A 56,581-nucleotide genomic window follows, 5' to 3' on the forward strand; every position below is an offset into this window, starting at 1 on the left:
AACAAGCGTCTGCCGCCGCGTTCGACGGCGAGATTCTCGGCCTCGACGACCGGATTTTCGGCTGCGCGCGGCAGCGCCGGCGTCCATCCGGCCGGATCGGCTGCGAGCAGCCGTTTGGTGTAGGCATGGCGCGGTGCTGCGAGAAGTTCCGAAGTCGTGCCCTGTTCGACGATCTCCGCATCGAGCATGACCGCCATGTCGCCGCCGAGTCGCCGTGCAAAGGCAATATCGTGCGTGATGACGATCAACGCAGCGCCGGTCCGGGTCTGCGACATCAGCAAATCCGCAACGTCGTCGCGGCATTCGGCGTCGAGCCCTTTGGTTGGCTCGTCGGCGACCAGGAGCCGGGCGCCGCCGGCCAGTGCAACGGCGACGGCCGCGCGCTGCGCCATGCCACCGGAAAGCTGGAACGGATAGCGCTTACCGGCGGATCCAAGCCCAAGCGTTGCGAGCGCGCGATCGGCAAGCACGCCTGCCTCCCGCCAGGTCCGCCGGCCGACCAACGCATGGACCTCGGCGATCTGGTCTTCCACCCGCATCAGCGGATCGAGCGACGCCCAAGGTTCCTGCGGTAGCAGCGCGATCATGCGGCCCCAATGGGCTCGGCGACGCTTCGGCTCGAGCGCACCGAAATTCGTACCGCCGATCGCGATGCGGCCGCGCCATTCAAGCTCGGGCGGCAGCGTGCCCATGATCGCGTGCGCAAGCAGCGACTTTCCCGAGCCGCTCTCGCCGAGAATCACAAGGATTCCGCCGGCACGCAGCGACAGGCATGCGTTGCGGACGAGATGCCGACCATCGGCCGAAACGAATAGACCATCGACCTCGAGGGCTGGTGCGGCACTCATTTCGGATCGCGCCCAGCGAGCAGCTGCAATCCCAGCACCGTCACGAACAGCAGCCCTGCCGGTGCCAGTAATTGCACCGGCGCCTCGTCGTAGTACGGCAGAAGTTCGGTCATCATGTTTCCCCATTCCGGGGTTGGCGGCCGCAGGCCGACGCCGATGAAGCTCAGCGTCGATACCGCGACCACGGACGCGCCGAAGCCAAACGCGAACAGAGCGCCCAAGGCCGGCAGCAAGTCGGGCAAAAGATGGCGCTTCACAACGTGAAAATCGCCGAAGCCGAGCAGGCGCGCTGCTTCGACGTCCGGTGCGGTCAGCCGCGAGCGGGCAAGCGTTCGCACAACGCGGAAAAACTCGACCCAGAGGGCTAGCGAAATTCCGAGATAGAGCGGCCAAAAAGCGCCGGGCGCAAAGGCAGCCAAGATGAGAACGAGCAGCAGACCCGGCAGCGCCATCGTCGCGTCGCACAATGCACCGGCTGCACGGTCGACGAGGCCGCCGCGCAAGGCCGCGATCAGGCCGAGCGCTGTGCCGAAGATCGCAGCACTCGCCGCACTGGCAGCGCCGAAGGAAATGGACAGGCGTGCGGCATGCGCGAGACGCGCCAGCACGCTGCGCCCGAGATGGTCAGTGCCGAGCAGGTCGGTACCCGACGGCGGGCGCAACGATGCGCGCAGATTTTGTCGCAAAGGATCGGCGTCGATGAGCCACGGCCCAAGCAGGGCCAGAAGCACGACGGCGCCGACACAGGCAACGCCAATAGCCCGACGCGCGTTGCTGCGGCTCATGCGTGCCGCACCCGCGGATCGATCGCGCGACAGGCGAAATCGACGCCGGCATTGAGAAGTACAAAGAGCAAACCCATGGCAAGTGCCGTACCCTGCAGCATCGGAATGTCGCGCGAAATCACCGCATGCACGAGCGCGTGGCCGATGCCAGGCCAGGCAAACAGCGATTCGACCACGACGACGCCTTCCACAAGATAGACGAGCTGGACGCCGAGATACGCGACGACCGGCGCCGCTGCATTGCGGACCGCATGGCGACGCACGACGTCGAACTCGTCGAGCCCCTTCGTGCGCGCAAAAGCGATCTGGCTCGACCGCAGTGCCGCAAGCGTCGCATGGCGGGACACGATGCTCGACGTTGCGGCAAGGCCTAGCGCGAGCGTTGCGGTGGGCAGCAGCCAAGATTGCGGCTGGTCGTATCCGGCCGCCGGCACGATCGCCAGCCACGACGCAAACACCACCATCAAGGCAATGCCGACGGCGAACGAAGGCAGTGCGCGCAGCGCTGCGGCAGCCGCCGTGCCGACCGCGTCGGAAGGCTTGCCTGCGCGCACCGCAAAGACCACGCCCAATGGCGGGCCGACCAGTGCGGTCAGCGCCAGAGCCGCCAAGGACAGGCCGATCGTCGCACCGAGCTGGTGGACCAGCTCCTCGAATACGGATTCGCCGCTGACAAGCGAGACGCCAAGATCGAGCCGCGCGATGTCGAACAGCCAAGCACCCAGACGCGCCCATGCCGGGCGATCGAGGCCAAGCTCGGCGCGCACCGCATCGGCCGCGATGCCGTTGACCATGTCTTCGCCGTAACGCGCAGCTGCGATCCGGAATGCCTGGTCGCCGGGCAGGGCTTCGGCGAGCAGAAAACACAGAATTCCGACGAGCAGGGCGACGCCGACCGCTTGCAGAAGGCGGCCGGCCAGTGCGCGGCCTACTCCGCCCATCGCATCGCGTCCAATCGATAGGAAAGCTCGAACGGATCGACGGACACGTTCTGGAGCCGCCGATTGGCCGCGACGCCGTAGTCGAACCACGCGACCGGAACGACGGGCATCTCGGCATGCAGAATGCGCGCGGCCGCAGCGCGCAGGCGCGCGCGTTCCGCCGGATCGTTGGTCGAGCCCAGCGTGTCGAGTGTGCGCGCAAGATCGGCACTCGACCAGTTCATCGCCCCCCAATCGCCGCCCTGCGGGCCGTAGTCCTGGAGCATCGTTCCGATCGGATCAGGGACGAGCGAAAAATTCCGCGCGAATAGGGCCATCTCAAGCGTTCCGTCGCGATGGCCGGCAGGTATCTCGCCGCTGTTGACGATCGCAACGCGCAGGTCGATCCCGATCTCGCGCAGCTGCGCCTGGATGGCCGCTGCCATCGGCGGCTGCTCCGGCCGATCGGAGAAGGTCCGCAAGGTCACCCGGAACGGGCGCCCGTCTTTTTCGACGATGCCGTTTTGGCCCGGCTTCCAGCCTGCTTCGGCAAGCAATACCCGCGCGCGCGCCGCGTCATGGGTCAAGGCGGGCAGGTTCGGCACGTGCCATTCGGAGAGGCTTGGCGGGAAAAGCTGGGTCGCCTGCGACTCCGGGCTACGCAGCAGAGAGACTGCGATTCCCTCGCGATCGAGCGCGAAGCCGATGGCCTGCCGCACGCGCCGGTCTTCGAAGAACGGCGACCCCGCGTTGAGCTTCAGCAGCCGCGTCCGCGGGATCGGCATAACCGTCACCGCCAAGCGCTGGTTTCGGCGCAGGCGATCCACCGCTTCGGGCGGCAGCACATAAACAAGATCGGCCTGCCCGCTTTCCGCCATCGCCGTTCGCGTTTCGCCGCGCGTGACCGCAAGATAGGAGGCGCGCGCGATCGCTGGCGGCCGACCGGCCCACCCCTCAAATCTCGCAATCTCGACCTTCAGCGGCGGCTCAACGAGCGTGGCGCGGTAGGGACCGGTGCCGACGATGCGGATCACCGCACCCGCCTCGCTGTAAGCGCTTGGCGCAAGCACAATGGTGCTAGAATGCGCGAGGAAGGCAGGCAATGCACCGAACGGTCGGGTCGTGCGAATCGAAACGAGGCCATCGGCCGCTGCGATCGCGGCAATCGGCGCATTGGCCAGCATCCCGCCGGTCAAGGACTGGGCCCGCTGCAGCGCGCGCGCGACCGCCTCGGCATTGGCTGGGGTTCCGTCGTGGAACAATGCGTTGGGGCGAAGGCGAAAGCGCCAATCGAGCCCGTCCGGCGATACGGTCCAACTTTCGGCAAGGCTCGGCACGGGATTGCCGCCATTATCGGCGCCGACCAGGGTCTCGGCGATCTGCAAACGCGTGAATATGTAGCCCGAGCGAGCGGGGTCTAGTCCCGTGATCTCCCACGGCGACACGATCCGCAGCATTCGGGCGTCGTCGGCCGCAGCAGGCGTCGCTGCAGACAACGACCATGCGCCGACTGCCGCCGCCAAGAGGGCGCAGAACAACTTCCGAAATTGCATTGGATTTTCCCCGCCGATGCTGTCGATTTGACAAGTCTGAAATAGTATAACATTTCAGCTCTTGTCAAATCGAAATGCAAGTGCGGGCGCGCGCCGTCATCGGCAGCGCCCGCATCGGCAGCGGCGGCGGCGGCTTAGAGCGACCAGCCGCCGTCGACTTTGTATTCCGCACCGGTGATGAAGCTCGATTCGTCGCTGGCCAGAAACAGCACGAGCAGAGCAATCTCCTCGGCCGTCGCAAGCCGCCCCATCGGCTGGCGCGCGATGAAATCCTTGCGCGCTTGCACGGGGTCGGCGAAGGCGCCAATGCGGCCCTGCAGCGAAGGCGTGTCGACCGTACCCGGGCAGATCGCATTCACCCGTATCCCTTGGCGCACAAAGTCGGCCGCGAGCGACTTCGTAAGGCCAATAACGGCGGCCTTCGTGGTGCCGTAGACGAAGCGGTTCGGCGCCCCCTTGATCGACGAGGCGCCCGACGACATGTTGACGATCGAACCCTTGCCCTTGGCGATCATCGCGGGCAGCAGCGCCTGCGTGACCCAGAACATCGAGCGCACGTTGAGATTCATCGAAAAGTCCCAGGCTTTGTCGTCGCAGTCGAGAATCGTGCCGTGATGCACGAAGCCCGCACAGTTGAACAGCACGTCCACCGCACCGACCGCCTCGGCGGCCGCAAACACGGCCGCACGATCCATCACGTCGAGCTTGCGAACTTCGATGCCAGGCGTTTTGCCGAGTTCGGCAAGTTTGCCGGCATCGATGTCGGTCGCGATCACGCGCGCACCTTCGGCCGCAAACAGCTTGGCGCTGGCAGCGCCGATCCCCTGGGCGGCGGCGGTGATGAAGGCGGTCTTTCCCGCAAGTCTCGAACCCATCGTTTTTCTCCCCGTTCGTGTTTCTGTGCTTCAGGCGCGCGCGGCTGGTGCGTCGTCGCGGCGGTAGTTTTCGATCATTTCGTCGATCGAGGCGTCGGCCGCAAAGCCCATCGCCACGGCGCGCTTGGCCGCCATGCGCGCAGGCCAACCGGCGACGATCTTGGCGATCGCCGGATCGTGTTTCCAGTCGATCAGCGCGTAGGCCGCTTCGCCCGCTGCACGGCGCAGGCCTTCGGCCATCTCGCGCACCGTGATGTCGAGCGAGGGCAGCAGCAGCGTGCGGTTCCAGCCCCAATCGGCGTCGGCAAGATCGTGCGCGCGGATAAATGCGTCGATGCAGCGGCGCGGGCTCAAAAGCGGCATCCAGGTTTCGGGATCGACCGGGCACACGGCGCGTTCGCCCGCAAGCGGCTCGCGCAGGATCGACGACGCAAAGGTCGAGGCCGCAAGATTGGGCTTGCCCGGCCGCACGACGATGGTCGGCAGGCGCAGGCTGCGCCCATCCACATAGCCTTTGCGCGCATAGTCGGCGACCAGCAATTCGCCGATCGCCTTCTGCGTGCCGTAGGAGGTCTGCGGCGTGATGCGGAAATCGTCCGGGATAACCGGCGGCAGCCCGCCGCCGTAGCAGGCGAGCGACGAGGCGAAGACGAGTTTGATCGGCTGCTTCAGGCGGCGCGCCGCTTCCAGCACTTCGCGCGTGCCGTCGAGATTGACGCGGTAGCCCAAATCGAAATCGCGCTCGGCGCCCGAACTCACCACGCCAGCCAGGTGGAAGATCGCACCCGTATCGGGGGCGATCAGCCTGTCGATGGTGGCCGGATCGTCGACGTCGCCCAACTGCACGTCGATGCGCGGATCGGCCGGGATGCCGGGGGCTTCGGCGATGTCGAACAGCACGATCTTGGAGATTTCGCGCGGCTTGCCGCTGCGGTCGACGAGCGTGCCGCGTTTCAGCAATTCGCCCGCAAGCTTTTTGCCGAGCATGCCCGTGCCGCCCGTGATGACTACGCGCATCGTCGATCCCCCCCCCTCGTTTTTATCAATGGCCGTTTTTGGCGTTTTCGTCCGGCGGCAAAGCGCCTTGCGCAAACAAATGCCGATTCACGCAATTGCGCAATCGATTTTCCTTGAGATAGTCGCGGATCGTCGCCGCCGCCTTGTAGCGCAGATCGCGCCAGCTCTCGGGGCTGTAGAAGGCGGCATGCGGGCTCAAGATCAATCGCCCCGCGAGCCACGACGGCGGCAGCCGATAGGCTGCGACCAGCGGATCGTCGGGATCGGGCGGTTCTTGCGGCAATACGTCGAGCCCTGCCCCGCCGACCTGGCCCTTCTCGATCGCGGCCAGCAAGGCGGTCGTATCGACGATGGGCCCGCGCGCGGTGTTGACGACGATCGTCCCCGGCTTCAGGCGCTCGAACGCGCCGTGGCCGAATAGGCCGTGCGTGTCGCTGGTCAAAGGGCAATGGATCGACACGATGTCGGTTTCGGCCAGCATCTCGAACAAAGTTTCGAAGCGGCGATAGGGCAACGCGGCGGCGCTTGCGTCGCGCAGCAGCGGATCGTGGTAGACCACATCAAAGCCGAAGGCGGCAGCACGCGATGCAGCCGCACGCCCGATGCGCCCCATGCCGACGATGCCGAAGACCTGGCCGCTCAAGCGGCGCATCAAGGGGGGTGCATCCCAGCGCCAGCCCGCCTGCGGATCTAGGCTCAGCATCTCGGCGTAGGTGCCAAGCCCGCGCCGCAGCGACAGCACCATGGCAAGCGCATGGTTCGCGACTTCTTCGGTGCCGTAGTCGGGCGTATTGCACACGACGATGCCGCGCTCGGCGCAGGCTTCGAGATCGACGCGGTCGAAGCCCACGCCGTGGCGCACGACGATGCGCGAGCGCACGAGCTTGTCGGCGACGGCGCGGTCGATCGGCATGTCCTGCCACAGCAGCACGCCGTCGGCGCGCGCCCACGAACTGTCGGGGATCTGCAAGGGATCGCGCGCGCGATGCACGAAGAATTCGGCGTCGGGCAGCGCTTGCGCCTCGATGTCGGGCAAGCCCGGATATTGCGCATCGGGGATGAGGATGCGCATCGCGTGCGTCAGCCGAACAAACCGGCTTCACGCGCGACGCGGGCGAGGCCCGCTGCCGCCGCATCGTCGCCTACCACGGTTGCTGCCGTGATGCCGGCCACATTGAGCGCGATCGCGTAATGCTGCGCCAGCGGCATGCTGCCGATCACGGTCACGCTTGCGGGTGCAAACTGCGCTTTGGCGGCGGCGATTTCTTCGCCGATCAAAACGCCCGACAGGAAGCTTGGTGCTGCGTCGCGCCCCAGCCCTTCGAGCAGGCCTGCCGTGCGCACGGTGAAGAGATGGTGCAGCAGCCCGCCCGGCGCTTGCGCACGCACAAGACCGCGCGCGAAGGCGGCCGCGTCGTGCGGCGCTTCGTTCATCAAACGGCCGAGGATCGAATGGCGGCGCATGACGGCGAATACTTCGCCGGTCATGAAAGTGGCGAAGCGCACGACCTTGCCGCCCGCAATGACGGCCCATTTGGAATGGGTGCCAGGCAGGCAAACGACGCCGTCTGCGATCCCACTGCCGAAAATCTGCGTCTCTTCGCCGCGCATCACGTCGGGGCCGGCCGGCCCCACGCCGTGCAGGCCCGGCACGATGAAAATGCGCCGATGCGGATCGGGCACGGGTGCGAGCTTGCCCGCGAAGTCGGCGGGGGATGCCGGGATCGGCAGATAGGGTGCCTCGACCCAGCCTTGCGCCGAGCCGATCATGCCGGACATCAGCGCGGGCGGAGCACCCGGTGCGTCGATCCAGTCGCCCGCCAACTTGGTGAGCGCTGCCGAAAAATCGCCGTTGCGCACCGCAAGGATTCCGGGGCCGTCGGTTCGGCGTTCGAGCACAGCGCCGCTGTCGTCGATGCGGTAAGCGCGGCAGTTGCTGGTACCCCAGTCGATTCCGACAAACGCAGCCATCGCCGTTTCCCTTACCGCAGCAGCGGTTCGATGCGGTCGAGCGCTTCGCTGAGGCGCGCGGGATCGGTCGCAAAACACAGCCGCACGAAGCCCTCGCCCTCGGGCCCGAACGCACGGCCCGGTGCGAGCCCCACATTGGCCTCGCGGACGAATTTTTTGCACATCGCGACCGAGTCCGACATGCCGTCCACCGCGAAAAAGGCATAGAACGCCGCTTGCGGGCGCGTGAGCCGCACCCGGCCCATCGCCGAAAGGCGCTGGAAAGCGATGTCACGCGCTTGGGCGTATTCGGCGCGGATCGTGCGCACGAAATCTTCCTGCTGCAATGCGACCACGCCCGCGCGCTGCACGAAGGTGGTGGCCCCCGACGTATTGAATTCGACGATCTTGCCGAGCGTGTCGACGACGGCCTTCGGCGCCACGAGCCAGCCCAGGCGCCAGCCGGTCATGCACCAGCCCTTCGAGAAGGAATTGACGATCATCACCGGATCGTCGGGGCCGGCGAAATCGAGCAACGACGGCGATCTTTCAGCGTCGTAGACGATACGTTCGTAGACGTCGTCGCCGATCGCCCAGATGCCGCGCTTGCGGCAGAATTCAACGACGGCTTTAAGTTCCTCCGGCGTGGCCAGCCAGCCCGTCGGGTTGCCCGGCGAATTCAGGAAGATCGCCTTGGTGCGCGCGTCGCACGCGGCGAAAAGCCGCTCAAGATCGAGCGACCAGCCGCGCGGTCCCAAAGCAAGCGGCACACGGCGCACTTCGCCGTTCAGATGCTGCACCATGTCGGCCGCGTTGGGCCACAGAGGTACAGCAAACACGACATTGTCGCCCGGATCGACGATGAGCTGCATCGCCATCTGGATCGCCGAATTGCCCGAGGCGGTCACGCAGATGCGGTCGGCATCCACGTCGACGCCGCGCAGGCGGCGCACATAGTCGGCGATCGCCGTGCGCAGTTCGGGCCGGCCGAGGCTCGAGGCGTAGAATTGGTAGCCGTCGTCGATCGCCTTGTGCGCTTCGGCCACGACCGCAGCCGGTGCCGTGCGGCTGCCCTCGCCGAACCAAAGCGGGATGAGGCCGGGCTTTTCCATCGCGTCTTTGGAGACTTCGCGGATCAGGGAACCGAGCAGATTCTTGGATTTTTCGCGCAAGGCGAGCGGGGCGATCATGGTGTCTCCGAAATGCGACGGCGGCGGCGGTAGCGTTTATAGGGGCAAAATTCGGGTCCGGCTAGATGGCGGCACTAGACGGGCGTGTCGCGCGCCGCGCCCTCGGAGGTTTCGCTGCCGGGGCGGTATTTGTACACACCCGTCCCCGTCGAGACCAAGCGACCGCCCGCATCGCGAATCTCGATCGTGGCGAAGAAAATCGACTTGCCGCCTTGGTTGGCGATCCCCCGCGCTACCAGCCGGTCGCCCATCTTGGCGACCGACACGAACTGCGTGTTCAACGACAGCGTGGACGCGCGCCGGATGCGGTTCGGATGCGGGCACCAGCAGCCTGCAAATCCGCCCGCCGCATCGGCCAAAGTCGCGATCACGCCGCCATGCGCCACGCCCGAGCGGTTGCGGTGGCGCGTGTCGATTTCAAGCGCCAATTCGACGTAGAATTCGCGCCATACGATCGGCGCATAGCCGACGAGATCGCGAAATGCGCTGTGGTCGTCGTTCCACATCCAGTCTGGGACATCGCTCATGGCTCCACCCTAGCCGCACAGGCCCAGCTTCGTCCATTGACGCAAGTGCCGCCGGGCCTTTAACTGCGTTTGGGCAGGAAACGATATTCGACTCCGAGGGTGCAAAAAAGATGGCATTGCGCGCGCGTACCGGCGGCCGGATTCTGGTCGACCAATTGCTGCTGCACGGCACCGACATGGCCTTCTGCGTCCCCGGCGAAAGCTATCTCGACGTGCTCGACGCACTGCACGACAGCCGCCAGGTCAAGCTCGTGAATGCGCGCCACGAGGCGGGGGCCGCCAACATGGCCGACGCCTACGGCAAGCTCACCGGGCGGCCGGGCATAGCGCTTGTCACGCGCGGGCCGGGGGCGTGCCATGCGGCTGTGGGTGTGCACACAGCCTATCAGGACTCCACCCCGCTCATTCTGCTCGTAGGCCAGGTCGGGCGCGATGCGACCGACCGCGAGGCGTTCCAGGAGATCGACTATCGCCAGATGTTCGGGCCGGTCGCCAAATGGGCGGCCCAGATCGACCGCACCGACCGCATTCCGGAATACATGGCGCGCGCCTTCCACGTTGCGACCTCGGGCCGCCCCGGCCCCGTGGTGCTGGCGTTGCCCGAAGACATGCTGACCGAAACCGCGACGGTCGCAGACGCAGCACCCTATCGCGCGGTGCAGGCCGCCCCCGATGCCGCCGCCATCGACCGCGTGCGCGCGTTGCTGGCTGAAGCCAAGCGCCCGCTGATGATCGTCGGCGGCTCGTGCTGGAGCGATGCGGGCAGTCTCGCCTTGCAGAAATTCGCCGAGGCCAATGCGCTGCCCGTCGCGGTCAGTTTCCGGCGCATGGATGCGTTCGCCAATGACTCGGCATGTTACGCGGGCGAATTCGGCACGGTCACGTCGCCGGCACTCCTCGCGCGCGCCAAAGAGGCCGATCTGCTGCTCGTGGTCGGGGCACGCCTGGGCGAGATGACGACGCAGGGCTATTCGATGATCGAGCCGCCCCGCACGCGCGCGAAGCTCATCCATATCCACCCGTCGGCCGAAGAGACGGGCCGCGTCTTCAATGCCGACCTCGCCGTGCAGGCGAGCGGCAGTGCGTTTGCGCTGGCAGCACAAGCAATGAAGCCGATCGCCGACCCGGGATGGCGCGACTGGACGCGCCAAGCCAATGCGGACTGGCGCGCTACGCTGGAGCCGACACCCTACAACGGCGCGCTCGACATGGGCCGTGCGATGCGCGCCCTCGCCGCCGAATTGCCGGCAGCATTCACCGTCACGGTCGATGCCGGCAACCATACGGGCTGGCCGCAGCGCTATCTGCCGTTCAAGCGCCCGGCGCGCCTCGTGGGGCCGACATCGGGGGCGATGGGCTATTCCGTGCCGGCGGCAGTCGCGGCCTCGCTCGTCGATCCGGACCGCATCGTTATTGCGTGCGTGGGCGATGGCGGCTTCATGATGGCGGGCCAGGAGATCGCGACCGCGCGCCAGCACGGCGGCACCCCCATCGTGCTCGTGTTCAACAACCGCACCTACGGCACCATCCGCATGCACCAGGAGCGCGAGCATCCGGGCCGCGTCGTCGGTACCGACCTCGTGAATCCGGATTTCGCGGCGTTTGCAAAAGCGCTGGGCTGCTTCGGCGCAACGGTCGAGACGACCGATGCGTTCCTGCCGGCCTTTCGCGCGGCCGTCGCGTCCAAACTGCCCGCCGTGATCGAACTCAAGACCGATCCCGAAATGATCACGACGCGCACCACCATCACCGCCATCCGCGAAGCCGCCTTGAAGCGCCAAGCCGCCGGAAAGACCTGACATGTCCGACATTGAAATCGCCCGCAAGGCAACGCTTGCACCTTTGGCTTCGGTTGCCGGGAAACTTGGCATCCCGGAAGCAGCACTCGAATTCTACGGCAAGAGCAAAGCCAAGATCGATCCGGCCGCCCTGCCGAAGCCGCGCAAAGCCGGCAAGCTCATCCTCGTGACGGCCATCAACCCGACCAAAGCGGGCGAAGGCAAGACGACGACGACGATCGGCCTTGGCGACGCGCTGAACCGCATCGGCAAGCGCACGGCAATCTGCCTGCGCGAACCGTCGCTGGGACCGTGCTTCGGCCAAAAGGGCGGGGCCACCGGCGGCGGCCACGCGCAGATCGTGCCGATGGCCGACATCAACCTGCATTTCACCGGCGACATCCACGCGATCGGCACCGCGCACAATCTGCTGGCCGCCCTCGTCGACAACCATGTCTATTGGGCGAAGACGCCTGCGGTCGATCCCAAGCGCATCACGTGGCCGCGCGTGATGGACATGAACGACCGCGCTTTGCGCGATCTCGTTGCGGGCTTGGGTGCCGGCAACGGGGCGGCGCGCCAGACGCGTTTCGACATCACCACGGCGTCCGAAGTGATGGCGATCCTGTGCCTGGCGTCGGACGCGCACGATCTCGAGAAGCGGCTGGCGCGCATCGTGGTTGCCGACAACAAAGACGGCAGCTTCGTGACGGCGGCCGATCTCAAAGCCTCGGGGGCGATGGCGGCCCTCCTCAAAGAAGCGATCAAGCCCAATCTCGTGCAAACGCTCGAGAACAATCCCGTGTTCGTGCATGGCGGGCCGTTCGCGAACATTGCGCACGGCTGCAACTCTGCCATCGCGACCAAGATGGCGCTGGGCCTTGCCGACTACACGGTCACCGAAGCGGGCTTCGGCGCCGATCTCGGGGCCGAGAAATTCCTCGACATCAAATGCCGCCAGGCGGGCCTTGCGCCCGATCTTGCGATCGTCGTCGCGACCGTGCGCGCGCTCAAACTGCAAGGCGGGGCGGATGCCAAGGCGCTCGGCACCGAAGACGTGGCGGCGGTCGAGCGCGGCCTTGCCAATCTCGTGCGCCATGTCGAGAATCTGCGGAAATTCGGCTTGCCGGTGCTGGTCGCGATCAACGCGTTCACGACCGACACCGACGCCGAATGGCGCGCCATCGAAGCGGCGTGCTCGGCCGCGGGCACGCAAGCCATCCGCGCGCAGCATTGGGCCAAAGGCGGAGCCGGTGCCGAAGAACTCGCGCGTGCCGCCGTCGCCACGATCGAGCAGGGGATGGCCCAATACAAACCGCTCTATCCCGACGACATGAAACTCAAGGAAAAGATCGAAACCATCGCGCGCGAAATCTACCGCGCGGGCTCGGTGAGTTTTTCGAGTTCCGCCGCCAAGCGGCTCGCAGCCCTCGAAAAAGCGGGCTTCGGCCATCTGCCCGTCTGCATGGCCAAGACGCAATACTCGTTTGCGGCCGATCCCGATCTCAAGGGGGCGCCCAACGGCCACGACGTGCCGGTGCGCGAAGTGCGCCTGTCGGCGGGAGCAGGTTTCGTTGTGGCGCTGGCAGGCGACGTGATGACGATGCCGGGCCTGCCGCGCATCCCTGCCGCCGAAGCGATCGGCCTCACCGCAAACGGCGAAATCGACGGAATTTTCTGACGTGGAAAAAGCGGGGCTTCGGCCCATCCTGATGGCCGTGGCGGCGATGGCGCTGTTCGCGTCGATGGATGCCGTGAACAAGCACCTCACGCAGATCTATCCCGTGGCGCAGATAATGGCCGTGCGCTTTGCGATCTTCGTTGCCATGGGTTGCTGGCTGGCGCGCAGCGGCCCGTGGATCGTGTTTCGCACGCGCGCACCCTGGCTGCAGGCGGTGCGCACGGCCTTTCTGCTGCTCGAAATGCTGCTTTTCATCCTGGCCTTCCGCACGCTGCCACTCGCCGACGTACATGCGGTGGCGGCAACCGCCCCGCTGCTGGTGACGGCGCTCGCCTATTTTTTCTTGCGCGAAAAAGTCGATGCGACGGGCTGGCTGCTTGTGGCGGGCGGCATGGCGGGGGCCGTCTTAATCGTCGGCCCGTCCTTCGACGAATTCGGCCCCAGCCTGTGGCTCGCGGTTGCGGCGGCCCTCGCCTGGGCAATCTACCAAGTGCTCACGCGCGTGGTCTCGAGCCGCGACGACACGCATATCACCACATTGCACACGCCCCTCGTCGGCGTCGCGATTCTGGGGGCCATCGCCGCGTTCGACTGGCAAGCACCCGACGCCAGCGGCTGGTTCCTGCTGATTCTGGGCGGCAGCTTCGGCGCCGTCGCCCATATCCTGATGGTGCGCGCCTTCACGCTCGCACCCGCAAGTGCCTTGCAGCCCTACAATTACACGCTGCTGCTGTTCGCGACCCTCTTGGGCCTCGCGTTCTTCGGCGACGTGCCGGGCCTGTGGACCTGGATCGGTGCCGGCATCGTGGTCGCCTGCGGCATCGTCGCGATGCGGCGCAAAGCCTGAAGCAAGAGCACTACCGCCGGTGTTTTTCGATGGCCTCGAGCACCCATTTGGGCTTCTTGACGTCGCCCCAGAAATGCTCGGGCACGTCTTCGGGGGGCATATGCGAAAAGGCGGACCCCGATCTTTTTGGAAATTCGATATGTATTGTCGCGCCTGGATTTTGCCGATACCAGTAGATTGCGCCCTCGGATGCAAAAAACGATTTGCTGTTGCCGAAGAAGCCAGGGACACGGTCGATACCCGCATGAAAATCCGCCAGCGACTGCCAATAGATCGAAACCATGCGGCGCCCGATCTTGCGGGTGAGATTCATTACCTTCGCCTCGATTTTCTTTTCATTTTCGAATTGTCGCCGAAACGAGCTTTGGATCATGTTTGCTCGCCAATATCGCGCAGGAATCTCGCCGTCTGTATGCCATCGTGAATCTTCTTTCGGTTCATTCCTTGGCGACCCCATCCAAATGCGCGGCGACCAATACTGGTCGAATGTCCAATGGAACTTGCCCCACTTGTCGGGAAGACGAACCAATTTCGGCACCCATTCAGGATCCGGAAAGAGCATCCGTATCGTTCGCCCGGAACGCGATTCGTCCAGGCGCTCGATGCGCGTGAGTGGCGGTTCGGCCTCGCCCGATTCCTCCGAATTCTTGAGCTCCTCATAGAAGAACACGTTCGGATACGCCGCCCGCACCGAAAGCTCGAACTTGCGCCAGTCCTCTAGGCACTAGGCAAAGGAGACGCTGCGCCCCATATTCGGAGGGGTGACTGGATTCGGCCCCTCCCACAGAAGTGGTTTCACATCCATGGCGCTTTCCTAATTTCTTGCGCGATTGGCGTCGAGAATATGCTTCTCCAATGCGCCGACAACACGGTCGCAAGCGGCACGTGCAATCTTTGCATATTCCTTGGGGTCGTCGCCTTCCCGGAATTTCGGAATTGTCTGGATCAACTCCTCGTCTTCGAGCTTCTGGGCGATAGCGTCGCGTGCACGTTGTTCTCGGCCGGACAGCGAGCCGTCGGCACGAGTAGATGCAGTGTTGATATGACCCGATGGAAGCATTGATTTTTCTTTGTCCTTGACGCCCATCGAATAGTCGGGGAATCGGCCGCGTTGGTCTTTTTCACCCCCAACCATCGTTTCTTTCATATACTTTTGGTCCTCTCCATCCCTGGACGCACCGCCGATATGCTCGACCACGTCGGCAAGGCGCGAGGCGTCGATGGCGGCTTTGCATTCGCGCGCCAGGATGTTGTTGCCCTCCAATGTCGCCTCCGAGCCACGCCTGTCTTCGCGATCGGCGTAGCTTCGCTCGACGATCATGGCGGCGATGGCACCGCCGATCTCCTTTCGTGCGTCGTCGGGGATGACCGGAATGTTTTCGAGGATCATGCGGTCTTCGTCGTTGAGCTCGGGGAGCCCGCGCGGCTTTTCCGCAGGCGGTGCCGGGCTGCGGCCGGGGAGCGGATCGGACGTGCCGCTCGGCGGTACCGACGGCGGCGGGCTTGTCGGCGCTTGGCCGGGCTTCGTCGCCTGATCGACGATGGCCTTGGTCCCAAGGCCGCCAAGAATCGCACCGAGCCCCGCCGCCAGACCCTGCGCTATCGGCGGTAGCGCCAGCGCAGGAGCCATGGCCAACTGAATGTTCGGGTCGCGCCCACTTTCGCCCGTCTGTGCTGCGTCGCCTGCGCGCGCGAGGGCCTGCAACACCTCGGGGCGCAGCGTGCCGATGGGCGGGCTTTGCGGCAGATCGCCGCCGACAAACGCGCGCCGATCGACCGAATCGTCGAGATGGCGAAGGACGGCCGCCACCACGTCCGGCCCTTCGCCGGGTTTGGCCGCGTCCCACTGCTCGACGAAGTCGCGCGCCTGCAACACGCCGCGCGCGCCGAAATTCTTGATGTAGGTCGCGAGCATTTCGGGCGCGCCATCGAAGTTCGTCCGGTTACGCGTCAGGTACTCGACCCACGATGTGTTCGAGCCATGCGTCTCGGGGTCCACAGGCGGATAGTTTTTCGGCTTTTTGAGTTCGATGCGCGGCGGACGCGCCACGAGCAAACCGTCCTGGCCCTCTGCCGCCAACGCATGATGCTGCTCGATCTGCTCTTGCGTGGGGGCTGGAAAGCCCGCAAAGCGGTCGCCGAATTGTTCGCGCATCTTGGTGACGGTGGGGCCGTCGGGTCGCAGCCAACCATCGACCTTGAGGCCGTTGCGCTTCTGGTATTTGCGCACGCCATCGTCGAGCGTGTATTGCCCATAGCCGCTCGGGCCGTTGGTGCCGGCGAAATCGAGATCGCCCGCGTCCGCCAGAATGCTTTCGACTTTGAACACGTCTCTTCGGCCGTTCATGCGGCCGAGGCCGATCGTGTCGGCGAGGTCGAACCAGCCGTCGAGTGAATCTTCGTCTTCGCGGCGTTGTTTGATATCAGGGGCGAACATGGCAAGGCTCCGGCGTTTCGGCGCCGGGCTTTCCTGCCGGGCCGATTGAGGGGTGCTTTCCAATGTGGAAGGCGGTTAAGGTGAGAACATAATATATACGGAAAATTAAACAAGCAAGGATAATTTATTCACAACACGCATCGGCCAAAAAAAACGGGGCCAGAAGGCCCCGCATTCCTGCGTGTGCTGTGTTTGCGTCGCTAAATCGTAAAGCCCGGATCGTGCAGGGTGCGGCTGTCGGCGGGGGCTTCTGTGCGCGCGAACATGCCGTAGTCGCGGATCACGCCCGCCACGCGCAGGCGATAATCGGCGAACACGTCGCCGCGCCCAGCCGTTTGCGCAGCGCGATGGCACGGGCGGTTGCGCCAATTCAAGATCGACGCCTCGTCGCGCCAGAAGGACAGCGACAGCATCTTGCCGTCATCGGCGAGGCTCTGGAAGCGTTCGACCGACACGAAGCCGTCGACGGTTTCGAGCTCGGCGCGCAACGCCGCCGCATGGTCGAGATAGTCTTGCTTGCGGCCCGCCGCCGGGCGCACTTCGAAAATCACGGCGATCATCGTCTAGCTCCCCAACAGGCGTTCGGTTTCGGCCGCCCGGATGTCCCAGCGGCAGGTCGCAGTCACGTGGGCGACCTGCAGCTGCAGCCGCGCTTCGAGGGCCGGGTTCTTGGCGGCAAACGCCTCGGCGATCGCGGCGGCGGACGACACGTAGGCTTGCGGATCGATATTGCCGGCGACGACCGGTGCGAGAATGCCGAAATCGCCGACCGTTTCGGGCAAGGCGCCCAATGCCGTCGTGACCACCACACAGCCTGCCGCCATCGCCTCCATGACGGCGATCGACGAAGTCTCGGCCGCGACGTTCGGATAGAACAGGAGTACGGCGCGCTTGAGGGCGTCGGCCAGTGCGGGCTGCGGCACGTTGCCGTGATAGGCGACCCCGGCCGCCGATTTGGCTTCGGCCGCCAGCAGGAGCCAGCTCGGCTGGCGGCGAAACAGATTGTTGGCCGGATAGAAATCGAAACTCGAAAACACGTCGAGCGTGAGCTCGGGCCGCAGCGCATGCAGGTCCTTGAAAAAGGCCAGCGCCTGTTTGAGGCCCTTGTAGGGGACGGACGTAAACGCCGCGCGCGGCGCTTTGGCGGCGAGGATAGATTCGCCGGGCGCAAAAAGCGCTTCAAACCGCGGGCCGATCGCGTTGCGCAAAATGTCGATACGATCGGCGGCAACGCCGTTGGCGGCGTAGTTGGCCTTGTGCCAGTCGCTCACGCACAAAATGCGGTCGCGCGCATGGTCGAGGCCCGCCAGCAGCGCGGCCTCCTCGGTGCCCGGCACGATCACATTGTGCTGCCAGGCATAGATCGGCCCTGCATGCCCGCCTGCGCGCAGCGGCGCCAACAGATCGACAGCTGAAGTTACGAACACCGCGTCGAAATCGCCGTCGAGCGCACCGGACCAGCGAAACTGGTCCACGCCGCGCATGCGGTCGCCCGCGCGCGTGGTGCCGGTGAAGACGGCAACCTCGTGCCCGCGTCGCGCCAGTGCGAGTGCGAGATACACTTGCGCCGATTCCGATCCCGGCAAGGGAGCCGCGAACGGCGTTTCCACGTCGTAGTCGTGCGCCAAGTTCGGATTAACGAAGGCGAGCTTCATGGGTTGACGCGAAGAGTGAACATGGCAATTGGAATAGCTTGATTGATAGCTTTTGTCCAAACGGGGAGAGAAGCAATGGGCGACAAAAAGATGCGCTGGACACGGGCTTGCCGACGAACGCCGCGACCGCGGGCCGAACGGGGCCGTGCTTAAGCCTTCGGCGACGGCGGTGTCGAATCACCGCCCTTCGAATTTGGGGCGGCGTTTTTCGAGGAAGGCGCGGTAGCCTTCGAGATAGTCGCGCGTGTCGCAATTGGCGAAGCCTTCGAGATATTCGGCCCGCGTAAGCGGCTTCGGCGAGCGCAGGCGGCGTGCGAACTTCTTGTGCCAGCGGTTCGACAAGGGGGCACCGGCCGCAATGCGCGTGGCCGACGCGTAAGCCTCCTCCTCGACCTTTGCGTCCGCCACCACGCGCGTGACGAGGCCTTTGTCTTTGGCTTCGGCAGCACCGAACACGCGCGCTTCGAGCAGGATCTCCTTGGCGACCGCTTCGCCCACAAGTCCGATCAGTGCGGACAATTCGGGATAGGCCATGATGACGCCGATCCGGTTGATCGGCACGCCGAAGCGCGCCCCCTCGCCCGCAATGCGCAGATCGCACATGCTGGCGATCTCGAGCGATCCGCCGACGCACAGGCCCTTGATGAGAGCCACGACCGGATGGCGGCATTCCCCGACCGCCGCCAAGGTCGCGTGCATCGTGCGGCCGTAGGCCATGGCGAGCTTCGTCGTCTTGCGCGTCTTCTCGAATTCGGAAATGTCGGCCCCCGGCCCGAAGGCGTGGTCGCCGGCCCCCCGCAGCACGATACAGCCGATATCCGGCTCGGCATGGAGGGCGCGCATGGCCTCGCCCAGCTTGGCCCACATGGCCGAGGAGATCGCGTTGAGCTTGGCCGGGCGGTTCAGGATCACGGTCACGATGCGCGGATCGCCCGCGACCGAGCGATCGACCAGAACCGGATCGTCCGGGGCCGTCTCGTAAAGTTTCGGCGGCGTGCGGCGTTTGGCGGCCATGGCGATTCCCCCTCGATTTGACCCGAGCTTAGGCGAAGTGAAAGCACTTGCGCAAAGCCGCAAAATCCTTGCTTGCGGCTGCCGCGGCGGCAGGCCTAAAAATGAGGACTTTCCCGCATCCAGCCTTCGCCCAGGACCCGCCATGTCGCCCGAAGAAATCGCCCAGACGACCGCCCGCATCCTGATCGAAACGAAGGCGATCCATTTCAATCCCGCCAACCCCTACATCTTCACGTCCGGCTGGGCGAGCCCGACCTATTGCGACTGCCGCAAGCTGATCGGCTTTCCGCGCGCACGCAACAAGCTGATGGACATGGCCGTGACCGTGATCGAGCGCAAGATCGGCTTTGCCGGCATCGATGCGGTGGCAGGTGGGGAAACCGCCGGCATCCCCTACGCCGCCTGGATCGCCGAACGCCTCGAATTGCCGATGCTCTATGTGCGCAAAAAGCCCAAGGGCTTCGGGCGCAACGCCCTGATCGAGGGCGATCTGCGCGAGGGCCAGCGCGTGCTGCTGGTCGAGGATCTGGCGACCGACGGCAAATCGAAAATGCATTTCGTGAACGGGCTGCGCGATGCGGGTGCGCAAGTCGCGCACAGCTTCGTCGTATTCCATTACGGGATCTTCCCCGAGAGTGTCGCAGGCCTCAAAGCCGAGGGTGTGGATCTGCATGCGCTCGCCACCTGGTGGGACGTGCTGAAAGAAGCGCAAGCCCAGAAGGCCTACAGCGACGCCGAGCTTGCCGAGGTGCGCAAATTCCTCGAAGCCCCCGCCGTATGGTCCTATGCGCATGGCGGCGTCGGCCCCGACGGCACCAAAAAAGCCGGATGAAACACGTGCGCGCCCTCCTGCTCGCATTGGCTGCCATTTTGGGGCTGGGGCTGGGGAGTGCTCGCGCGCAGACGCACGACACGCTGACGATCGGCATTTCGCAGTTTCCGTCCACGCTGCATCCGATGTTCGATGCGATGGCGGCTAAATCCTATGTGCTCGCGATGGCGCGCCGGCCGCTCACGACCTACGACAAAGACTGGAAACTCGTCTGCCTGATGTGCGAGACGCTGCCGACATTCGAGAACGGCGGCGCCAAGCGCGTTGCGTTGCCCGACGGCAAAGAAGGTGTGGAAGTCACCTTCCGTTTGAAGGACGGCTTCAAATGGGGCGACGGCATGCCCGTCTCCCCGCGCGACGCGATCCTCGCCTGGGACATCGGCCGGCATCGGCGCTCGGGCGTGTCGGGCGGGGAAAGCTACCGGCGCATTTTGAGCGTGGTCGCCAAGGACGAACGCACGATCGCCTTCACGAGCGACCGCGTGACCTTCACCTACAACGATTTCAGCCAGTTCGAATTCATCCCCGACCATATCGAGCGGCGAATTTTCGAGAGCGATCCCGAAAGCTACCGCCGCCGCACGACCTTCGACACCGAACCCATGAATCCGGCCTTGTTCAACGGCCCCTACCGCATCGCCGAGGTTCAGCAGGGGGCAGCGATCATGCTGGTCCCCAACGGCCAGTGGAGCGGCAAAGCGCCCGCCTTCAAACGCGTGGTCGTGCGTGCGATCGAAAACACTGCGGCGCTTGAGGCCAATCTCCTGTCGGGCAGCATCGATTATGTGGCGGGCGAGCTCGGCTTCACGCTTGATCAGGCTTTGGCGCTCGAAAAGCGCCATCCAACGCGCTTCGATTTCCAGTATCTGCCGGGCCTCATCTACGAACATATCGACCTCAATCTCGATCTGCCCGCCTTCCAGGACAAGCGCGTGCGCCAAGCGCTGATCCTGGCGACCGACCGGGCAGCGTTGGTCCGCCAGCTCTTCGAAGACCGCCAACCGGTCGCCGCCTCGTTCATCAACCCGAAGGACGCAGGCTACGCCGCCGACATCGCCCCCTACCCGTTCGACCTGGCGCGCGCGCAAGCCTTGCTCGACCAAGCGGGCTACACGCGCAATATCGGCGGCGTGCGCCAGAATGCGGCAGGCCAGCGCCTGTCGTTTGAATTCGGCACCACGGCCGGCAACCGCATCCGCGAGACCGTGCAGCAGGTGCTGCAGGCGCAATGGCGGCGGGCCGGCATCGAAGTGCGCATCCGTAACGAGCCCGCGCGCGTGTTTTTCGGCGAGACGATCCGCCAGCGCAAATTCCAGCTCGCTATGTATGCCTGGATTTCGGCCCCCCAATCGGTGCCGCGCACCACGCTGCACTCGGAAAGCATCCCGACCGCGGAAAACAACTGGGCGGGCCAGAACCAACCCGGCATTCGCAATGCCGAGATGGACCAGCTCATCGACACGATCGAACGCGAACTGGACGCCGAAAAACGCAAGGTCCTGTGGGCACGAATGCAACGGCTCTATGTCGACGAAGCCTGGGTAATGCCGCTGTTCTTCCGCGCCGATCCTTTCGTATTGCCTAAATGGCTTGCGGGGCTCGAACCCACCGGCCACCAATATCCGTCGCCCCTCGGCATCGAGCATTGGCACGTGCGATGATGCGCTACGCGCTGCAACGCGCATTGCAGGGCGTGCTGGTGCTGGTGGCGGCGAGTTTTGCGATCTACGTGCTGCTCGGGCTGATGCCGGGCGATCCGATCGATCTGATGATCGCGGGCAATCCGCAGATCACGCCCGACGACGTGCGCCGCTTGCGCGAACTCTACGGCATCGACCGGCCGATCCTTTCGCGCTACGGCGAATGGGCAAGCGCCGTCTTGCAGGGCGATCTTGGCTATAGCCGCCTCTACGCCAAACCCGTGCTCGCGGCCATCGGCCCGGCACTCGCCAACACAAGCGTGCTGATGCTCGCAGCCTTCGCGGCCGCCTTGGCGATCGGCATCCCGCTCGGGCTGCTCGCGGCGGCAAAGCGCGGCAGTGCGGTCGATGCCGCGATTAACGGCTTTGCGTTCGTGTCGGCGGCCACACCGTCATTCTGGCTCGGGCTGATGCTGATCGTGCTGTTCGCCGTTATCCTCGGCTGGCTGCCCGCGAGCGCCTTGCCCTTGCCGGGCCAAGACGGGCTGGGTGCAAGGCTCATCGGGCTCATCCTGCCGGTCGCAACGCTGGCACTCGTCGAAGCGGGCGAATATGCGCGCTACATGCGCAGTGCAGCCAGCGAAGCGCTGGCGCAGGATTGGGTGCGCACCGCGCGCGCCAAGGGGGCCTCGCGCACCCGCGTGCTGTTCGGCCATGTGCTGCGCAATGCCGCGATCCCGGTCGCGACGGTTGCGGCCCTCGGGTTCGGCGGGCTGTTCTCGGGCGCGCTCGTGACCGAGACGATCTTCGCCTATCCCGGCATGGGCAAGCTCATCTACGACGCGATCCTGGGCAGCGACTACAATCTGGCTTTGGCCTGTCTCTTGATGGCGGCAGGGCTCGTGATCGTCGCCAATTTCGCGGCCGATCTTGCCTATGCCGCCCTCGATCCGCGCGTGAGCGTGGCGTGAATCCGCGTTTTATCCTGCCGCTTTGCGTACTTGCTTTGTTGGGCCTTGCGGCGGCCGCGATCCCGCTGACGGGTGCCGATCCCGACGCGATCGATCTTGCCAAGCGCTATGAGGGCCCGAGCCTTGCGCATCCGCTGGGGACCGACGAGCTTGGCCGCGACGTCGCCTTGCGCCTGCTCTACGGGGCGCGCGTGTCGCTCGCCGTGGCGATCGCCGCTGCCCTTGCGGCTGTTGCCATCGGTACGGCGATCGGCCTTGCGGCGGGCACACTTGGCGGCCGCATCGACGGGGCCTTGATGCGCGCGACCGACGCCGTGCTCGCCTTGCCCGTGCTGCCGGTGCTGATCGTGCTGGCCGCGATCGACATGCAAAAGCTCGGCCTGCCGCAGAGCGACGACGGGGGTCTGTGGCGCATCGTGGCGATCGTCGCATTGTTCGGCTGGCCCAAAGTCGCACGGCTCGTGCGCGCAACCGCCCTTGCCCTCGTGAACCGCGATTTCGTGCGCGCGGCAACGGCCCTTGGGGCCGGGCGCTTGCGCATCATGGCCGTGCACATCCTGCCCAATTGTGCGGGCCCCTTGCTGGTTGCAACCGCACTCGCGGCGGGCGGCACGATCCTCTACGAAAGCGTGTTGTCGTTCCTGGGGCTCGGCATCCAGCCGCCGACGGCGAGCTGGGGCAACATGTTGACCAACGCACAGGAAACGATCTGGCAAGCGCCGTGGCTCGCTTTGTGGCCCGGACTGGCGATCCTGCTGACGGTCACGGCAATAAACCTGCTGGCCGACGCGTTGCAGGACAAGATCGCCGGAAGGCGCTGACCGCCCCTCGGTTTGCCGGGGCTGGCACGCAACCCCGGAATGCGCTAGCAAGACGCTGTTTTTTCGAGGAGTCTGCCGGATGCTTCAGCCCATCGTGCCAGTCATTCTCTCGGGCGGTGCCGGGACCCGCCTGTGGCCGCTGTCGCGCGAGCATTATCCCAAGCAATTGCTGCCGCTGGCGGGCGACCTGTCGATGATCGCCGAAACGGCTCTGCGCGTGGGCGGTGCGCCGTTCGGCGCACCCATCATCGTGTGCAACGAAGAGCATCGCTTTATCATCGCTGAGCAGCTGCGCGCGGCCGGGGTCGCCCCGCGCGCCATCGTGCTCGAGCCCGTGGGCCGCAACACGGCCGCCGCCGCCGCCGCCGCCGCCGCCTTGCTCGAGCCCGGCGAGACCATGATGCTGCTGCCCTCCGACCATGTCGTGCGCGACAAGGATGCGTTTGCCGCCGCCGTCGCGACCGCGCGCAGCGTGGTGGCGCAAGGCCATCTCGTGACGTTCGGCATAGATCCCGAACAGCCCGAAACCGGCTACGGCTATATCAAGCGCGGTGCGGCTCTGCCGCAGATCGCCGGCGCCTATGCGGTCCAGCGCTTCGTCGAGAAGCCGGATCTCGCGACCGCAAAAGCTTATCTCGCCGAAGGCGGCTGGGCGTGGAACTCGGGCATGTTCCTGTTCGATGCCGCTACCTTCCTGACCGAACTTAAGCGCTTCGAACCCTTAATCGCCGAACACGCGGCGGCGGCGGCCAAGGCCGCGTCGCGCGATCTCGATTTCGTGCGGCTCGACAAGGCGGCCTTCGCGCAAAGCCCAGCGAAGTCGATCGACTATGCCGTGATGGAACGCACCGACCACTCGGCGGTGGTGCCCGCCCGGCTCGGCTGGTCGGATGTGGGGGCGTGGAACGCTTTGTGGGAACTCGGCCCCCGCGACGACCACGGCAACGTGCTGATGGGCGACGTTGCGGTCGCCGACACGCAGAACTCGTATTTGCGCAGCGAGCATCGCCTGCTCACGGCCGTGGGCGTACACGATCTTGTCGTCGTCGCCACACGCGACGTGGTCATGGTCGCCGACCGCGACCGCGCGCAGGACGTCAAAAAAATCGTCGACCGTCTTAAAGCCGAGGGACGCAGCGAAGTGTCCTCGCATGTGGTCGTGCACCGCCCTTGGGGTAGCTACCAGACGATCGATGCGGGGCCGCGCTTCCAGGTGAAGCGCCTCACCGTAAAGCCGGGTGCGAAAATCTCGCTGCAGAAACATGCGCACCGCGCCGAGCATTGGGTCGTGGTGAGCGGCGTGGCGCGCGTCACGCGCGACGCCGAGACGCTCGATCTGCAGGAGAACATGTCGACCTACATCCCGGTCGGCTGCGTGCACCGGCTCGAAAATCCGGGCACCGAACTTTTGCATATCATCGAAGTGCAGTCGGGCGGCTATCTCGGCGAAGACGACATCGTGCGCTTCGAAGACAGCTACGGGCGCAAATAGCCATGGCCGTCGTCCATGCCGACATTGCGGCGGCGGCCGCGCGCATCGAGGGCCAGGTCAAGCGCACGCCGACCTTGCGGAGCGGCACGCTCTCGAAGATCGCGGGCTGCGAGCTTTGGATCAAGTTCGAGAATCTGCAGTTCATCGCTTCGTTCAAGGAGCGCGGTGCCCTCAACAAGCTGCTGCAGCTCTCAAGCGACGAGCGCGCACGGGGCGTGATCGCAATGTCGGCCGGCAACCACGCCCAGGCCGTCGCTTACCACGCCGGCCGCCTCGACATTGCCGCCACCATCGTGATGCCGAAATTCACGCCCAACGCCAAAGTTGCAGCCACGCGCCATCATGGCGCACGCGTGATCCTCGAAGGCGAAACCCTGGCGGAAGCCGCAAGCTTCGCGCGCGACATGGCCGCAAAAGAAAAGCTCGTCTTTGTGCACCCGTACGACGACGCGGCGATCGTCGCGGGCCAAGGGACCCTTGCGCTCGAAATGCTAGCCGACCAGCCCGATCTCGACGCACTTGTGGTGCCCATCGGCGGCGGCGGCATGATCGCGGGCTGCGCGATCGCGGCCAAGGCGATCAATCCCAAGATCGACATTTACGGCGTCGAGGTCTCGGCCTTCGCGTCGGCCGCCCAGCGCAAAGCGGGCAAGCAAGTGCAGACGGGCGGCACCACCATCGCCGAAGGCATTGCGGTTGCCGATATCGGTGCCGAATGCTGGCCCGCCATCGAACGCGACGTGCGCGAAGTGCTGGTCGTAGACGAGCTCGAGGTCGAGCGCGCCATCGTGCTGCTGATCGAAATCGAAAAGACCGTGGCCGAGGGTGCGGGTGCCGCCGGGCTTGCCGCGATCCTAGCGCATCGCGACCGCTTCGCGGGGCGCCGGGTCGGCATGGTGCTTTGCGGCGGCAATATCGACACGCGCGTGCTTTCGAGCGTGCTGCTGCGCGGCCTTGCGCGCGACGGGCGCCTGCTGCGGCTCGAAGTGGACATCGCCGACCGACCGGGCGCTTTGGCGGAAGTCGCACGCCGCATCGGCGAGAGCGGCGGCAATATCGTCGAGATCGAGCACCAGCGGATCTTCACCGAAAAATCCGCCAAAAACGTGGTCATCGAAACCACGGTCGAAGTCATCGAGCGCAAACACGGCGAAAATCTCATCGCAGCGCTCAACGGGGCGGGCTTCCCGACCCGCCCCGTCTAAGCGGCAAAGCTGCCGGCGCGGCTTCTTGCTACAGCAATGGATTGGGCGGCGGGGCGGCTGTGCGTTCGAGGTCCGGCAGGCGGCCCTCTTCGGCTGCGTGGCAAGCCACCATGGCCCCCGTCTTGGCCCGTATCGCGCGCGGCGCTTCCGCTTTGCAACGATCGTTGGCGAATGGGCAGCGCGGATGGAACGTGCAGCCCGACGGCGGATCGATCGGGTTGGGCACTTCACCCGCGACCGGCGTGCGCGGCCGGCCCGACATTTCGAGATCCGGGATCGCGTCGAGCAGCATGCGCGTATAGGGATGTACGGGCCGCGAAAACAGCGTCTTCACGTCCGCGATCTCGACGAGCTTGCCCAGATACATGACCCCGACGCGATCGGAGATGTAGTAGACGACTGCAAGATTGTGGCTGATGAAAAGATAGGTGAGGCCCAGCTCGCGCTGCAGATCCTTCATGAGATTGAGGATCTGCGCTTGCACCGACACGTCGAGCGCCGAAGTCGGCTCGTCACACACAAGGAACTCGGGGTTCGAAGACAGCGCGCGCGCGATCGAGATGCGCTGGCGCTGGCCGCCCGAAAATTCGTGCGGGAACTTCTCCTGGTCGGCCGGCGACAGGCCGACTTGGCGCAGCAATTCGTCCACGCGCTTTTTGATCTGCACAGGGTCCGACATGAGCCCGTGCACAACGATGGGCTCGGCGATGATCTTGCCCACGCGCCAGCGCGGATTAAGGCTCGCGTACGGGTCCTGGAAGATCATCTGGAAGCGCTTGCGCACGCGGGCCGCATCGGCCGACGAGCCGAGCTTCGACATGTCGGTGCCGTCGAACATCATGCGCCCGCGCGACGGCGGATAGAGCCCGACCACGAGACGGGCGAGCGTCGACTTGCCGCAGCCGGACTCGCCCACGAAGGACAACGTCTCGCCCTTGGCGATCGTGAAATCGACGCCGTCGACCGCGCGCAGCGTCTGGCGCGGCAGTTTCTCGAGCAAACGGTTCAGCAGCGGCTTCGACACGTCGAAATAGCGCGCAAGGTCGGTGGCGACGACGAGGGGCGCGCTCATTCTGCCGCTGCCTTCTTGGTTTGGTCGTAGAGCCAGCACGCCACGTCCGTGTCCCCGACCGGGATCGGATCGGGGCGAAGTTGCGTGCAGGGCGCAAAACGCTTGGTGCAGCGCGGGTTGAAGGCGCAGCCCTTCGGGATCGCCGTCAGGCGCGGCATCGCACCGTCGATCTGCGCGAGGCGTGCGGGCGCATTGCCGAGCTTCGGGATCGAGCCCATCAGCCCTTCGGTGTAGGGGTGCTTGGCGCGCTGGATCACGTCGCGTACGGGGCCGATCTCGGCAATGCGGCCCGCATACATGACCGCAACTCGGTCGGCGGTTTCGGCGATCACGCCCATGTCGTGCGTAACGAGCATCACGGCCGTCCCATGCTCGCGGCACAGGCGCTTGATCAGCGTGATGATCTGCGCCTGGATCGACACGTCGAGCGCCGTCGTGGGTTCATCGGCCACGATCAGGCGCGGATTGGCGCACAAGGCGAGCGCGATGACCACACGCTGGCGCATGCCGCCCGAAAACTGATGTGGATAATGGTCAATGCGACGCTCTGCGGCCGGAATGCCCACGTCCTGCAGCAAGCCGATCGCGCGCGCGCGCGCGTCGCTCTCCGACATGTCGAGATGCGTGAGAATCGTCTCGGTCAGCTGGCGGCCGACCGTGTAGAGCGGATTGAGCGAGGTCAGCGGGTCTTGGAAGACGGCGCCGATTTCCTTGCCGCGGATGCGGCGCATCTTCTCGTAAGGCAGATTGTCGATGCGTTGGCCATCGAGCAGAATCTCGCCGCCCGCAACCCGGCCCGGCGGCTCGAGCAGGCCGATGATCGCAGCGCCCGTGAGCGACTTGCCAGCACCCGATTCGCCGACCACGCCGAGCACTTCGCCGGGCTGGATCGAAAACGAAATGTCGTCCACGGCCACAAGCGTGCCGCGCCGCGTGGGAAATTCGACGCGGAGATTTTTGACTTCGAGCAACGGGCGGTTCGTGAGCTTGTCCATATCCCGCCCCTAGCGCAGCTTGGGATTGAGCGCGTCGCGCAGCCAATCGCCGAGGAGATTGACTGCGAGCACCATCACGACGAGGGCAAGGCCCGGGAACACCGTGATCCACCATTCGCCCGAGAACAGGAAATTGTTGCCGATGCGAATAAGCGTGCCGAGCGACGGCTCGGTCGGCGGCACGCCCACGCCGAGGAACGAAAGCGTGGCTTCCGTGATGATCGCGAGTGCAAGATGGATCGTCGCGATGACGAGGACGGGGCCCAGCACGTTGGGCAGCACGTGCTGCAGCATGATCGCGATCGGATGGCGGCCGATCACGCGTGCGGCCTGCACATATTCCTTGCTCTTTTCGACCATGCACGAGCCGCGCACGGTGCGCGCATACTGGACCCAACCCGAAAAGCCGATCGCAAGGATCAATACGTAGATCGCGATGTCGTGGTGCAACTCGCGCGGGATCACGACGCGTGCCACACCGTCGATTAGCAACGCGATCAGAATGGCGGGGAAGGAAAGCTGCACGTCGGCCACACGCATAATCACGGCATCGACCGTGCCGCCGACATAGCCCGCCAGCAGCCCCAGCGAGATGCCGAGCACCATCGCAAAGACGACCGAGAACACCCCGACCAGCAGCGAGATGCGGCTGCCGAACAGGATCGTGGACAAAACGTCGCGGCCTTGCGTGTCGGTGCCGAGCGGATATTGCGGCAAGCCGTCGGGCAGCCACGCGGGCGGCAACGAGGAATCCATCAGATTGAGCTGGCGCAGATCGAACGGGTTCTGGGGTGCGATCAGGGGTGCGAAGATGGCGCCCGCAAAGAACAGCACCGTCACGATCGCGGCAACGATGATGATCGGCGAACGGCGGAAGCTGTAGAAAACGTCGCTATCGACGAACCGGCGCACGGCGTCCATGGCGGATCCCCCGATCAATGGCCGCCTGCGGCACCCCGATCGACCCGCAGGCGCGGATCGACGGCGTAATACAGCAGGTCGACGACGAGATTGATGAGCACGAAGAAGAACGCGATCAGGATCAGATAGGCCGCCATGACCGGCACGTCGGCGGCCGACACCGACTGGATGAACAGGAACCCCATGCCGGGCCACTGGAACACGGTTTCGGTCACGATCGCGAAGGCGATGATGCCGCCGAGTTGCAGGCCCGTGATCGTGATGACGGGGACGAGCGTGTTCTTGAGCGCATGCCCGAAATTGATGGCGCGGTTCGAAAGCCCGCGCGCGCGCGCGAATTTGATGTAGTCGGTGCGCAGCACTTCGAGCATTTCCGAACGCACGAGGCGCATGATCAGCGTGAGTTGGAACAAGGCGAGCGTGATCGAGGGCAGGATCAGCGCACGCAGGCCCGTGGGCGTGAGAAAGCCCGTCGTCCACCAGCCCAGCGCCACCGTGGTGCCGCGCCCGAAGGACGGCAGCCAGCCCAATTGCACCGAGAAAACGAGGATCAGCAGAATGCCGATCAGGAAGGTCGGCAGCGACACGCCTATGAGGCTCACGGTCAGCAGCAAGCGCGAGCCGACGGAGTCGCGGTTGAGGCCGGTATAGACGCCCATCGGCACGCCGACGAGCAGGGCCAGCAAGGCCGCACAGAGGGAAAGTTCCAGCGTGGCCGGCAGCCGCTCCATCAAGAGGTCCGAGACGGGCCGCGCCAGACGGTAGGAGATGCCGAACTCGCCCTGCGCTGCTTTGACGAGGAAGTTGAAATACTGCACGAAAAACGGCTGGTCGAGCCCGAGGTCGCGCACGAGGCGCATCCGCGCTTCTTCGGTGAAATCCTGGCCGAGCATGATCGCGACCGGGTCGCCCACATAGGCGAACAGCGAAAACGCGACGAAGCCGACCGCCATCATGACGAGAACGGCCTGCAGCAAGCGGCGTATGATGAAAGCGACCATAGTTCAGACGGCCCTTCGCAGCTTCGGAGAAGAGACTCCGGACGGCGCAAGGCCGTCCGGAGTTCCCAAGCGACCGGTCAGTTGACCTTGACCCACTTGACTTCGAGCTGGTTGAGCGGGCTGTGCACGAGATCGACGTTCGAGCGCATCGCCCACGGAATCACCTGGTGGTGAATCGGCAGATGCGGAACGCGCTCGTGGTAGAGCTTGTTGAACTCGTCGATGAGCTTGTTGCGCGCGGCCACGTTGGTCTCGAGCTTCACCGCGTCGATGACTCGGTCGAAATCCGGATCCGAGAAGCGGCCGTGGTTCCAGATGCCGTTGCCCGGCTGGCCGTCGCGCGTGCGGATCAGCGACTGCAGCGAGTAGAGCGCGTCGAGCGTGGGCACGCCCCAGCCCAGCAGGTAGAGCGAGGTGTCGTCGCGCTGGACCTTCGGGAAGTACGTGGCGAGCGGCATCGCGTTGAGGTTCGCCTTGATGCCGATCTGCGCCCACATCGCGACGAGTGCTTGGCAGATCGCTTCGTCGTTGATGTAGCGGTTGTTCGGGCAGTCGAAGGTGATTTCAAAGCCGTCCGGATATCCGGCTTGGCGCATCAGATTGCGCGCCTCGGCGACGTTGAACGGATAGCGCTTGTCCCAGGTCTTGGTGTAGCCGGTGACCGTGTCGGGATAGAGCGCACCCGTATTGACCGACTGACCGCGCATCACGCGTGTATGGATCGCGTCGATGTTCATCGCGTGGTACATGGCCTGGCGCACCCGCACGTCCTTGAACGGATTGCGGCCCTTGACCGACGAATAGAGAAGCTCGTCGCGGCTCGTGTCGAACGCGATGAAGATCGTGCGCACTTCGGGGCCCGAAACGATCTTGAGGCCGGGGGCGGCCGCCAGCTGGGCAATGTCCTGCACCGGCGGATCGAGCACGAAGTCGATTTCGCCCGAGCGCAAGGCTGCCGTGCGCGTCGCAGCCGACGCGATCGGCTGGAACACGAGTTCGGTCACGTTGCCTTCGCGCGCGGCGTTGTTCCACCAAGTCGGGTTCTGCACCATGACGGTGCGAACATCCGGCTCACGGCTGCGCTGCACGAACGGGCCCGTGCCCATCGTGTTGCGGCCGGTGAAGCTGTCTTCGCGTCCGCGCACGTTCTGCGGCCGCGTGGCGTTGTTGGCTTCGCTCCACTCCTTGTCCATCATGTAGACTTGGGTGAGCTTGTCGATCAGCACGGGATCGGGAACCTTCGTGACGATGTCGACCGTCAGCGCGTCGATCTTGCGGGCCTCGGCGATCGTATCGGTGAAGATGCCGTAGTTAGAGAATTCGTGCAGCGAACGCTGAATCGAGAAGACGACGTCGTCGGCGTCGAAGGCGTTGCCGTTCGAGAACTTCACGTCCGGGCGCAGATTGAAGCGCCAGCGCGTGGGCTCCATCAAGGTCCAGCGCACGGCCAAGGCCGGCTGGAGTTCCATCGTCTTGCCGCGCTGCACGAGCGGTTCGTAGATCTGGCGCAGCACCAACGTGACGTTGCCGGCGTTCTGCGAATGCGGGTCCATCGTGTTGGCGTCGCCCGACACGGACATGCGGAAGGTTTTGGCTTCCGCGTCCGGCAGGGCGCCGAACGCGAGCGTCCCGGCGGCCGCAACGGCAAACGCCAGGCGCGCGAAACGAGTTTGGTTTTTCATGGTGCCTCCAGTGAACACCTTGCGCGAACGCAAAGTTGGGGGGATACAGTTCAAAGGTTGTCCGGCCACCGGCAAAACGCGCCGGGCACGGGCTCGAACCGCTGGCTTGGCAGCTTTCGTGCCAAGTTCGCAATTCGCAAGGCCCTCTTCGTAACGCGTTGGTCGTACAAATCAATGGATTTCTGCCGCGCATTTAGGCAAGCGCCGGAACACTTGTCGAACCTTGCGATGCGGGACAACGGCATGCGGGCTGCGCTAAGGTTTGTGCAAGAGGGGGACTTCAAAATGAACGATCAACGCCCGCGCGGCAACTCGCTTGCCGCCCGCGACATCGCAGCGCTTGTGCATCCCTATACGAATCTGCGCGCGCACGAAACCGACGGTCCGGTTGTGATGGCCAAAGGGCGCGGCATTTATGTCGTGGACGACAACGGCAAGGAGTATATCGAAGGCCTCGCGGGCCTTTGGTGTGCGTCGCTCGGCTTCGACGAGCCCCGTCTGGCCGATGCCGCCCACCGCCAGATGCGCCAGCTCCCCTTCTACCATATCTTCGCGGGCAAATCGCACGAGCCCGGCATTGTGCTGGCCGAGAAGCTCAAAGAACTCGCACCCGTGCCGATGTCGAAGGTGTTCTTCGCCAATTCGGGTTCGGAAGCCAACGACACGGCGATCAAGATTCTCTGGTACATCGCCAACGCCGCCGGCACGCCCAAGCGCAAGAAGATCCTGAGCCGCGAGAAGGCCTATCACGGCGTCACGATCGCGGCCGCGTCGCTGACCAAGCTGCCGGCCAACCAGCGCGATTTCGATCTGCCGATCTTCCCCGTGGCCTATGCCGAAACGCCGCATTTCTATCGCGGCGGCCTGCCCGGCGAGAGCGAGGAACAGTATTCGACGCGGCTTGCCGAAAATCTCGAAAAGCTGATCCTCGCCGAAGATCCCGAAACGATCGTCGCGATGTTCGCCGAACCCGTGATGGGGGCTGGCGGGGCCATCGTGCCGCCGGCGGGCTATTTCCCGAAGATCCAGGCCGTCCTGCGCAAATACGGCATTCTGCTCGTCGCCGACGAGGTGATCTGCGGCTTCGGGCGCACGGGCAATATGTGGGGCAGCCAGACCTACGGCATCGAACCCGACATCCTGACCTGCGCCAAAGCGCTGTCCTCGGCCTATATGCCGATTTCGGCCGTGCTGATCTCCGAACCCGTCTATGCCGCCATGCAGGCCAACAGCGCCAAGATCGGCACGTTTGGCCACGGCTATACCTATTCCGCACATCCCGTACCCGCCGCCGTCGCACTCGAGACGCTGGCGATCTACGAAGAGCGCGACATGGTGGGCCATGTGCAGCGCATGGCGCCCAAATTCCAGGCGGCCCTTGCAAGCCTGGCCGACGCACCTATTGTCGGTGAAGCCAAGAGTGTCGGGCTCATCGGCGGGCTGCAGCTCGTCAAGGACAAAGCCAGCAAAACCATGTTCGAGCCGAGCCAGGCGGTGGCGCCGCTGATCGCCAAGGCGTGCGAGGCCAACGGCCTCATGGTGCGCCCGCTGTTCGACAACCGCTTGGCCGTTTGCCCGCCGCTGATCATCGACGAGGCGGGCATCGACGAACTGTTCAAGCGCTTCGCCAAAGGCATTGCGGAAGGCACGCAAGCCGCCAAGGCGAAGGGCTTCATCGACTGAACCGAACTCCGAGGACCGACCGCCATGCGACGCGACTACGACCGCTATTTCTCCGACGCGATCGGCGCCTTGAAGGCCGAAGGGCGCTACCGCGTGTTCGCCGAACTCGAACGCATGTGCGGCAAGTTTCCGCACGCCGTGTGGCATGCGCCCGACGGCCCGCGCGACATCGTGGTGTGGTGTTCGAACGACTATCTCGGCATGGGCCAGCATCCCGACACGATCAAAGCCATGCACGAAGCGCTCGACAGCAACGGGGCCGGTGCGGGCGGGACCCGCAATATTTCGGGCACCAACCACCAGCATGTGCTGCTCGAGCGCGAGCTCGCCGACCTGCACGCTAAGCCCGCCGCCCTCATCTTCGGGTCGGGCTACAATGCCAACGAAGCCACGCTTTCGGCCCTCGGCCGCCTGATGCCGGGCCTCGTGATCCTGTCGGACGCGCTCAACCACGCCTCGATGATCGAGGGCATGCGCCATTCCGGATCCGAAAAGCGCATCTTCCGCCACAACGACGCGGCCGATCTCGAAACCCAGCTCAAATCGGTCGAACCGGGGCGGCCTAAGCTCATCGCGTTCGAAAGCGTCTATTCGATGGACGGCGACGTGTCGCCGATCCACGCCTTCTGCGATTTGGCCGAAAAATACGACGCGATGACGTATCTCGACGAGGTCCATGCGGTCGGCCTCTACGGTGCGCGCGGTGCGGGCATCTCCGAGCGCGACGGCGCGCAACATCGCCTCGACATCGTGCAAGGCACGCTCGCCAAAGGCTTCGGCGTTGTCGGCGGCTATGTCGCCGCGTCGGCGGCGCTGTGCGACGCGGTGCGCAGCACGGCCCCCGGCTTCATCTTCTCGAGCTCGATGCCGCCCGTCGTGGCCGCAGGCGCGCGCGCGTCGATCCGCCATCTCAAGCAGAACAACGCCGCGCGCGAAAAGCTCGCCGAGCGAGCCGCACGCCTCAAGCGCCTGCTTGCGGCCGCCGGCATGCCGGTGATGCCGTCGGTCACGCATATCGTGCCGCTAATGGTGGGCGACGCGCGGCTGGCAAAACAGGCCAGCGACGAATTGCTTCTGCGCCACGGCATTTACGTGCAGCCGATCAATTTCCCGACGGTACCGCGCGGCACCGAGCGGCTGCGCATCACGGCAACCCCATTCCACGACGACGCGCTCATGGACCGGCTCGTCGAAGCTGTCGTCGATGTGTGGAGCCGTTTGGATTTGAGACGTGCGGCATAGATCCGCGACCGTTTTGCTCGCCTGTTTGGCGCTCGCTGGCTGCGCGAACCCGACCGGGCGCTTCAACTACGTCCACACCGAAGGCTATACGGCCAGTACCGCCGCGTTCGCGGCCGCCGACGGTCCCACGTCGGTCGTCGTGCGCAACAATCCCTTTCCCGGCGACACGGACGGCGCCAGATTAGCGGCCGCGATGCCCACAGACACGATTTGGCGCTTTAAATTCGTCAATTCGCGGCCCGCTCGGAGCTACGGCTACCTGTTCGTTATCGAATTCGGGCAAAACGCCAAGCTGGGCACATATTCTGTTTGCGCGACCGATCTGCCGGTCCAAACACCGCTGCCGCCGGACAGCGCCACGGACGGCATCCCTTTTCGCGCCGGATTCTGCCGCAATGGCAGCGGCATCAGCGAGGTCGCGGGCATAGCACCTCACGCGCCGTCGCCCGACGCCCCCGAATTCCGGAATTTTCTGGCGAATTTGGTTTCGTCGCTGACGCCGCCGAACGACTCGCCCAGCATACGCGACTACGAGGGCGGCTGATTCGCGAACGCGACCATCGACCGCCGGGCGCTTCTGCGGCATTCTCGCCGAGTCCGCACCAAGGAGCGCGCCGTAAATGAATCCCCGCAGCGTCAAGACGGCCGAACAGGCGGCCGCCCTTCTCGAACAGCGCAGCATCGACAACGTCAAAATCGGGCTGTTCGACATCGACGGCGTGATGCGCGGCAAATATCTCTCGCGCGAGAAGTTCGCGAGCGTGCTCAAAACCGGCTTCGGCTTCTGCGACGTGGTCCTCGGCTGGGATTCGAACGACCAGCTCTACGACAACAGCACCTACACGGGCTGGCACACGGCCTATCCGGATGCGCCTGTGCGCGTGCTGCCCGAGACGTGCCGCGCCCTGCCGTTCGAGCCGACGACGCTGCTGTTCCTCGCCGAGTTCGCGGGCAAGGCCGAGGCTTTGTGCCCGCGCGGGCTGTTGCGCCGCATCGTGCGCCGCGCCGCCGACATGGGCTTTGCCGCCAAGGCAGCGGCCGAGTTCGAATTCTTCGTGTTCGAGGAAAACCCGGTCTCGGTGCGCGAAAAAAACTATCGCGGCCTCAAGACGCTTACGCCCGGCTTCTTCGGCTATTCGATGCTGCGCAGCTCCGTGCACGCCGAGTTCTACCACGGCCTGCTCGAGACGATGCGCGCCATGGACGTGCCGATCGAGGGTTTGCACACCGAAACGGGTGCAGGCGTGCTCGAAGCGGCCCTGCTCTACGACGACGTGCTCGCGGCGGCCGACAAGGCGAGCCTGTTCAAGACCTTCACGAAGGTCTTCGCGCAGCGCCAGAACCGCATGGCGACCTTCATGGCCAAATGGTCGCACGACTGGCCGGGCCAGTCGGGCCATCTGCATCTGTCGCTGCAGGACAAGGCCGGCACCCCTGTATTCCACGACGCGAATGCGCCCAACGGCATTTCCCAGACGATGCGCCATTTCATCGGCGGCCAGCAGCGTCTGATGCCGGAATTGCTGGCCATGGTCGCGTGCACGGTCAATTCCTATACGCGCCTCGTGCCCGGCTTCTGGGCGCCGACGGCAAGCTATTGGGGCATCGAAAACCGCACCACGGCCTTGCGCGCGATTCCGGGCGGGCCGTCTTCGCAGCGCGTCGAGTACCGGATCGCGGCGGCCGACATCAATCCCTACATCGCCCTTGCCGCAGCGCTCGGGTCGGGCCTGTGGGGGATCGAGCATCGCATCGAGCCGACCGATCCCATCGCGGGCAATGCCTATGACGTGGCGCCGCCCGAAGCGCTCAAATTGCCGCGCACATTGGGGACGGCCGCTGCACGGCTTGCTGCGTCGGACGCCGCCAAGAGCCTGTTCGGGGAACAGTTCGTGGCGCACTACGCCGCCAGCCGCGACTGGGAGCAGCGCGAAGCCGACAAGGCCATCACCGATTGGCAGCTGCAACGCTATTTCGAAATCATCTGAGGAAACGACCGCAATGGCGCCCAAGGCCAATTGGAACTATCCGACGACGATCTGGGCGGGCCCCGGCCGCGTGGCCGAGCTGCCGGCCGCATGCAAACGCCTCGGCATCGCCAGGCCCTTGCTCGTGACCGACAAGGGCCTTGCCGCGACGGCGATGGTGCGCGCGGCACTCGCCGCAACGGGGGCCGCCCTGTTCGCCGACGTGCGCGGCAATCCGACAGGCAGCAATGTCGCGGCCGGCGTTGCCGCCCTCAAAGCCGGCGGCCACGACGGGGTAATCGCGTTCGGCGGCGGTTCGGGCCTCGACGCCGCCAAGGCGATAGCACTGATGGCAGGCCAGACGCAGCCTTTATGGGATTTCGAGGATGTCGGCGACAATTTCAAACGCGTCGATCCAGCCGGCATGCTGCCGGTCGTGGCCGTGCCGACCACGTCGGGGACGGGCTCGGAGACGGGTCGTGCATCGGTCATCACCGACGAAGCCGCACATGTCAAAAAGATCATCTTTCATCCCAAAATGATGCCGGGGATCGTGATCCTCGATCCCGAACTCACGGTGGGTTTGCCGGCAAACCTCACGGCCGCCACCGGCATCGATGCGTTCGTGCATTGCTTCGAAGCCTTCTGCGCGCCCGGTTTCCATCCGATGGCCGAAGGCATTGCGCTCGAAGGCATGCGGCTGGTCAAAGACTGGCTGCCGCGCGCGTTTGCAAACGGGGCCGATATCGAAGCGCGCGCGCAGATGCAGGCGGCCGCCAGCATGGGGGCGGTTGCGTTCCAGAAGGGGTTGGGCGGTGTGCATGCGCTTGCCCACCCGATTGGTGCCGTGTTCGACACGCATCACGGCCTCACCAACGCCGTGCTGCTGCCTTATGTGATGCAGCGCAACCGGGCGGCCATTACCGGGCGCATGGGCCGCCTCGCGCGTACGCTCGATCTTGCCGCCTCTGCCAAGCAAGCCGGCGATTTCGACGCCGTCCTTGCCTGGGTTCTCGAATTCCGCGCCAAGCTCGCCATTCCGCCCGCCCTTGCGGCCCTGGGTCTCGACGCGGCGCGCGCCGACGAAATCGGCGCCATGGCGGCGGTCGACCCCTCGGCGGACGGCAATCCCTGCCCGCTCGACGCCACCGACTACGCGGAAATCTACCGCGCGGCGATAGCCGGAAAAATTTAACTCCGAGTTAGCGATTTCGAGGCTAGTTTCGGATCCAACCTGACCCTTTAACGCTTGCGGACCATCAATGTCGAAAATCGAACTGTCGGACGACGAGTATTTCGCGATCGAAGACGCGCTGCAGAACAGCAGCCGCGGCCGCGCGTTCCTCCGTGCGCGCGACGCGCGGTCGCGCGTGGTGGCGGTCGACGAGGCGCGGCGCATCGCCGCTTCGTTCCGCGAATGGACGATCCGGCAAATGGGGACCGTCAAGGAAACGCAGAGCGTCGAAGTGCTGCGCGCCGAGCTGCAGAGCATGGCGGCCCATATCCAAGCCGCCAAAAACGAAATCGCGTCGATCCACAACAAGGATCCCAAGGCCGCGATCTCCGACAACCGCATCAACAGCGCCACGAGCGAGCTCGACCAGATCGTCGCCTCGACCGAGCGTGCGACCTCCGACATTCTGAATGCCGCCGAACGGATCATGGAAGTGGCCGGCCATCTGCCGCCGGAACATGCCGAAGCGGCCCAGGTGCTCAACGACCAGGCGACCGAAATCTTCACCGCCTGCTCGTTCCAGGATATCACCGGCCAGCGCATCTCGAAGGTCGTCAATACGCTGCGCTACATCGACCAACGCGTGAACGCGATGGTCGAGATCTGGGGCCTCGACAATCTGCCGACCGCCACCGCCAAGTCCGACGCCAATGCCGACAAGCGGGAAAACGCGCATCTGCTGAACGGCCCCGCGATGCCGGGCCAGGGCCGCACGCAAGACGAAATCGACGCGCTTCTCGAAGGTGCGAGCTTCGACGCTCCCATCCCGCGCGCCGAGCCGCCGCCGCAGGCAGCAAAAAACCCGGCGCCCGCACCGGCCGCGGCGCCTGCACCGGCCCCCGCACCGGCCCCAAAGCCTGCGGCAGCGCCGGCGGCAGCGCCCGCCGGGGCGACCGCCTCGCAGGCCGACATCGACAAGCTCTTCGATTGAGCCAAGACCGGGCAGATCGGGGCTAGCAATGTGCCCTCTTCCGGCGTAAAAGCCTTCACCATGGAACAAGTCAAGACACCAGAAGCGCCACCAGCGGTCGCCGGCGATATGAATGCCGGCGAGTACGACGCCGAAGGCCAGGACGCGCTCCATATTCTGCCGCTGAGCATCATCCCGCTCGAAACGCCGGGATTGCGGCGTCTGCGGCTCATCAAAAACGTGCGGCTCGACTCAGTCGTCGAACTCTACAAAGACCAGGGTCACAAATCGGCGCAGGTGCCGCTCGACGCGCTCAACAGCGTGTTTCAGAGCTACGGCACGCAGCTGCGCGCCGACATGCCGCTGCTGCAGAGCCTCAGCAGCATTCCCTCGTTCGACGTGTACACGCTGCGCGTGGCCTTGCGCTCCCTCAACTTGCCCATCGACGAGAAGACCGCTCTGCAGCTCTCGGACTCCAAGCGGCGCGAACTCACCGACCACATGAAGGTGTTCACGCATCCGCTGATCCAGCAGATCTACGGCAGCGCCGAATTCGAAGTGAACGACGTATCGGATATCATGAAGTTGATTTCGTCGCCCAACCGCGACGACGCGCTCAAGAACCTGCGCATGATGTCGCAGAAGCTCAACGTACCGTTGACAGAGATCCCGCGCTTCCTCGAGGACTACGGCGACACATTCCTGTCGCTCGCCTATTTCCGCTCGTGCCTCGACAAGGTCGTCCCGCAGGTGCAGAGCTTCCTCGATTGGGTGAAGCCGCTTGACGACAACCAGATGATCAAGGGCGACCGCATGTCGAAGCAGATGCTCGACAAGACGCGCGAGTCGATGTCGGGCGTGATCATCTCGCTGACCGGCCGCTTCGAAGCCTTCAACCGCAAAAGCTCGGATTTCTGGCGCGACATCAACGCCGACAGCTTCAGCCGCATGAAGGACATGGTGTTCTCGAACCACCGGTCGATCGGCGGCGTTTTGTGCGGCCTGTCGGTCAAGATGCAGCTGTGGCGCGACCGCTTCCCGTCGGCGAGCGGCGGCCCCAACAAGCGGCTCGAATTCGTGCGCTCGGAAGTCGTGCCGGGCATGCAGATCATCGACGAGCTCGAAGCGGCCGCGCGCAAGACCGGGCTTTAAGCCCGCCTTTTCGCAATCGGCCCGTCAGAATCCGGGCCCGTCGAAATCCGGGCGACTCAAAATCCGGGCGACTCAAAATCCGTGCGACAGGCAGACCATAGCGGCCTCCTGGCCGCGGAAAGGCATGCGCTTGGCCGTGGCTGCCACCGGCGTCATCACGCCCGACAGCGTTTTGAGCGGGGTGGGCATCGGTGCGGACGCCGCGAATTTGCCGGTTGCCGCAAGCAGCGTTTTGAAATCACCCGGCAAGGCGAAATGGGCCGCGATCGACGTTCCCATCAGATCGAACTCGCTGCCATCGAGCAATTCGCGGAACGGCGCGTTGAGCCACAGGATCGTCCCATCGGCAACGGCCACCAAAGCCGCCGCGATCGGAATTGCGTCGAGCGTTTCGGCAAGACGCGTTTCGGCCGCCTGGGCTTCGTTCTCGGCGGCGACCGCAAGGGCGAGCAGCACGCGCCCGGCCCCCAGCCCCACGACACGCAAAGTGCCTTCGTAGCGGCCGGCAAACATCGTCGCGGGGCCGCACGCCACATGCGCGACGGCCCCCTCGCTGATCGCGTCGATCGCCGCAACCAGATCAGCGGGTACATCGTCGCCGAAGGCGGGGGCCCCCGGTTCGGCGCCGGCAAATTCCTGCGCGAACAGGCTGTCGGCCCAGACCAGACGCGCCGCACGCGCGCGCCCCGGTTCTGCCGCCAATACGGCGATCCCGCCTGCAAGTTCCATTTCGCCGTCGTCCGACATTCCGCATCCCCCCAAGGCCCGAAACGGGCAAGTTCGCCGGATGTTAGCCAAGAAAACGGCTCGACAGAAGCGGGCGTTACGAACATTTCCCAAGACGCGCGCGGACGGTCTAGACTTTGCGCCGCCATGTTCGCAAAAGGCCCCCTGCTGATCCGCCACGCCGTCGTCACGATGCTCGATGCATTCGCGAAGACGGCGCAGGAAACGGCTGTAAAAAACGGCGGCAAGATCGATTCCGCCGACATCGCGCGCATCGGCGAAGCGATGAAGAACTCAGGCGAGATCGAGAATTTCTACCGCGCCGTTTTCGGCCAGGTCGTGGCCTCGATCGTCGAATCGCAGAACCAGCATCGGCGCATAAACGCGTTCGGCCGTCTCGTGGCGCACCCGCTCGGCGATTTTTTCCAGTCGCAGCGCCTCGACCGCGCACTTCTCCACAATTTCTTCTTTTTCGTGCAAGCGCTGGTCGGCGAGGCCGAGAACGACTGGAACGCCACCTGCGCTGCCGTGCTCGACGAGATGCGCGACAAAGCGGGCGAAGCGTTTGCGTGGGAGACCTTCTACAACGATCCGCGCACGCAGGCGATTTTCTGGCAAGTGCTGGTGCGCATCGCCCAGTCCTTCAAGCGCTTCGACACGCGCCGCGACTGGTTCTTGCGCATCATGCAGCACAAACAGACGTCGGTGAGCCTTGCCCCCAACAAATACGTGCAGCTCGGCGACGGGCTCGACGTCGCCCAGTTCGGCAAAGACGAATTCCTCAATCTGTTCGACAGCCTGTTTGCACCGGTCAAACGCCTGACACTGCAGGAAGTCGTGCGCTTCGAGGCGGCAACGGGGCTCGCACCGCGCACGGCTTTCGACCGTTTCTTTAGCGATTTGGACCGCTACAGGCGCGAGCACTGATTTTTTCGGCGGCCTTCATTGTTTGTTAAGACATTTAGGATAAATTTTAAATATGTTGAAGATAAATCATCGCTCCCGTGTGTTTTTGGCCGCCGGCGTTGCCTGCGTGGCGCTTGCTGCCTGCACCAAAACGCCGAGTTTCCAGGGCAGCCCGCCGCTGTCGGCCGTGCCCAATAAGGTCAGCAACTTTGCGGCCCCTTATGTGAACGCTATCGTTACGCCCGGCGTGGTCGGGGCGGCGATGCTGGTCGGCCCGAACTTCCTGCCCGGGCGTTGCGACGAGATGTACCTCACCGGCGACCGCAAACTCATCTGCGACCAGATGGCGCGCTACAACGACACGCCACTGCCGGGCAAATTGCCCGATCCCAACGCGCAGTATCGCTGCATCCGCACGCTGGGCGGCGTCACTGAATGCACCGACGCGCCGCGCGCCGCACGGATCGCGGCGCCCTAAACCTCAAACCTTCAAATCATTACTTGGCGTCGGCAGCCGGCTTCTTCGGCACCGAGGACGGCGCTACCCACGTATTCCCGGACAAAGGCTTGCCGGGACCGGCATGGAAAACACGCGGATTGCGCGTGTTGAGTTCGTCGGCTTCTTTGTTGACCTTGGGCGGCGAATTGTTGGCGCGTGGATCGTCTGCCGCGGCGGCCGGATTGCTGCCGAACGCGGCCGAGCCTGCGATCGCCAAAGCCGTTGCCAGTGCCAAGATACCGCTGCGCGCCATCGTCCATCTCCCAAATCCGGCATTCCGCCCCCTTTTCACGGGGCCGGAACGTGATAACGTCCTTGTCCTTCTTATAACATAATCGGCCTTCGACAATCTCGCTTTAAGGACAGGTATTTGGAACCCACGGCCGATATCCATGCCTTGATCACCCAGTACGGGACGCTGATCTACGCGATTATCTTCGTGTGGACCTTCTTCGAGGGCGAAACCTTCGTGCTGTTTGCGGGTGCCGCTGCCCAGCAAGGCACATTGAATGTGTGGGTGCTGCTGGTTGTCGCGTGGCTCGGCAGTTTTGCCGGCGACCAGATGTGGTTTTGGATCGGCCGGCGCTACGGCAGCCAAATGCTCGAGCGGCGCCCGAAATGGCGGGCGGGCGTCGATGGCGCGCTCGAAATGCTCAAACGCTACGACACGTGGTTCATCCTGTCGTTCCGCTTCATCTACGGCGTGCGCAATTTCGCGTCGTTCGCGATGGGGGTGGCGCGCGTCGATCCGATGCGCTTTGCCGCCCTCAATTTCGTGGCGGCCTTCGTGTGGGCCGCGTCGTTCGTCGGCATCGGCTATCTGTTCGGCAGGGCACTGGAAGCGATGCTTGGCGACGTCGTGCACTACTTCCTTTACGTGATGCTCGGCGTGTTCGTGGGCTCTTCGACGATCGTCTATCTCGTGCATCGCCACCACACGCGCAAAGCCGCGGCACGCCAAGCGGCCAAAGACGAGGCCGCAAAAGCCGCCGCCGCCGCCGACATCGCCGCCGACTAGATTTCAGAACTGCAGAAGAGCGAGCGCCAAGGCCGCGACGACGCAGGCCATGGCTGCGATCTCGGCCCAGCCCAGCGCCTCGCCCAGCAGCAGGGCCGAACTCAGCACGCCCACGACCGGAACCGCGAGCGTGCCGATCGACGCAAGGGATGCCGGCAAGATCTCGAGCACGCGATACCACGCCCAATGGCAGAAAATCATCGGTACGGTCGCCGCATAAACAAGCCCCACGAGCGAGGGCAGCGACGGCAGGCCATGCGCAAAACCCGAGCCGCCGCCCTCGAAAACCACCATGCCGATCAGGACTGGCACGCCGCCGATCGCCAATTGCCATGCTGTGAGCGCGACGGCCGACATTTCGAAGCGCATCGCCTTGACCGCAACCGTGCCCGCCCCCCAGCCGACCGCGGCCGCCAGCATCAAAACAAGTCCCAAGGGCGACTGCGCCAGCGTATCGCCTGCGGGCAGCGCCAACAGCCCGAGACCGGCAAGCCCGCACAGGAGTGCGCCGATCTTGCGGGCACTCAGCCGCTCGCCCAGCAGCAAGGCTCCCAGCAGCGACGCCCACAGCGGCATCGTGAATGCCACCAGCACGGCACGCCCGGCCGACATCACGACAAGCCCATAGGCCGAGGTCACGTGCCAGATCGTGATGTTGAGGAACGACGCCGCCGCCAGCGCCAAAACCCGGCCGCGCGGCAAACGCAGATCGAGCCCGCGCAGATAGCCCACCGCAAACAGCCCGGCGGCCCCCACGTAAAGACAGATCGTGCGGAAGGTCCATGGCCCGACCTCGGCAACGGCAAGCTTCATGGCCGGCCAATTGATGCCCCACAACAGCGCCAGGGCGACCAACAGCCACAGGCCTTCACGCCGGGCGGCAAGACTGGTCAAAGCGGTCTAGGCGCTCTTGCGGATATCGAACACGAATACGCCGTCCTGCTCGACGAGCTTTTCGAGCGTGGCCCCGGTGTTGCGGCACAAGGCTTCGAAATCGCGCACCGCCCCCGGATCCGTCGCCAGCACCTGCAAGGCGGCCCCCGCAGGCAGGCCTGCCATCGCCTTTTTGGCGCGCAGCACCGGCAGCGGGCAGTTGAGGCCTTTAAGGTCGAGGATTGTTACCGACATTTGCCCATTTCCCATTCGTTTGACCGGAGCCTACGGGTTGAATATGCACGCCCGCAAGCCCTACATTCGCATCCCTGCCTTGCCCCGGAAAGACCAGCGCGCAATGTCCGACCTGCCTGTCCATCAGCTAGTTGCCCTTCTCGGTTTTGGCCTTGGGGCGGCCTTCGGCGCCGTCGTGCAGCGCACCAATTTCTGCGCGATGGGCTCGGTTTCCGACATCGTTTATCTTGAGGATTGGGGCCGCTTTCGCGCCTGGCTGCTCGCGATCGCCGTTGCGATCGCAGGAACGACAGCACTCGACGCCGCAGGCCTTGTCGATCTCAGCAAGGCCATCTACGCCACTCCCAATCTCGGCTGGCTCGGCGCGATTGTCGGCGGGCTGCTGTTCGGCATCGGCATGACGCTCGCGAGCGGCTGCGGCAGCCGCAGCCTCGCAAGGCTCGGGGCCGGCAACCTCAAAAGCCTTATCGTCGTGCTCGTGCTCGGCGTCTTCGCCTACATGACCTTGCGCGGCCTCCTCGGTGCGGCACGCGTGGCCGCGATCGAGCCCACGAATCTCGATCTGCGCGCAGCGGGCCATTCGACGCAATTGCTGCCCGGTCTGCTCGCAGCATGGACAGGTCTTGATGCCGCCAGCGTGCAGCTTGGGCTGGGGGCATCCGTCGTGCTGACGCTTGTTTGGTTCTGCCTCAAAGACCGCAGCTTCCGCACCGATGCGCGCAATCTCGTGTCGGGCGTGCTGATCGGTCTGCTGGTCGTGGCCGGGTGGACTGCGACCGGCATCGTCGGCAACGACGATTTCGAGCCCGTCCCGCTTGCCTCCTTCACCTTCGTGGCGCCCATCGGCGATGCGCTTGTCTATCTGATGACATGGACGGGTGCGAAGATCAGCTTCGGCGTCGCCAGCGTATTCGGCGTTGTCGCGGGGGCGTTTGTGGCCGCACGGTTGAGCGGCGAATTCCGGGTCGAAGCTTTTGCCGGTACGGCCGATCTGCTGCGCCATCTCGCCGGAGCCGCAATGATGGGAACGGGCGGCGTGCTCGCCTTGGGCTGCACGGTCGGCCAAGGCATTACGGGGCTTTCGACCTTGGCCGTGGGCTCGGTTCTGGCGTTCGCGGCCCTCGTTGCCGGTGCCGTGCTCGGGCTCAAATATCTCGAGCATGGCGGCATCGTGGCCGCCCTCAAAGCGCTGACGGCGCGCGCGTGACGGCTTCCCTCGCCGTCTCGATCAAGGGCGTGCTCGCGATCGACGGGCGCTTTTGCCTGCTGCGCAATGCGCGCAACGAATGGGAATTGCCGGGCGGCCGTCCGGAGCCGGACGAAGAACCGCAAGCCGCGTGCGTGCGCGAGATTGCCGAAGAGCTCGGCCTCGATGCCGAAATTTCGCACATCCTCGACAGCTGGCGCTATCGCGTGCTGCCCGACCGCAACGTGCTGATCGTGACCTATGCCTGCCGTCCGCTCGCAGGCGTGCGCCCACGCACCAGCGACGAGCATGTCGAATACGGTCTGTTCGCCGCCGCCGAGATCGACGCGCTTGTCATGCCCGCAGGCTACAAGGCCTCGATCCGGCGCTATCTCGAATCGCCGCCGCGCGGTTAGGGCGAAATGCGGCGTTCGGGTGCGGGCGGCAGGAAAGCTTCGGTATAGACTTCTTCGGGCTTCACGCGGCCGGCCACGTTGTAGGCCTCGGCAACGGTCGCAACCGATGCGGCCAACCGTGCGGCCGGAACCGCCGACAGGCCGTTGCGCTTGACGTTGTCGGTCAGCATCGTGAGGTCGCGCACCATCTCGAAACGCTCGAGTTCGATCGCTTCGTTGAACAAAGGATCGCGCTGCTTGAGCTGCGCCATGCCGCCCTTGGGATCGGCAAGCGCGTCGCGCACGCCCGCGATCGATGCGCGCACGAAGCGGCGAACCGTCTCGGGATTGCGCGCGGCAAACGACTGGCTCACGATCAAGGCCGAGCCCAGCAAATCCACGCCGTAGTCGTTGTAGCGATAGACCATCAATTCGGAAGGCTGCACGCCCGCCATTTTGATGTTGAACACGCTCGTCGAGATGAACCCGGTGACACCGTCGACCTGGCGCTGGACGAGCAAGGTTTCGCGCAGCTGCGGCGTCACGGTCTGCCAATTGATGCGCGCAAGATCGATGCCTTGGGCGCGCGCGAAAGCCGGGAACAGCATGCGGCCCGCATCGGCCTCGGGCGCTGCGAGCTTCAGCCCTTCGAGCCCCTTGGGGTTTGCGACCGCGCCTTTGCGCAGGATCACGGCGGCAAGCGACTGGTCCATGACCAGCAGCACGCCTGTGATCTTGTCCGTGTTGGCGGGGTTGGCGTTGAACGGGATCACCGTGTTGAGATCGGCATAGCCGATATCGTACGCCCCCGACGCGACCTTGGTGACCGTATCGCCCGAGCCGAAGCCGCGATCCATCGACACGGCGAGGCCTTCGCGCGCGTAATGGCCCTTGTCGAGCGCCATCGTGAAAACGGCATGGTTGCCCTGCAGCGCCCAATCGAGCGCGAATTTGACGGGCGTTTGCGCTTGCGCGGAGGCGGCCGTTGCGGCGGCGGCGACGCAGAAGGCGGCGGCAAGCTTAGCGGTACGTTTCAGCATCGAAAATCCCCCCGGATCGTGATGGCACTTGTGCGACACTGCCAGCCGCCTGCAGGAAGGTCAATCTGCGGTGCAGGGCTAGGGGAGCTCCATTCGCGCATGGGTTTTGTCGAAGCATTTTGGGGTGGTTTTGCAAGCCTCGGCGGCCCGTCGCGACTGCCGCTGCTGCTGCCCTTTGCGGCGCTGCTGCGGCTGGCTGGCCCCCTGTCGCTGCGCGCAACTTCTGTGTGGGTCGTCGCCTTTTGCATCGGCTTTGCCGCCAGCCTTGGCGGGCTCGAATTTGCCGGCATCGAAACCGCCCGCTTCTGGGGCTGGATCGTGCTGGCTGCAGGGCTCGGGCTTGCCGGCTTCGGCCTCGCCGCAACCGGGGCCTTCGGACAACCGCACCCGCCGGGACCAGCGATGGCAGCCCTCCTTGGCGCGTGCATGGCCTTCGGTGCCACGCCGTTTCGCGGGCCGGTCCTGCAGGCGACGGAAGCACTTGGTTTCTATGCGCTCGGCGCTTGCGTCGGCGCCTTAGCCGTGGCGGCGGCGTTGCGCCCGCTGTTGCACCGGGCCCCCTCGCCCGCATTCTGCGGCGTGGCGCTTATGGCTGCGGGCGGGCTGATCGCGATGGGGGCCTATGCCGGGCTCGGCTTCTGGCTGATCGAGTGGATGCCGGCGCTTGCGCAACTCGGCTAATGTCGGTGTTTAGTTCCTTTGCGTTGCGCGCGGCGGGCTGGTTGCGTCAAGAAAATCCGCAGCTTGCCCCTCGCGCAAGAGCGCCCTAGTTTGCCTCGCAAGAACACTTCCAAGCTGGAGAAATCGTCCGCATGAAACCGCTTCTTTCCGCGCTGTTCGGTCTGGCTCTCGGTGCGGCAAGCCTGCCCGCCGCGGTTGCCGCCCAAACGCCGCCCGCCCCCGCTGCTGCCGCCCCCGCTGCAGGCCGCGTGCTCGTCGCCACCTGCACCGGCTGTCACGGCCAGAACGGCAAGAGTGCGGGGGCAATTCCGACCCTCGCCGGACAGAGCGAAGCGCAGATCCGCCAGGCGATGCTCGACTACAAAAACGACCGCCGCGCGGGCACGATGATGAACCGCCACGCCAAAGGCTTCAGCGACGATGAGATCGGCGCCATCGCGCGCGAAATCGCGACGAATTGGCGCTAAGGGAGATCGCACACATGGCTCAATTCAAACTCTCGCGGCGCGCGTTCGGCGCCTCGCTCCTCGCATCGAGTGCCTTGTCGGCCTGCGCCATCCGCACCGAGCCTGCACCCAAGGCCCGCGTGGTGGTCGTGGGCGGCGGCTTCGGCGGGGCAACCGCCGCCAAGTTCCTGCGCCTGGAGGATCCGGGCATTGCGGTCACACTCGTCGAACCCAAATCCGAATTCCAGACCTGCCCGTTTTCGAACTACGTGCTGTCCGGCTTCAAGACGATGGCCGATATCACGCACAATTATTCGGCCCTCACAGGTACGCATGGCGTGCGCCATATCCGCGAGACGGCCGTGGCGATCGATGCGGCTGCCAAAACCGTGCGCACAAGCGGCGGCCAGACGCTTGCCTACGACAAGCTCGTGCTGTCGCCCGGCATCGAGATCCGCTACGGCGCCCTCGAGGGCTACGATGCAGCCGCTGCCGAGCGCATGCCGCACGCGTGGGCCGCAGGGGCACAGACGGTGCTGCTGCGCCGCCAACTCGAAGCCATGCCGGATGGCGGGACGGTCGTGCTGTCGATCCCGGCCAACCCGTTCCGCTGCCCGCCGGGCCCGTACGAACGCATCGCGATGATCGCGCACTATCTCAAAACGACGAAACCGCGCTCGAAGATTCTCGCCCTCGACGCCAAGGACGCGTTCTCCAAGCAGGGGCTGTTCCAGGACGGCTGGCAGAGCCAATACGGCGCTATGATCGAGTGGGTGCCGCTCGGCAAAGATGGTAAAGTCGTGCGCGTCGATCCGGCAGCGCTCACGCTGACGTCCGAGTTCGGCGAAGTGCACAAAGCCTCGGTCGCCAACGTGATCCCGCCGCAATCGGCGGGCCGCATTGCGGTCGCAAGCGGCCTTGCAGCGACCGAGGGTGCGCTTGCCGGCTGGTGCCCGGTCGATCCGTTCACGTTCGAATCGACGCGCGCCAAAGACATCCACGTGATCGGCGACGCGGCGATCGCGGGGGCTATGCCAAAATCGGGTTTCGCAGCCTCGAGCCAGGCAAAGTTCGTCGCACAAGCCATCGGCGCGCAGGTGAACGGCCGCCCGGTGCCGACGGCCGTGTTCGCGAATACGTGCTACTCGCTGATCACGCCCGATTATGGCATCTCGGTCGCAGACGTGTATCGCCCGACCGCCCAAGGCATTGTAGCCGTCCAAGGTGCGGGCGGCGTGAGCCCGCGCACGCCGGCAGACGCAGCCAATTTCCGCGCTCAGGAAGCGCACTATGCGGAAGGCTGGTACGCCTCGACGACGAAGGAAACCTGGGGCAGCTGACAGCGCCCCCGATCCCGAAAAGCATGCAGCCATAGGCCGAGCATCTTTGGACTTGGCGCAAGCCTTCCCGCCTGCTTGGATGGTGTCCAAACAGGCGGGGAGAAACGGCCATGAACAAGATCGATCTCGGCGGCAAGCGGGCCGTCGTCACGGGCGGTGCGCGCGGCATCGGACTCGCCATCGCCGAGCGGTTTCTGGCTTCGGGTGCCGACGTCGCTCTCTGGGACCGCGATCCGGCCGCCATCGACGCGGCCGCCAAGCGCCTTGCCGCCGGCAAACGCGTGACGGGGGTGGCGGTCGATGTCGCCGACGAAGCCACCATCGCTGCCGCAATCGCCGCCACGGTGGGCGCACTGGGCGGCATCGACATCCTCGTCAACAATGCCGGCATCACCGGCCCCAACGCGCCGACTTGGGAATATCCGGTTGCGGACTGGAAGCGCGTGATCGACGTCGATCTCACGGGACCGTTTTTGTGCAGCCGTGCGGCCATCCCCGTCATGCTCGAAGGCGGCTGGGGGCGCATCGTCAACATCGCCTCGGTCGCGGGCAAAGAGGGCAATCCGAACGCGCCCGCCTATTCGGCCGCCAAGGCCGGCCTCATCGCGCTCACGAAGTCGATGGGCAAGGAGCTTGCGAAGTCGAACGTGCTCGTGAACTGCATCACGCCGGCCGTGGCCGACACCGACATCCTCAAGCAGATGAGCGAAGCGCACGTCGCCTACATGCTCGGCAAAATCCCGATGGGGCGCTTCGTTCAGATCGGCGAGATCGCGGCGATGGCGGCTTGGCTCGCCTCGCCCGAATGCTCCTTCACCACCGGCGGCGTGTTCGACATCACCGGCGGGCGCAGCACCTATTGAGACTTGAGCTTGGCGGCGAGAAATTCGAGCACGTCCGGAAAGGCGGCCGCCCACGTGCCCCAATCGTGGTCGCCTTCGGTGACGGCACTCGTCACCGCAAGTCCGGCGGCCTTGAGGCGCAATTCGATCACGTCCTGCTCTTCAGCAAGGCGAAACCGGTCGCCGCGGCTTGCGGTCAGATAGAGTGCCGGGCGCGGCGCATCGGCCGCAAGACGGCGAGCAGTCTGCTCGGGATCGCGCGCGACGAAAAATTTGGGATCGAAGGGTTCGCCGAAAGCACCCGAGAACACGCGCGCGAGGCGCGCTGACATCGTTTCGTCGATCGTGGTGTCGGGCTTGATGCGGGTCCAGAACGCCCCGCTCATCGAGGCGGCGGCAATGTAGCGCTCGGGATAGGCAAGGGCGATGCGCACCGCGCCGAAACCGCCCATCGAATTACCGGCGATGGCACGGCCCTCGCGATCGCGGCGCACGTCGAAATTCCGTTCCACGTCGGCCGCAAGATCGCGCACGATCGCCGTTTCGGCCGCCATTGCGGGTCCGTCCACGTACCAGCCATTGCCGGTATCGGGCAGCACGATCATCAGGGGCGGAATGCGCCGCTCGGCCACGAGCCGGTCGAGCGTTTCGGCGACTTGGCCCAGCCGCAGCCATTCGGCGGCCGAACTGTCGCGCCCGTGCAAAAGATAGACGACCGGAAGCGTTCCTTGGGCCTTGTCGGGCCGCACGATCGAATAGTTCGCCTGCCGCCCGAGCGCCGCACTGTTGTAGTGCCGATCGACCGCGACCTCGCTTGCGCTCGCGGCGTGTGCAAACGCAAACAAAACGGCCAGCGCAAAAGCGCTAATCTTCGAACGGCAAGCCAACATAGTTCTCCGCCAAACTCGCCAGTGCGGCACGCGAAGATACCAGATATTCGAGATCCGCAAACTGCCGACGCTCGTCGAACGGCGTTTCGTCGCCGAATTTGTGCAGGAGCGACGTCATCCACCACGAAAAACGCTGCGCCTTCCAAATGCGGCGCAGCGCCGTGGTCGAATAGGCGTCGAGCTTCGTGCCGTCGCCGCGTTTGATCTGGGCTTCGAGGGCGCGGGCGAGCAGCCGCACGTCGCCGATCGCGAGGTTCATGCCCTTGGCACCCGTCGGCGGCACGATGTGCGCGGCATCGCCCGCCAGAAACAGCCGCCCGCTCTGCATCGGCTCGGTCACGAAGCTGCGCATCGCCGTGATGCCCTTCTGCAGCATCGGTCCCTCGGTCGCAAGCCCGCCCAGGCGGCGCTTGAGCTCGGCCCAGATGCGCGCGTCGGGCCAGTTGGCGATGGCGTCGTCCGGCTCGCACTGAAGATAGAGGCGGCTGATTTCGGGCGAGCGCATCGAGAGCAGCGCAAACCCGTCGGCATGGCGGGCATAGACGAGCTCTTCGCACGCCGGTGGCGCCTTGGCGAGAATGCCGAGCCAGCCGAACGGATATTGACGGTCAAAAAAACGCAACTCGCCTGCAGGCACCGTCGGGCGCGCAATGCCGTGGAACCCGTCGCAGCCAGCAACAAAATCGCACACGAGTTTTTTGCTCTGCCCCTGCTCGACGAAATGCAGTTCGGGTGCAGTAGCCTTGAAATCGTGGATGGCGACATCCTTGACGTCGAAGCGCACATCGCCGCCCGCCGCAAGGCGCGCCGCAATCAGATCCTTCACAACCTCATGCTGGCCGTAGACAGTGACGGCCTTGCCGTCGGTAAGATCGGCCAAATCGATGCGATGGTTCACCCCGTGGAAATGCAGATTGACGCCCGTATGGCGCAGACCCTCGCGGCGCAGGCGCGCGCCCACACCCGCATCTTCGAGCAAGGCGGCAGCCCCGTGTTCGATGACGCCCGCACGGATGCGCTCTTCGACATAGCTGCGCGTGCGGTCTTCGAGCACGACCGACTCGATCCCTGAAAGATGCAGCAGATGCGACAGCAGAAGCCCCGAGGGCCCCGCCCCCACGATGCCGACCTGCGTGCGCAACGTCGCGGTCATTCGAGATCGCCTAATTCTTCGCGCACGGCCGCGAATGCGCCGTTGACCGCCGGCACGCCCGCATAGACAGAAGCATGCATCAAGAGTGCGCGCAACTCGGCGGGTGTGACGCCGTTCTTGAGGGCCGGGCGCAGATGAAGCTTGAATTCGGCCTCGCGGCCGAGTGCGATCATCATCGCAAGCGTGACGAGCGAGCGCGTTTTCAACGGCAGCGTCGCATCGCCCCACATCTCGCCCCACGCGATACGCGTGATGAAATCCTGCCACGGCTGACCGAAGGATCCAGCCTTGTCGAGCGAGCGCTGCACGTGGTCGACGCCGAGCACGGCTTTGCGGTTGGCAAGGCCGGCGGCGAAGGCCGCATCGGCGTGCACCTGCGACGGCGGCAGAAAATCGAGCAGCAAGGCGGCGGTCGCGTCGGCACGTTCGATCGCAAACAGATGGGCGGCATCAGCGACGGCCGCAAAATTGGCACCCGCAATCCCACCGGCAAGGGTCTGGCCCATCTCGACGGTGGTGACGGGATCGAGCGTTGCCGCCACTACCAAGGTCGGTGCTTTGATGCGGGCCAATTGCGCGCCGAGATCGGCGTGTGCGATCGCCTCGCACGCGGCCGCATAGCCGTGCGCGTCGATGGCAAGGATACGATTGCGGTTGAGGACGACCATCGCCGGGTCGGCGGCAGGGCTGAACCAGCGCTGAAGCACGGCATCGACGATGGCGCCGAGCCCTTTCTCGCGCACGATCTTGGCGCGCGCAAGCCACGCGTCGGCTGGCGGCAACGCCGAGGCGGTGGCAAGGAGTGCAAGATGGCCGGTGCGCGCGGGAAAGCGGCTCGCAAAATCCTGCGCGACGATGCCGCCCATCGACAGACCGACGATATGCGCCTGTCCGATATCGAGCCGGTCCAGAAGCTGAACAAGATCGTCGGTATAGTCGCGCAAAGCGGCAGGGCCCGCTTGGTGCGCCGAGCGCCCGTGGCCGCGCGCATCGTAGCGCAGGCAGCGATAATGGGGGGCGAGGGCGCGCACCACGCCGTCCCACATCTCGACGGTCGCTCCAAGCGAGTTCGAAAACGCGACGACCGGGGCCGTGTGCGGGCCCGTGATATCGTAGAAGATCTTCTGACCGTTCAGTTCCGCAATCGGCATGTTTGCCACTATGCGCGGGCGACGAGGCGCGCTGCAAGCGCATCCGCACGTGCCGCCACCGGCTCGACCCAAGCGGCGGCGGCCGTCACAGCCGCAGCAGGGTCGAACGCAACGCCAAGCGCTTTCGCGTCGAGGCCCGTGTCGGCCCCGGCAAGCACCGAATGCAGATCGCGCCCGCTGTCGCGCACCGTATCGGCGGCACGTTCGACCAGCGCATGCGCCGCAGCGCGGCCGAGCTTGGGGGCGAGCAGCGAAGCCGCAGCATCCGCAAACACAAGGCCGCGCGTGGCGCCGAGATTGCGCAGCATCGCCGCTGCATCGACATGCAGCCCTTCGGCCAGAAAACGTGCATGTGCGACCGCACCACCCGCACAGCCGAACAGCGACGCGACTGCATGCCATTCGGCGTGCCACGCCCCAGCCGGGCGCTCGTGGGCCGCAACGAGACTGCCGCTCAAACCTGCCGCAAGCCCGCCTGCCGCTTGCGCGTTGGCGAGGATCGCCGTAGCCGCGATCGGATTGCGCTTGTGCGGCATGGCGGTGGAACCGCCGCGCCCTTCGACATGCGGCTCGCTCACCTCGCCGATTTCGGTCGAAGACAGCGCCACGATATCGCCCGCCATCTTGGCAAGCGTGCCGGCAAGTGTCGCAAGCCATTGCCCGGCCGCGACGATGCCCGCACGGCGCGTGTGCCAAGCGATGGGCGGCGCACCAAGACCGAGCTCGCGCGCATAGTCGGCCAGCACGGCGGGGCCTTTCACGCCAAGCGAGGCGAGCGTGCCGACCGGTCCGCCCAGTTGCGCCAGGCACGCAGCGTCGCGCCTTGCCGCGAGCGCGCTTGCCGCATCGGCGATGCCGGCAAGCCACACGGCCGCCTTGAAGCCGAACGAAACGGGTGCGGCGTGTTGGCCGTAGCTGCGCGCAATACACGGCGTGTGCGCGTGGCGCCGCGCGAGGCTTGCAAGGGCGCGCAGCATGTCGGCAAGGTCGGCCGCCAAGAGATCGAACGCGACGGCCATCTGCAGCGCCAGTGCGGTGTCGAGAATGTCCTGCGACGTCGCCCCTTTGTGCAGATCGGCGCCGAATTCGGCCGGCAGCAGCTTCTGCAGCGCCTTCACGAACGCGATCGTCGGCACGCCGGCAAGCACCGTTCCGGCCGCCAGCGCCTGCTTGTCGAACGAAGCGGGCGAGACGGCCTCGATCGAGTCGGCAAGGCCTGCAGGTGCGAGGCCCGCGCGCGCCTGAACGCGTGCGAGTGCTGCCTCGCTGCGCAGCATTGCGGCGATCAACGCCTCGTCGGCGAACACCGCCGCCAAGCCGGGAGGGGCGAACAAAGGGCCAAAGATTTCGGAATCGAGAGGCGAAAAACTCATCGTATTTTCGATTCTAACCGGTTCTGGGCGCCGCGCAATCGTTGCCCGCAAAGCATCGGCGTGCGATGCTCGTTTCCAACGACAAAAGAGGGGGAACACGCATGCGAATTCGCCAGCTGCGGGCATTCATGACGCGCGACAAAGACCGTCCGCGCGTGCTCGTCGCCATCGACACCGACGAGGGAATTACGGGCTGGGGCGAGTGCTACAATCACGGGCCCGACCGCGCCCTGATCCCGCTGCTCGACTATCTGGCGATCTTTCTGGCGGGCCAGGATCCGCGCCGCATCGAATATCTGATCCTTTATCTGCTGCAGCAGAGCCGCTTCCCGCCCGGCGCTTTGGGCCTCGCCGCGATCTCGGCGATCGACCATTGCCTGTGGGACATTTCGGCAAAAGCGCTCGGCGTGCCTGTCTATCGGCTGCTCGGCGGCGAGGTACGCAACCGCGTCCAGGTTTATGCCGGCGTCTACACCGCCCCCGATCCGCTGATCGCGCGCGATACGTTCGACGCGCTTTCGGGCGAGTGGGGCATCACGGCTTTCAAACTCAGCCCCTATCGCGGCGACCTCCATCGCCGGCGCTGGGGTGACGTGGTCCGCGAGAGCGCCGCCTATTTCGCGGCCCTGCGCGAAACCGTGCGCGCCGACTACGAAATCGCGTTCGACGCGCACGCCAAACTCTTCGAGCCCGTGCAGGCCATGCAGCTCGGCAACGCGCTTGCCCCTTACGATCCGCTGTTCTTCGAAGAGCCGATCCGGCCCGAAAACTTCGAAGCCTGGGGAGCGCTCAAAGCGCGGCTCGACTGCCCGCTTGCGACCGGCGAATGCCTCTATAGCCGCTTCGAATTCCTGCGCTTGCTGCAGGTGCGCGGTGCAGACATCATCCAGCCCGACATTTGCGTGGTTGGCGGCCTGCTCGAAATGCGCAAGATCGCCGCAATCGCCGAAGCGCACTACGTGACCGTGGCGCCGCACAACCCGATGGGTCCACTTGCCACGGCCGTGAACGTGCATTTCAGCGCTGCCCAGCCCAACTTCAAGATCCTCGAATATCGCCTGCCGCACGGTGCCAATTACGACGACAAAAACCCCGACCAGCTCGGCGCACCCTACGTGCGCGATCCGTATTTGCCCAAGGACGGGCATCTCGAATTGCGGCCCGACCGGCCGGGCTGGGGTGTCGAGATCGACGAAGAGGTGCTGAAGCGCGACGGCTACATACACTGGCAGCGCAAAGTCCCGACCAAGCCCGACGGCAGCAGCGGCTACGTATAGGCTAGCGGCCCTTGGCTTTGCGCCATGCCTCGAAATCGATTTTCGATTTTTCGTCGGTCGGCGGATAGAGGCCCGCGATCGAGCGACCCTCCTGCACTTTCTCGACGACGAAGTCCTCGAACGCCGTCATCTCGACGGCTTCGGTCGCGACTTCATCGGCAATCTCCGCCGGGATCACAACCACGCCCTCGCGGTCGCCGACCAGGACGTCACCGGGCCAAACCGGCACGTCGCCGCAGCCGATCGGAACGTTGCTTTCGACCGCCTGGTGGAGCGTGAGATTGGCGGGTGCCGACGGGCGATGGTGGTAGGCCGGAAACGGCAGAGCCGCAATCTCGGGCGAATCGCGAAAGCCGCCGTCGGTCACGATGCCCGCTACGCCGCGCACCATAAGGCGCGTGACGAGGATGCCGCCGGCGGACGCAGCGCGCGCATCCTTGCGGCTGTCCATCACCAACACGGCCCCCTTCGGGCATTCTTCGATCGCAACGCGCTGCGGATGCTTGCGGTCGAGAAACACCGTGATCGGGTTTAGATCTTCGCGCGCCGGGATGTAGCGCAGCGTATAGGCCTCGCCGACCATGTTCGGCAGGTTCCCGTTCAAGGGCCGCACGTCCTGGATGAACTGGTTGC

General features: G+C 65.1%; 56 protein-coding genes (2 of these 56 running past the window's edge). 26 read left to right on the forward strand and 30 right to left on the reverse strand.

The genetic code is table 11. The features are described from left to right. The 10 genes from O9320_00575 to O9320_00620 form a co-directional block, all read right to left on the reverse strand. Positions 1-848: the 5' portion of an ATP-binding cassette domain-containing protein gene (locus tag O9320_00575; protein MCZ8309314.1), read on the reverse strand. 586 nt of this gene lie to the left of the window's left edge; only the first 848 of its 1,434 coding nucleotides appear in the window; the start codon lies at positions 846-848; its stop codon lies off the left edge, out of view. Then, the gene (locus O9320_00580) at positions 845-1,633 is read right to left on the reverse strand and encodes an ABC transporter permease (GenBank protein ID MCZ8309315.1); all 789 of its coding nucleotides are present in this window, start codon (positions 1,631-1,633) and stop codon (positions 845-847) included. The genes O9320_00575 and O9320_00580 overlap by 4 nt, the downstream gene beginning before the upstream one ends. Next, positions 1,630-2,574: an ABC transporter permease gene (locus O9320_00585; protein MCZ8309316.1), complete on the reverse strand. Its 945-nt coding sequence runs from the start codon at positions 2,572-2,574 to the stop codon at positions 1,630-1,632. The genes O9320_00580 and O9320_00585 overlap by 4 nt, the downstream gene beginning before the upstream one ends. Next, the gene (locus O9320_00590; GenBank protein MCZ8309317.1) at positions 2,562-4,106 is read right to left on the reverse strand and encodes an ABC transporter substrate-binding protein; all 1,545 of its coding nucleotides are present in this window, start codon (positions 4,104-4,106) and stop codon (positions 2,562-2,564) included. The genes O9320_00585 and O9320_00590 overlap by 13 nt, the downstream gene beginning before the upstream one ends. A 134-nt stretch (positions 4,107-4,240) precedes the next feature. Further along, positions 4,241-4,981 carry an SDR family oxidoreductase gene (locus O9320_00595; protein MCZ8309318.1) on the reverse strand — a complete coding sequence of 247 codons (741 nt, stop codon included), beginning with the start codon at positions 4,979-4,981 and terminating at the stop codon, positions 4,241-4,243. A gap of 30 nt (positions 4,982-5,011) precedes the next feature. Continuing rightward, positions 5,012-5,998 (reverse strand): NAD-dependent epimerase/dehydratase family protein, encoded by a 987-nt coding sequence (locus O9320_00600; protein ID MCZ8309319.1) that lies wholly within the window; start codon positions 5,996-5,998, stop codon positions 5,012-5,014. Positions 5,999-6,023: 25 nt separating this feature from the next. Next, positions 6,024-7,070, reverse strand: coding sequence for a C-terminal binding protein (locus O9320_00605; protein ID MCZ8309320.1), 1,047 nt, complete (start codon positions 7,068-7,070; stop codon positions 6,024-6,026). 8 nt (positions 7,071-7,078) lie between these two features. Beyond that, complete coding sequence (locus tag O9320_00610; protein MCZ8309321.1) at positions 7,079-7,969, reverse strand: 2-dehydro-3-deoxygalactonokinase; 891 nt, start codon at positions 7,967-7,969, stop codon at positions 7,079-7,081. A gap of 11 nt (positions 7,970-7,980) precedes the next feature. After that, the gene (locus O9320_00615; protein MCZ8309322.1) at positions 7,981-9,138 is read right to left on the reverse strand and encodes a pyridoxal phosphate-dependent aminotransferase; all 1,158 of its coding nucleotides are present in this window, start codon (positions 9,136-9,138) and stop codon (positions 7,981-7,983) included. Between the two features lie 74 nt (positions 9,139-9,212). Continuing rightward, entirely contained in the window at positions 9,213-9,665 is a 453-nt protein-coding gene (locus O9320_00620) for a PaaI family thioesterase (protein ID MCZ8309323.1), read from the reverse strand. Positions 9,666-9,775: 110 nt separating this feature from the next. On the opposite strand from O9320_00620, the gene O9320_00625 reads away from it, so the two are divergent. Genes O9320_00625 through O9320_00635 form a run of 3 tightly spaced genes read left to right on the forward strand, consistent with a single transcriptional unit; the run spans position 9,776 to position 13,971 of the window. Beyond that, positions 9,776-11,464, forward strand: a complete 1,689-nt coding sequence (locus tag O9320_00625; GenBank protein MCZ8309324.1) for a thiamine pyrophosphate-binding protein — start codon at positions 9,776-9,778, stop codon at positions 11,462-11,464. A 1-nt stretch (position 11,465) separates the two neighbouring features. Next, positions 11,466-13,124 (forward strand): formate--tetrahydrofolate ligase, encoded by a 1,659-nt coding sequence (locus O9320_00630; GenBank protein MCZ8309325.1) that lies wholly within the window; start codon positions 11,466-11,468, stop codon positions 13,122-13,124. Between the two features lies 1 nt (position 13,125). Then, positions 13,126-13,971 (forward strand): DMT family transporter, encoded by an 846-nt coding sequence (locus O9320_00635; protein MCZ8309326.1) that lies wholly within the window; start codon positions 13,126-13,128, stop codon positions 13,969-13,971. Between the two features lie 10 nt (positions 13,972-13,981). Here O9320_00635 and O9320_00640 read toward each other — a convergent pair whose 3' ends face one another. From O9320_00640 to O9320_00660, 5 genes are all read right to left on the reverse strand, one after another. Beyond that, positions 13,982-14,641, reverse strand: a complete 660-nt coding sequence (locus tag O9320_00640; protein ID MCZ8309327.1) for a hypothetical protein — start codon at positions 14,639-14,641, stop codon at positions 13,982-13,984. 144 nt (positions 14,642-14,785) lie between these two features. After that, positions 14,786-16,408, reverse strand: coding sequence for a hypothetical protein (locus O9320_00645; GenBank protein MCZ8309328.1), 1,623 nt, complete (start codon positions 16,406-16,408; stop codon positions 14,786-14,788). A gap of 200 nt (positions 16,409-16,608) precedes the next feature. Continuing rightward, positions 16,609-16,968, reverse strand: a complete 360-nt coding sequence (locus O9320_00650; GenBank protein ID MCZ8309329.1) for an antibiotic biosynthesis monooxygenase — start codon at positions 16,966-16,968, stop codon at positions 16,609-16,611. A gap of 3 nt (positions 16,969-16,971) precedes the next feature. After that, positions 16,972-18,063: a glycosyltransferase family 4 protein gene (locus tag O9320_00655; protein MCZ8309330.1), complete on the reverse strand. Its 1,092-nt coding sequence runs from the start codon at positions 18,061-18,063 to the stop codon at positions 16,972-16,974. A 177-nt stretch (positions 18,064-18,240) separates the two neighbouring features. Continuing rightward, on the reverse strand, positions 18,241-19,077 hold the full coding sequence (locus tag O9320_00660) for an enoyl-CoA hydratase-related protein (protein ID MCZ8309331.1): 837 nt from the start codon (positions 19,075-19,077) through the stop codon (positions 18,241-18,243). A 142-nt stretch (positions 19,078-19,219) separates the two neighbouring features. Between O9320_00660 and O9320_00665 the strand changes: the two genes are divergently transcribed. The 6 genes from O9320_00665 to O9320_00690 all read left to right on the forward strand — a co-directional run bounded on the left by O9320_00665 (position 19,220) and on the right by O9320_00690 (position 26,038). After that, complete coding sequence (locus O9320_00665; protein MCZ8309332.1) at positions 19,220-19,909, forward strand: orotate phosphoribosyltransferase; 690 nt, start codon at positions 19,220-19,222, stop codon at positions 19,907-19,909. Then, positions 19,906-21,570 carry a peptide ABC transporter substrate-binding protein gene (locus tag O9320_00670; protein MCZ8309333.1) on the forward strand — a complete coding sequence of 555 codons (1,665 nt, stop codon included), beginning with the start codon at positions 19,906-19,908 and terminating at the stop codon, positions 21,568-21,570. The genes O9320_00665 and O9320_00670 overlap by 4 nt, the downstream gene beginning before the upstream one ends. Beyond that, complete coding sequence (locus tag O9320_00675) at positions 21,567-22,520, forward strand: ABC transporter permease (GenBank protein ID MCZ8309334.1); 954 nt, start codon at positions 21,567-21,569, stop codon at positions 22,518-22,520. The genes O9320_00670 and O9320_00675 overlap by 4 nt, the downstream gene beginning before the upstream one ends. Further along, the gene (locus O9320_00680; protein MCZ8309335.1) at positions 22,517-23,341 is read left to right on the forward strand and encodes an ABC transporter permease; all 825 of its coding nucleotides are present in this window, start codon (positions 22,517-22,519) and stop codon (positions 23,339-23,341) included. Before O9320_00675 ends, O9320_00680 begins: the two co-directional genes overlap by 4 nt. A gap of 79 nt (positions 23,342-23,420) precedes the next feature. Further along, complete coding sequence (locus O9320_00685; protein ID MCZ8309336.1) at positions 23,421-24,833, forward strand: mannose-1-phosphate guanylyltransferase/mannose-6-phosphate isomerase; 1,413 nt, start codon at positions 23,421-23,423, stop codon at positions 24,831-24,833. Between the two features lie 2 nt (positions 24,834-24,835). Next, positions 24,836-26,038 (forward strand): threonine ammonia-lyase, encoded by a 1,203-nt coding sequence (locus O9320_00690; protein ID MCZ8309337.1) that lies wholly within the window; start codon positions 24,836-24,838, stop codon positions 26,036-26,038. A 28-nt stretch (positions 26,039-26,066) separates the two neighbouring features. Here O9320_00690 and O9320_00695 read toward each other — a convergent pair whose 3' ends face one another. The 5 genes from O9320_00695 to O9320_00715 all read right to left on the reverse strand — a co-directional run bounded on the left by O9320_00695 (position 26,067) and on the right by O9320_00715 (position 31,709). Continuing rightward, positions 26,067-27,110: an ATP-binding cassette domain-containing protein gene (locus tag O9320_00695; GenBank protein ID MCZ8309338.1), complete on the reverse strand. Its 1,044-nt coding sequence runs from the start codon at positions 27,108-27,110 to the stop codon at positions 26,067-26,069. Then, positions 27,107-28,105, reverse strand: a complete 999-nt coding sequence (locus tag O9320_00700; GenBank protein ID MCZ8309339.1) for an ABC transporter ATP-binding protein — start codon at positions 28,103-28,105, stop codon at positions 27,107-27,109. The genes O9320_00695 and O9320_00700 overlap by 4 nt, the downstream gene beginning before the upstream one ends. A 9-nt stretch (positions 28,106-28,114) precedes the next feature. Continuing rightward, on the reverse strand, positions 28,115-29,026 hold the full coding sequence (locus O9320_00705) for an ABC transporter permease (GenBank protein MCZ8309340.1): 912 nt from the start codon (positions 29,024-29,026) through the stop codon (positions 28,115-28,117). Between the two features lie 14 nt (positions 29,027-29,040). Beyond that, complete coding sequence (locus O9320_00710) at positions 29,041-30,027, reverse strand: ABC transporter permease (GenBank protein ID MCZ8309341.1); 987 nt, start codon at positions 30,025-30,027, stop codon at positions 29,041-29,043. Between the two features lie 77 nt (positions 30,028-30,104). Continuing rightward, complete coding sequence (locus tag O9320_00715) at positions 30,105-31,709, reverse strand: ABC transporter substrate-binding protein (GenBank protein MCZ8309342.1); 1,605 nt, start codon at positions 31,707-31,709, stop codon at positions 30,105-30,107. 285 nt (positions 31,710-31,994) lie between these two features. Here O9320_00715 and O9320_00720 point away from each other — a divergent pair, with 285 nt between their 5' ends. From O9320_00720 to O9320_00750, 7 genes are all read left to right on the forward strand, one after another. Then, the gene (locus tag O9320_00720) at positions 31,995-33,392 is read left to right on the forward strand and encodes an aspartate aminotransferase family protein (protein MCZ8309343.1); all 1,398 of its coding nucleotides are present in this window, start codon (positions 31,995-31,997) and stop codon (positions 33,390-33,392) included. 24 nt (positions 33,393-33,416) lie between these two features. Further along, on the forward strand, positions 33,417-34,634 hold the full coding sequence (gene hemA, locus O9320_00725) for a 5-aminolevulinate synthase (GenBank protein ID MCZ8309344.1): 1,218 nt from the start codon (positions 33,417-33,419) through the stop codon (positions 34,632-34,634). A gap of 13 nt (positions 34,635-34,647) precedes the next feature. After that, on the forward strand, positions 34,648-35,178 hold the full coding sequence (locus O9320_00730; protein ID MCZ8309345.1) for a hypothetical protein: 531 nt from the start codon (positions 34,648-34,650) through the stop codon (positions 35,176-35,178). 76 nt (positions 35,179-35,254) lie between these two features. After that, positions 35,255-36,622, forward strand: a complete 1,368-nt coding sequence (locus O9320_00735; GenBank protein MCZ8309346.1) for a glutamine synthetase family protein — start codon at positions 35,255-35,257, stop codon at positions 36,620-36,622. Between the two features lie 13 nt (positions 36,623-36,635). Then, positions 36,636-37,796: an iron-containing alcohol dehydrogenase gene (locus O9320_00740; protein MCZ8309347.1), complete on the forward strand. Its 1,161-nt coding sequence runs from the start codon at positions 36,636-36,638 to the stop codon at positions 37,794-37,796. 67 nt (positions 37,797-37,863) lie between these two features. Beyond that, on the forward strand, positions 37,864-38,766 hold the full coding sequence (locus tag O9320_00745; protein MCZ8309348.1) for a protein phosphatase CheZ: 903 nt from the start codon (positions 37,864-37,866) through the stop codon (positions 38,764-38,766). A 60-nt stretch (positions 38,767-38,826) separates the two neighbouring features. Continuing rightward, positions 38,827-39,897: a hypothetical protein gene (locus O9320_00750; protein MCZ8309349.1), complete on the forward strand. Its 1,071-nt coding sequence runs from the start codon at positions 38,827-38,829 to the stop codon at positions 39,895-39,897. Positions 39,898-39,969: 72 nt separating this feature from the next. On the opposite strand, the gene O9320_00755 is transcribed toward O9320_00750, so the two are convergent. Beyond that, entirely contained in the window at positions 39,970-40,644 is a 675-nt protein-coding gene (locus O9320_00755; GenBank protein ID MCZ8309350.1) for a PAS domain-containing protein, read from the reverse strand. A 126-nt stretch (positions 40,645-40,770) separates the two neighbouring features. Between O9320_00755 and O9320_00760 the strand changes: the two genes are divergently transcribed. After that, positions 40,771-41,550, forward strand: coding sequence for a hypothetical protein (locus O9320_00760; protein ID MCZ8309351.1), 780 nt, complete (start codon positions 40,771-40,773; stop codon positions 41,548-41,550). Positions 41,551-41,602: 52 nt separating this feature from the next. Further along, positions 41,603-42,007, forward strand: coding sequence for a hypothetical protein (locus O9320_00765; GenBank protein MCZ8309352.1), 405 nt, complete (start codon positions 41,603-41,605; stop codon positions 42,005-42,007). 19 nt (positions 42,008-42,026) lie between these two features. Here O9320_00765 and O9320_00770 read toward each other — a convergent pair whose 3' ends face one another. Beyond that, a complete protein-coding gene (locus O9320_00770; GenBank protein ID MCZ8309353.1) occupies positions 42,027-42,281 on the reverse strand; it encodes a hypothetical protein in 255 nt (84 codons plus the stop codon). Between the two features lie 117 nt (positions 42,282-42,398). Here O9320_00770 and O9320_00775 point away from each other — a divergent pair, with 117 nt between their 5' ends. Then, positions 42,399-43,046, forward strand: a complete 648-nt coding sequence (locus O9320_00775) for a DedA family protein (protein ID MCZ8309354.1) — start codon at positions 42,399-42,401, stop codon at positions 43,044-43,046. Between the two features lie 3 nt (positions 43,047-43,049). Here the strand turns inward: O9320_00775 and O9320_00780 are convergent, their stop codons facing one another. Together O9320_00780 and O9320_00785 are read right to left on the reverse strand one after the other, a co-directional pair. After that, positions 43,050-43,940, reverse strand: a complete 891-nt coding sequence (locus tag O9320_00780) for a DMT family transporter (protein MCZ8309355.1) — start codon at positions 43,938-43,940, stop codon at positions 43,050-43,052. A 6-nt stretch (positions 43,941-43,946) separates the two neighbouring features. After that, positions 43,947-44,174 carry a sulfurtransferase TusA family protein gene (locus O9320_00785; protein MCZ8309356.1) on the reverse strand — a complete coding sequence of 76 codons (228 nt, stop codon included), beginning with the start codon at positions 44,172-44,174 and terminating at the stop codon, positions 43,947-43,949. Positions 44,175-44,277: 103 nt separating this feature from the next. Between O9320_00785 and O9320_00790 the strand changes: the two genes are divergently transcribed. Both O9320_00790 and O9320_00795 read left to right on the forward strand, forming a co-directional pair. Further along, positions 44,278-45,381 carry a YeeE/YedE family protein gene (locus O9320_00790; protein ID MCZ8309357.1) on the forward strand — a complete coding sequence of 368 codons (1,104 nt, stop codon included), beginning with the start codon at positions 44,278-44,280 and terminating at the stop codon, positions 45,379-45,381. Next, positions 45,378-45,776, forward strand: coding sequence for an NUDIX hydrolase (locus O9320_00795; protein ID MCZ8309358.1), 399 nt, complete (start codon positions 45,378-45,380; stop codon positions 45,774-45,776). The genes O9320_00790 and O9320_00795 overlap by 4 nt, the downstream gene beginning before the upstream one ends. Here the strand turns inward: O9320_00795 and O9320_00800 are convergent. Next, a complete protein-coding gene (locus O9320_00800) occupies positions 45,773-46,795 on the reverse strand; it encodes an ABC transporter substrate-binding protein (GenBank protein ID MCZ8309359.1) in 1,023 nt (340 codons plus the stop codon). The two genes, O9320_00795 and O9320_00800, sit on opposite strands and share 4 nt — an antisense overlap. Before the next feature lie 99 nt (positions 46,796-46,894). Here O9320_00800 and O9320_00805 point away from each other — a divergent pair, with 99 nt between their 5' ends. The 4 genes from O9320_00805 to O9320_00820 all read left to right on the forward strand — a co-directional run bounded on the left by O9320_00805 (position 46,895) and on the right by O9320_00820 (position 50,125). Next, positions 46,895-47,476 (forward strand): hypothetical protein, encoded by a 582-nt coding sequence (locus O9320_00805; protein ID MCZ8309360.1) that lies wholly within the window; start codon positions 46,895-46,897, stop codon positions 47,474-47,476. 131 nt (positions 47,477-47,607) lie between these two features. Next, positions 47,608-47,943, forward strand: coding sequence for a c-type cytochrome (locus tag O9320_00810; GenBank protein MCZ8309361.1), 336 nt, complete (start codon positions 47,608-47,610; stop codon positions 47,941-47,943). Between the two features lie 14 nt (positions 47,944-47,957). Further along, positions 47,958-49,262: an FCSD flavin-binding domain-containing protein gene (locus O9320_00815; protein MCZ8309362.1), complete on the forward strand. Its 1,305-nt coding sequence runs from the start codon at positions 47,958-47,960 to the stop codon at positions 49,260-49,262. Between the two features lie 110 nt (positions 49,263-49,372). Beyond that, on the forward strand, positions 49,373-50,125 hold the full coding sequence (locus tag O9320_00820; GenBank protein ID MCZ8309363.1) for an SDR family NAD(P)-dependent oxidoreductase: 753 nt from the start codon (positions 49,373-49,375) through the stop codon (positions 50,123-50,125). On the opposite strand, the gene O9320_00825 is transcribed toward O9320_00820, so the two are convergent. The 4 genes from O9320_00825 to O9320_00840 are packed head-to-tail and all read right to left on the reverse strand — an operon-like array spanning position 50,119 to position 54,671. Beyond that, on the reverse strand, positions 50,119-50,991 hold the full coding sequence (locus O9320_00825; protein MCZ8309364.1) for an alpha/beta hydrolase-fold protein: 873 nt from the start codon (positions 50,989-50,991) through the stop codon (positions 50,119-50,121). The genes O9320_00820 and O9320_00825 overlap by 7 nt on opposite strands. After that, a complete protein-coding gene (locus O9320_00830) occupies positions 50,969-52,147 on the reverse strand; it encodes a 4-hydroxybenzoate 3-monooxygenase (GenBank protein MCZ8309365.1) in 1,179 nt (392 codons plus the stop codon). Before O9320_00830 ends, O9320_00825 begins: the two co-directional genes overlap by 23 nt. Then, positions 52,144-53,298, reverse strand: a complete 1,155-nt coding sequence (locus O9320_00835; GenBank protein MCZ8309366.1) for an alpha/beta fold hydrolase — start codon at positions 53,296-53,298, stop codon at positions 52,144-52,146. The genes O9320_00830 and O9320_00835 overlap by 4 nt, the downstream gene beginning before the upstream one ends. An 8-nt stretch (positions 53,299-53,306) precedes the next feature. Next, positions 53,307-54,671: an adenylosuccinate lyase family protein gene (locus O9320_00840; GenBank protein MCZ8309367.1), complete on the reverse strand. Its 1,365-nt coding sequence runs from the start codon at positions 54,669-54,671 to the stop codon at positions 53,307-53,309. 101 nt (positions 54,672-54,772) lie between these two features. Here O9320_00840 and O9320_00845 point away from each other — a divergent pair, with 101 nt between their 5' ends. Continuing rightward, positions 54,773-55,948 (forward strand): mandelate racemase/muconate lactonizing enzyme family protein, encoded by a 1,176-nt coding sequence (locus tag O9320_00845; GenBank protein ID MCZ8309368.1) that lies wholly within the window; start codon positions 54,773-54,775, stop codon positions 55,946-55,948. Position 55,949: 1 nt separating this feature from the next. Here the strand turns inward: O9320_00845 and O9320_00850 are convergent, their stop codons facing one another. Further along, a protein-coding gene (locus O9320_00850) for a ribonuclease activity regulator RraA (protein ID MCZ8309369.1) crosses the window boundary here: on the reverse strand, positions 55,950-56,581 show its 3' portion. The gene runs 91 nt beyond the window's last position; only the last 632 of its 723 coding nucleotides appear in the window; its start codon lies off the right edge, out of view — the gene reads right to left on this strand; the stop codon is at positions 55,950-55,952.

The organism is Magnetospirillum sp. (assembly GCA_027532905.1).
Classification (GTDB): domain Bacteria; phylum Pseudomonadota; class Alphaproteobacteria; order CACIAM-22H2; family CACIAM-22H2; genus Tagaea.

Coding starts and splice junctions, on each gene's coding strand:
- O9320_00750 (MCZ8309349.1), top strand. CDS start 38,827: ATGGAACAAGTCAAGACACCAGAAGCGCCACCAGCGGTCGCCGGCGAT.
- O9320_00745 (MCZ8309348.1), top strand. CDS start 37,864: ATGTCGAAAATCGAACTGTCGGACGACGAGTATTTCGCGATCGAAGAC.
- O9320_00650 (MCZ8309329.1), bottom strand. CDS start 16,968: ATGATCGCCGTGATTTTCGAAGTGCGCCCGGCGGCGGGCCGCAAGCAA.
- O9320_00660 (MCZ8309331.1), bottom strand. CDS start 19,077: ATGGCCGCCAAACGCCGCACGCCGCCGAAACTTTACGAGACGGCCCCG.
- O9320_00625 (MCZ8309324.1), top strand. CDS start 9,776: ATGGCATTGCGCGCGCGTACCGGCGGCCGGATTCTGGTCGACCAATTG.
- O9320_00690 (MCZ8309337.1), top strand. CDS start 24,836: ATGGCCGTCGTCCATGCCGACATTGCGGCGGCGGCCGCGCGCATCGAG.
- O9320_00665 (MCZ8309332.1), top strand. CDS start 19,220: ATGTCGCCCGAAGAAATCGCCCAGACGACCGCCCGCATCCTGATCGAA.
- O9320_00755 (MCZ8309350.1), bottom strand. CDS start 40,644: ATGTCGGACGACGGCGAAATGGAACTTGCAGGCGGGATCGCCGTATTG.
- O9320_00615 (MCZ8309322.1), bottom strand. CDS start 9,138: ATGATCGCCCCGCTCGCCTTGCGCGAAAAATCCAAGAATCTGCTCGGT.
- hemA (MCZ8309344.1), top strand. CDS start 33,417: ATGCGACGCGACTACGACCGCTATTTCTCCGACGCGATCGGCGCCTTG.
- O9320_00670 (MCZ8309333.1), top strand. CDS start 19,906: ATGAAACACGTGCGCGCCCTCCTGCTCGCATTGGCTGCCATTTTGGGG.
- O9320_00740 (MCZ8309347.1), top strand. CDS start 36,636: ATGGCGCCCAAGGCCAATTGGAACTATCCGACGACGATCTGGGCGGGC.
- O9320_00790 (MCZ8309357.1), top strand. CDS start 44,278: ATGTCCGACCTGCCTGTCCATCAGCTAGTTGCCCTTCTCGGTTTTGGC.
- O9320_00760 (MCZ8309351.1), top strand. CDS start 40,771: ATGTTCGCAAAAGGCCCCCTGCTGATCCGCCACGCCGTCGTCACGATG.
- O9320_00695 (MCZ8309338.1), bottom strand. CDS start 27,110: ATGAGCGCGCCCCTCGTCGTCGCCACCGACCTTGCGCGCTATTTCGAC.
- O9320_00815 (MCZ8309362.1), top strand. CDS start 47,958: ATGGCTCAATTCAAACTCTCGCGGCGCGCGTTCGGCGCCTCGCTCCTC.
- O9320_00620 (MCZ8309323.1), bottom strand. CDS start 9,665: ATGAGCGATGTCCCAGACTGGATGTGGAACGACGACCACAGCGCATTT.
- O9320_00585 (MCZ8309316.1), bottom strand. CDS start 2,574: ATGGGCGGAGTAGGCCGCGCACTGGCCGGCCGCCTTCTGCAAGCGGTC.
- O9320_00700 (MCZ8309339.1), bottom strand. CDS start 28,105: ATGGACAAGCTCACGAACCGCCCGTTGCTCGAAGTCAAAAATCTCCGC.
- O9320_00590 (MCZ8309317.1), bottom strand. CDS start 4,106: ATGCAATTTCGGAAGTTGTTCTGCGCCCTCTTGGCGGCGGCAGTCGGC.
- O9320_00630 (MCZ8309325.1), top strand. CDS start 11,466: ATGTCCGACATTGAAATCGCCCGCAAGGCAACGCTTGCACCTTTGGCT.
- O9320_00595 (MCZ8309318.1), bottom strand. CDS start 4,981: ATGGGTTCGAGACTTGCGGGAAAGACCGCCTTCATCACCGCCGCCGCC.
- O9320_00830 (MCZ8309365.1), bottom strand. CDS start 52,147: ATGACCGCGACGTTGCGCACGCAGGTCGGCATCGTGGGGGCGGGGCCC.
- O9320_00600 (MCZ8309319.1), bottom strand. CDS start 5,998: ATGCGCGTAGTCATCACGGGCGGCACGGGCATGCTCGGCAAAAAGCTT.
- O9320_00605 (MCZ8309320.1), bottom strand. CDS start 7,070: ATGCGCATCCTCATCCCCGATGCGCAATATCCGGGCTTGCCCGACATC.
- O9320_00765 (MCZ8309352.1), top strand. CDS start 41,603: ATGTTGAAGATAAATCATCGCTCCCGTGTGTTTTTGGCCGCCGGCGTT.
- O9320_00610 (MCZ8309321.1), bottom strand. CDS start 7,969: ATGGCTGCGTTTGTCGGAATCGACTGGGGTACCAGCAACTGCCGCGCT.
- O9320_00715 (MCZ8309342.1), bottom strand. CDS start 31,709: ATGAAAAACCAAACTCGTTTCGCGCGCCTGGCGTTTGCCGTTGCGGCC.
- O9320_00735 (MCZ8309346.1), top strand. CDS start 35,255: ATGAATCCCCGCAGCGTCAAGACGGCCGAACAGGCGGCCGCCCTTCTC.
- O9320_00785 (MCZ8309356.1), bottom strand. CDS start 44,174: ATGTCGGTAACAATCCTCGACCTTAAAGGCCTCAACTGCCCGCTGCCG.
- O9320_00655 (MCZ8309330.1), bottom strand. CDS start 18,063: ATGAAGCTCGCCTTCGTTAATCCGAACTTGGCGCACGACTACGACGTG.
- O9320_00840 (MCZ8309367.1), bottom strand. CDS start 54,671: ATGAGTTTTTCGCCTCTCGATTCCGAAATCTTTGGCCCTTTGTTCGCC.
- O9320_00820 (MCZ8309363.1), top strand. CDS start 49,373: ATGAACAAGATCGATCTCGGCGGCAAGCGGGCCGTCGTCACGGGCGGT.
- O9320_00845 (MCZ8309368.1), top strand. CDS start 54,773: ATGCGAATTCGCCAGCTGCGGGCATTCATGACGCGCGACAAAGACCGT.
- O9320_00580 (MCZ8309315.1), bottom strand. CDS start 1,633: ATGAGCCGCAGCAACGCGCGTCGGGCTATTGGCGTTGCCTGTGTCGGC.
- O9320_00720 (MCZ8309343.1), top strand. CDS start 31,995: ATGAACGATCAACGCCCGCGCGGCAACTCGCTTGCCGCCCGCGACATC.
- O9320_00685 (MCZ8309336.1), top strand. CDS start 23,421: ATGCTTCAGCCCATCGTGCCAGTCATTCTCTCGGGCGGTGCCGGGACC.
- O9320_00810 (MCZ8309361.1), top strand. CDS start 47,608: ATGAAACCGCTTCTTTCCGCGCTGTTCGGTCTGGCTCTCGGTGCGGCA.
- O9320_00705 (MCZ8309340.1), bottom strand. CDS start 29,026: ATGGACGCCGTGCGCCGGTTCGTCGATAGCGACGTTTTCTACAGCTTC.
- O9320_00800 (MCZ8309359.1), bottom strand. CDS start 46,795: ATGCTGAAACGTACCGCTAAGCTTGCCGCCGCCTTCTGCGTCGCCGCC.
- O9320_00805 (MCZ8309360.1), top strand. CDS start 46,895: ATGGGTTTTGTCGAAGCATTTTGGGGTGGTTTTGCAAGCCTCGGCGGC.
- O9320_00645 (MCZ8309328.1), bottom strand. CDS start 16,408: ATGTTCGCCCCTGATATCAAACAACGCCGCGAAGACGAAGATTCACTC.
- O9320_00770 (MCZ8309353.1), bottom strand. CDS start 42,281: ATGGCGCGCAGCGGTATCTTGGCACTGGCAACGGCTTTGGCGATCGCA.
- O9320_00835 (MCZ8309366.1), bottom strand. CDS start 53,298: ATGCCGATTGCGGAACTGAACGGTCAGAAGATCTTCTACGATATCACG.
- O9320_00675 (MCZ8309334.1), top strand. CDS start 21,567: ATGATGCGCTACGCGCTGCAACGCGCATTGCAGGGCGTGCTGGTGCTG.
- O9320_00710 (MCZ8309341.1), bottom strand. CDS start 30,027: ATGGTCGCTTTCATCATACGCCGCTTGCTGCAGGCCGTTCTCGTCATG.